The organism is Pseudomonadota bacterium, assembly GCA_026390555.1.
In the GTDB taxonomy this organism is placed as follows: domain Bacteria; phylum Bdellovibrionota_C; class UBA2361; order UBA2361; family OMII01; genus OMII01.
The window spans coordinates 1-48,658 of the sequence record JAPLFS010000026.1 but is presented as its reverse complement, the minus strand read 5'-3'; the positions used below and the strand labels follow the sequence as shown (position 1 = coordinate 48,658).

Sequence of the window (48,658 nt, the reverse complement as noted above, 5' to 3'; positions counted from 1 at the left end):
TTCCGAACGTGCTTAACAAGATACGCCCTCATCCAGATTCAGTTGTTGTTAGTCTGGCCAAGGGGCTTATCGTGCCAAATTGGAATCCTTTGGAGTCTGAGCGATCACTACGTGATGGGCCTCCAGAGGGATCTAATGCGTGCACCCCACTTGAGTACATAGAGAAGCATCCAAACTGGAAGCATGTTGCAAGAAACTTGGTGTTCGTGGCGGGTCCTGGCTTTGCAAAGGATGTAAAACAGGGTGGATATGTAGGACTGACCCTCAGTGCCGTGAGTCAGGGTAGTGAGAGACCTACAGAGGCTCTTGCAAAAGCGTTCTGGGTCTTTAGTGGAATGAATGGGGATAGAAACATTGAGATCTACAACAACTCAACTGCGCTAGAGGTTGCATCTTCGATGAAGAACATAGCTGCATTCGCAGCGGGGATTATCCTCGGAATCATGAAAAATAATGGGGGCCTTGAGGAAGATGGAGCTGGCGGCTACAGAATCGTCAAACGGGTGAGCATCTCGCATGGGCCTCAACGGATAGAGCTTGACGATCAGACCCTTCATCGCCTCTCTCACTTTGCGAGTCGTGAGACGATCAATGTGGTCAAGTCTGAGGGTGGTGGAAAGGGCTCACAGCTTACTATGGCCGGGGGGTTCGACATGAACCTTACAGTAAACAGCCTGACAAGTAGAAATGTACAGGCTGGAATGCGCCTTGCATGTGGCGAAAACATCTATGAGATCATGACGAAGCTGGATAAAAATGGGCACAGTTTAACGGCGGAGGGCGTGATAGCTACGCACGCAATGGCACGCCGAATTCAAAACAACGACTCCGAGGCCTCTGCACCACTGGTATTTGCTATTAGAAATATCTTGATGAATAGGAGTACCCCTGAAGAGAGCATTGCTAATTATTTTACACAAACGAAGATTTGGACGGAGAGCGATGCTCTCTCAATATTGGATGGCCTCTCAAAGCCGCATGCGCTTCGAACCCATGCTCCGCTAGCCTCTCTTAACTAGGCGCATTCATTCAGGGCCTTTGATAATGCCGGTCTTTTATATTGGCTCTTTAGATCCCATATCTTGTTGGGGCAAAGTAGCGGCTGGATAGTGGTAGAATGGCGCGTTACGGGGCTATCCTATCTTTCTAGTGACTCATCTGGAGATGACTCGTCCCATTTTGAGAACAGATCAAGCTGCTTATTAAAAGCACCTATCAAATCTGTACTTACACCTTTCTCTTCGAAGAGACGTGCTAATGTCTGAGAGTGTACCATGTTTTCTGCATGCGTGCCTTGAGACCAGCGCTGTATGGGCTGTCCGAGATACTTCCACTTATTGCCTGCTGCAAGGGTTGAGATCTTGGAGGCACAGCACACCGCCGCCATCTCGGAATCGCCTCGGTGCAGCGCATTAAACACCTCGCTTTTTCTAACCAACCAATTCTCATCGCCGTGCCCCTTGCCAGGCTCCGTATTTGCCTCTATTAACGCCACAATCCGATTAACTTCATGCGGCGTAAAATAACCAACAAGCTTAGTATTGAATTCTCTGAGTATCTCATCCTTGGGCATCTTGATGTAGTTTTCAAAGGCATCGTGAAGAAATCCGGCAGCCACAGTTTGCGTGGAGTACTGTGCTGCAAGCAGCAGTAATCCTACCTCACTCGCGTGTTGCATCAAGGGCAGGGTCTCATTTGGCCCCCACCTACGATCGATCCCCTAGTATAAAGAGGCGGCCATACGAAAAGCTGCATAGCTCTGATGCGCCACTGGATCGCTCTCCTGCGATACGCTCTCCTTGCAATAACGCACGAAGCTTTCTGATTCGAGCGACTTAATAGTAGCAGGGCCGAACTTCGCCTCTATCTTATCTATAATAAGCAGTAAGCTCTCTGAGGAATCCGTTGCCCTTGACTTAGATTTAATGAAATTAAAGGGGTCCGAGAGTAACCCTGCCATTACATGTTCGATCGGAGCCTTCGCAACGATAAGTTGGATCCCACGCTCTATACTGGCCACGAATACCTCGTACCACTGTGTGCCCTTCTCGCTCCAGAGCGACTCCCCCCTCACCATCAGCTTGGTAGCGAACTTAAGGCAGTTCTTAAGGTCGCTTAGCTCTGTTGCTGAGTAGGCTGTTACTGTCCCGTCTGTTTGGACAGCGTGCTGATCGAATATACCTATCCTCGGCCCAAGCTTAGGAAAGGAGTGGGCTTGCAGATCAGTCGTACTATGATCGGTACTATGGTTTTCGTTCGGATGCATCATACTACTAAGGGATAATGCATAATGGGAGCTTAATCAACCTAACCTTATAGGTGGCCAACACCCTTACCTAAGCAATAACCTACAGTAATTGACTTAAAAGATGTGTATGCTGCAGTCCTTACGGATAGTTAGTGGAACGGCCCTCGGGCTGTTAGTTTTTGATTAGGAGGGGGTCATGCAGGGAGAATCTTTACTTCCAGAGAGCGCAGAAACAGAGATCGGCAAGCGTATCATCAACGTTGTTGCGGGTAAGCGTAGACTCTTTATCGTCAACGGAGGACAGAGTGGAGTTGATAGAGCGGCGCTCGATTCCGCCCTAAAACTTATGCTGCCCTGTCGTGGTTGGTGTCCCGATCAGCGCTGGGCAGAGGATGGGGCTATAGCCTCACACTATCCACTCACCCCGTGTGGTAGCCCAACTCCGGCGGTACGCACGGAGCTTAACGCCTACGACTCAGATGCTACGCTCGTGCTAACGCACGGCGCTCCAACCGATGGAACCAACCTCACCTCTGATAGAGCGCTGGCGCACGGTCGTCCCGTACTAATTCTAGATCTCGACGAGCAGCCCAACGTAGTACAATTTTGGGAGTGGATCAGAACACATGACGTGCGCATACTTAATGTGGGGGGCCCACGTGAAAGCTTTGCGCCTGGTGTTGTATACGCCCGCTCTCGCAAGATCCTTGACCTGTTACTTGATCCAACCCGTTAATACTCCGACAACCGCACCACCACAGATCTCTGCTCCGCTTCATGCCAAACACAAAAATACGAACTATGGCTTAAAATCTGCGCTTCTACAGCTTGCAATGAAAAGAGATCAGTCGCTGGATTATTAGTCCACGACTCCTCACTCGGCATGACCAGCCGAAGCTCTTCGACCTTCCAGTCAAAGTGTTGCCGCGTTAAAGCCTTAAGCAGATCCTCCCGTCTAAACTGCTTTAGAGGGGGCGGTGCAGCAGTAATTAAATCACCCCCAACGCGTTTCTCAAAAAAGAACAAGCAGTCTTTCTCCATGGGCGCCAGACGTCCTAACCCTGCACCTCCGCGAGCCACAAAATAGGGCTCCTCGTAGGTTACCACCTCTTTCTTAGCTGCACGGTAGATTGCAGGAATTCTAAGAATTTCAATTGTATTTAAGGAAAAAGGCATCACAAAATTTGCAGAACCAGTAATAAGTGTATCAGGATCAAGTAGTGCAAAACGTTCATGATGAACTGTGTAGGTAGAGTCGCGTCCGGTGTACGCACCGATTAAGTTCGGGAACTCACGTTGAAGTGGAAAGATCTTAGTAAAAGTTGGGGTCCACGAAAGCCTGTCAGCAGGATCTATTGAATGCCATAAAGGTTTTGTTTGAGATGAATTTTTTTGAGTTACGTAAAAAGTTCCACTTAATCCGAGATCTAACTGCCCTGCTTTAGCTTTACGTCTTAGTTGATCAAAGAAGCACAAGTTACGGCCGTATCTGAAGCAAGAATTAGTGATTGGCGACATATAGAGAGATAGCTTATTCGATGTTCGGTCAAGCAGATCAAGTAGTATGCCGTAGGCATTTGAAACCTCGCCCTCTTCTGTTCTAATGGCCGTATACGGTCGTTGAGCTGACGCAACATAGCTCTTAGCGCGCTCAGAGTTATATAGCAGTACAAAGTTGTGCCGCCGATCTACTCGTAGAGGGTAAGAAACTGCTGTGCGCAGAGTTACGAAAATGGCATCAAACATCTGCGCCACTTCATTACTTCTATAGGTTACTGTAAGCCCCCTACTTCGATATTTTGTATCGCTCACAAGGTTCAAGTTGGAGCTGATAGCAAGCGAATCACCAATAACAGCAAACTTAGTGTGCATCTGTAGGATCCCTTTATAAGGACCAAGATGACGACTACCCTTATTCCAGAACCAAGGAGCAAACCTAAATTTATAGGGCTCTGGATAATTACCTGGATAGAATGCCCTCTCACCGGCATTAACAATTGCGTCGATATCGCTACCAGCATCGTGCAGATCGTCAAGCACTTGCAGAATATCTATCTCCTTAATCGCACTTACAGCTAATCTTATTCTTGGGCACTTTATGCCAGCGCGGCAGTCTTTGAGAGTTTTGTTAAGCTCTCTCATAAGTACATCATTAAAATTCTCATTTGGCCCAAAAGAGAGTGAAACCTGCTTCGGGGTAAGATCTGTACTCATCTGATCAACCCGCTTCGACTGACTCGAAGTAAGAAACGGATAAGCTGGTTTAATCTGCGTCTCACTGACTTCTACGACCCTACCTCCTGACAATCGAAGCAACATTCCTGCAGGTCTTGGTTCTTCAAGAATATAATCATTTCGGAGAATCACATCTACAAACTGTACAGTGATAGATTCTGGAGAATCTCCATCCAGTATAGATAAGTCTTTCGACTCGCAACGCAGATTTTTGTGATCATAGGCAAATCGGATTAAATTTCGGGGTGAGACGATCACAGACTGAAACTTCTGCCGAGGTAGTCTTGAATACTTTTCTACCGTCGCTGCGTACAAAAACTCACATCCACCTTGCACATGAGAGAACGGAACTGAGATCTTAATACTCCTTACATTCCGACCGTTTTCAGCAGGAATCTGTGATGGCTGAGGTAAGCTGATATCAACACGGTACTTCGGAAGTATCCAACTTGACTCAGAAGATTTACTTTGAAACAGACGGAAGATCGTGTTGCGCTCAACTTCAAAGAGAAGCAGCGTAACTAAAAATATCCCTAGAAGCGCTGTTAAAGATCTAAGGAGAGACCAACGCTTCCGCCGAAAGTCCGGCCTGAACAAGGTTGTAATATAGTGTGGCATAAGCAAACTCTGGAAGGTAAATGCGATCTGCAGCCCCAACGATCACTATCAGGTGGGGAGCAAGTCCTCTATTAAAATGGAGAAGTCCCCGCAAACGGCGAGGCATTGCTTTGTTTAAAGTCAGGCTGCCATTCGAAACTAGGAGATCAAGATACTCAACGATCTCTTCATATCGAGCTAGATCTTTAGCATGTAGCGCTGCTTTAACTGGTAAAATCAAAAGATCAAACCCTGATAACTGAACTCGCTGATTTAATCCTCCAGCTAAAGTGAGGCTCTCAACTCTCTCAGTCAATAACTTAGCCCGAGCATCTCCGACTGCGTTTGGACGGATAGGCCGCACCACCGACAACAGAATGTGTTCAAGAGTCTTGTTGGATGATTCTACGTAAGGAGAGATATGGTCTGGCACCATCCACCCTGGTTTAATTCCACTAGCCAATAGCGTAGCTCGGTCTAGCCTGACAGTATTGTTAGCCGGAATAACCCGTGCAATCCGATCAATCGCAACGGATTCATCAAACCTAGACCTGTATAGAGAGACCGTCTGGTCTGCTGTACAATCAAGCGTATTGATCCCGATCTTTTTCCAATTGAAATTAGCGCCGGTCAGACAGTAGATAGTCGCTACAATCGCTAGGCAGATCAGAATTCCCAACTCAAGAAGCATCACAGAGATTGGCCGCCAAGCCGTTACCCCGTCTCCAAGACGGAAGTAGGTAACTCCATAAGAGCTAAAAAGTGCGGCACTCAAAAGTAAGCACCCTGCTGTAGAACAGGGTCGAAAGCTACTTCCTGCCCTAATAAAATGACTCTCCATCAAGGTAAACACCCCAGACACTGCTGCCCGTACTAACAGCAACACACCGAATACAACAAAGAGCCATACTGATAGATCGATATACTCATTGTGCGGAGAGCTCCACGATGCCAGTTGATAACGAGCTAATAATGCAGGCAAGAGCAACGCACTACATGCAGCACTAACTACAACAACAACCACTGCGCGTCTTATGACTAACGACCTTTGACTGGCATCTCCGTAAACTAACATTCGCTGAAACACCCTACTAATCAGCCGTGATCCTCGTAACGCAAATGCAGAGGCGATATGCATCAAGCGGTGCGATACCAGTAGTGTTATTGCAAGGGAGGGATCTAAGAGTGCAAACGGCAGGTACAGGACCTTTCCAGCTAGTTCGAAAAAAGCCGGTCCACAACCACGAACAAACAGCGCCCGAACAACCCCTCGAATAACAGGCCGGGAAACTTGAGCATTAACAGCGGTAATCCCTTCTATACTTCTTCGAGGAAAAAGCAGCATCAAAGCAAAGAGAAGGAATCCAAATTTACAGAAAAGGTAAAGAATGGGTAAATTACAAACAATGGTTACAACGCCAACTAAACCCTCGCCGACTAAACACCAGAGCAGTCTTCGACCTTGAATTACTAGTCTCCTACTCTTAGCAGAATAGAGCCCCAGAAGGATTGCCACTTCAAATGGCAGACCAACAATCCACCCCATTAACATAGCGCGGTAAATCGGCGGGCTTGTAAAGTGTATTCCAGAAAACAAGACAATACAGAGCGCCATTACAAATGACGCCACTACTGACCATAAAACTACTGAAACGAGAACACTACTAATAAGCGCCGACTCTGATAGCCACGGGGCGCGCTTGTTACTGATTGCCTCAAGACAGCTCTCGCGCATACCAAGTGCAATCGCTAGCGCTGCGGTATGTAAGACACTTAAAACTGAAAGTACACCTAAAGACGAGGGGGGTAGAAAGAAGTAATGAGCCTTCATCAGTGCCAACGCCTCTGCAAGCTGCATTAACGAAAAAAATGCCCCGCGAATTAAAAATCGACTCGATGAAAACAACGAAACCCGGATAAGCGCCAGCGATAGCGGTGGGATCTCTGCAAGAAAACTCCGAGCAGCATCTTTCTGTTTGACGCCAGACAGAACCTTTTGCAAGGCAATGTGGTACGGGGCACTTCTAGAGTCGTCCGGTGTTTCTGAGGTGTACAAGCGATTCTAAGCCAAAAGAACGAAGACGTTTAGGAGGATAAGCACGAAAATATCCCTTCTTAAAATTTTTGGATACCCCAAGTGATAGCACTAGTTCTAAGAACCGCCTATCTAGCTGTTTTAACTGCTCCAATTGCTCTATCTCTTTAAGGTAGCTACAGACAGGTTCACACCCAAGAGCAAGCGCGCCATTCACAAGCCTCTGCAACTCAACGCACAGAAATTTTATGCGCTCGTTCAAGCCCTGCAGATGCTCGGTTCCTGCGAGGAGTCCGCGTAACCGAGTAGAAAAGAAATGGAACACCACGCGAGCCTTCTCTCGAGGCAGAAGTACACCCCCTTTCCAATCCAAACTCTTTCCGAGATAAAGCACGTTTGTAGCGCGCACATTCTGATCTGTTTTAAAAAGCAGGCCACCTACTAAATGCGGTGGAAGTAGTGAGAGTTTGAGTGTCTTTTTACTATTTAATGTTAGCCCCCGATCATTTGCAAACACACACACATCATTACTTATTTCGCGAACTACATTAGGTGAATCATGTGCAAAAACAATATCATCACCAAAGCGGGCGTAAAATCCCAACTCAATTGCAGTAAGCCGCTTATCAAGGCCGTCTAGGTAGACGTTTTCAGCCACAAGCTGAAGATGTGATCCCATTGGTAGCCCCTTTATTAGTGAAGCTGCGCGCGACTGTTCAATAAATGGGAACCTCGCCATTAATTGAAACAACAACCGCAAACACTCAGACGGCTGCGTAATCTGCTCAAAATCAGACTGACAGTGGTGATGCACGAGGTTCTCACCGAAGGCATCGATATCAGTTCGAAAAACTGAGCAACCTTTCTTTGATGCTATAAAATTAGCAAGCTGTTTAATTGCGTGGTGCTGCCCCATCCCTTTACGAAAACTAAACAGTTGAGGGCTAAAACTTTGTTCAGCATGTACTGCGTAGATCCGTGCCAAGTGACTAATTACCCAACGATCAAGCCAAGCAAGCTTCATGAACGGCCGAAGCTTATCTGCCATCATCACTGTCATGGTAGCTGGTACGGGGGAGTAATTTCCGTTCTTGATGGCGTTGACTGCAAAATTAATCAGCTGATCGCTGCAGCGCAAAAACTGTGAAAGAGTAAGCCCCATCCGGTCAGGAGCATGGCTACCGTACCTAGCTTGCGACAACCACCTAGGCCACAGCCGCGCCCCAGTAGCTCGGATCTCTTGCGGCGAGAAAAACTGATCATGGAAGGAGTTACTAGTACCCATTTTACCTTCTGCCCCTCAGCCTTTAAGTGAGCAAAATTGCCGGGCAACAAATTGACACTCAAATCAAATTCATATTAACGACCTAACGAAAGACGAGCCTGCTCTCACTCCCACGATTCTTTGCAACGAAAACGGTGCAAATGGTGAATTCACCTTAAGGGGTGACGTGATGAAGTCTTAAGCACGATCGTAAAAAGCAGAGGCATTCACCTGCCTGAGTTGCCCGGCATTGATAGTTTAGCAGGAAGTGGGGGTGGTCAGAAAGGTGAAATTTTTGAAGGTTATACTTTTAAGGATAGGAAGATCAATTCACTTTCCGCAAGTTGCTAATCTGCGGTAGCGACATTGTAATAGAGGCCCTGGGGAGTCCTCAGGTCGCCGAAAGTTGGAGGAATATTGATGGTCGTCGCTCAGATTACTGTTATTAGCCTATCAGAAGAGTACGAGAGGACAAGCTAAGTAGCGAAAAATAGCATAACAGCTAAATGTCCCCTACCCCGTCAGCAAGAAAATAAAGCGGCGCTTAGAAGTCATCAGGTGACGGCTCAAAAGAGTCATAATAGGAAAGCTCATAGGTATCCTGCAAGGTAGAGGTATCGATGAACTTTGGGATAGGTGGCGGTGCTCTAAAGTCTGGGAGACGCACGCATCATAGAGTTTCTTACATTTAGTTGCAGAGGGGTGCATTCATTGTCCGCACAACACCCTTTAAATCTTCATTCTGTTCCCACCTTTTCTTGAATCTCTCCCACAACGTAAAAAAGCCCTTGTCACAGAGGGGATAGAGCATTGTGTCCCAAGAGCGCTGGAGGAGCCCTACTGAGACCCGTGTCTGAGAGAGCGAAGCTATGAGGTTTCTGAGAGGTTCTGAGAGGGGCCCAATGTTTGGCGCAAGGATCTCAACAGTATCGATGTCGTTGGTTTCGTGCCAGTTCGCTAGATTGGTAAGCGAAGTAGCAACGGATATCGCAATGTCACTTCGTACAGCGGTAAGCCTCGCTTGGAAGTCTTGTGTCGCTTGTTGCAAGAAGACAGCTTTAAGGAGGCTCTGTTCAGAAGCCTGTGGATCGTAGATACACACGGATTTGTATCGCGTCATATCGAGAACCTTTTCGATTGAGAGATCGTCGGTCGTGATGATCAAGCCGGCGGATGTCGAATGTCGGAGCTGGGGAAGCACGAGGGGCTCTTTAGGCCTACCTAGCACTTCATCTTCGATATGAAAGGGCGCGGCTGCAAGTTCGCTCTCTTTGGGGTTCCACCGTCCGTTTGAATACTTCGTGATATTATCCGCGCGGGCAAGGTAGGTTTTTCCCTTCGTATGAAGCCCCGCCACCCATAGCCATGACAACGTGTTAGAAGCTGGATCTCCGTCAAGGAGGTGGTGATACATGAGTGCCGCGCCAAGTTGCCAGGGAATCTTGAAGGTAAAGATCCAGATGCTCGCGAACCACATACGGACATGATTGTGAAGGTATCCGGTTGCGGTGAGTTCTCTTATCCAGTCGTTGAAATATGAGAGGTGCGTATTCCCAGCGCAAGCGGCCTCATACAGAGAGGCCCAGGTTTCAGAGGGCTCCGCGCGTGAGAGATGATTTAGTCTCTCCTCATAAGAGCTCCAGAGCCCTGGAGCTCTGTGTAACGCGCCCTTCCAATATGTTCGCCACACAACTTCCTGGATAAACTTTTCAGCGACATCGAATGTATCATTGGAGGTGGCCGCGGTGATGACCTCTTCTTCAGATATAAGTCTATGTCGTAAGTAAGGGGAAAGTTGAGAAACGCCCACATTCCCCGGTCTCGCATAATTACGTACAGCGCTGTAGCGAGAAATGTCGGGGGCGAACTCTCTTAGTCTCGAGAGGGCGTGTGATCTCGTTCCGATACAGCTTTGTCGCGCCCCTTTTTCCGGCGCATCGACTATCGACATAACTAAGAGTTTCTCGAGTTTCTATTTCTGATGTCAGGAACAATGTTGACAGCTTCGCACCACTTACAATAAATATTAATTACGTTGTCCCGAATCGGTGAGTAAGGCAGCGTGAGAAAGCCAGATGTTTTCGCCCTCGCAAATATCTCGCGCTCTCGCTTCGTAAGCCGGTGACCAACCGTCACATCGCCGGAACGCGATTTGGTGCGCAGACCCTTTGTCAGTGCCTGAACATCATCTTTGGAAATGGTAGGAAGATACTCATCCTTCATTATCAAGACTGTATCAGATTTGCCCAAAGGATAGGAAGATAAATCCACCCGTATACCTATCTGGTCGACGTTCTACAGTGTATTCAGACTCATCCAATACTGGAGGTGTCGCAACTTACGCCAAAGCTCTGGAAGGAGCATTTTGATATGGCCGTCGGTTGGCCGTGGGTACGGGGTTACTTTCTAAGCAACAGTCTGTGGCCGTCGGTACGGGGTTACTTTCTAAGCAACAGTCTGAACCAACTACCGAACATGTGGCCGTCGGTACGGGGTTACTTTCTAAGCAACAGTCTGAACCAACTACCGAACATAGTGCGTAAATACCAAACACGGAAACGCCCTATGGCTCGCCCCCCTCGCATACTACTCCCACATACAGTGGTAATGATTACCTCTCGTGTTCAACAGGGGCTCCCCTTTACCTGCACCCCTCTTATGGAGCTACTCCTATGGAGCGCTTTAACTGTGGCATACAACCACCACCCCATCCGAATCATCGCATTCGTGGTTATGGGTAATCACATACACCTGATCGCGCTAGTTGAAGATCCCGTGCAAGTTGAAAGCTTTATGGAGCGTTTTAAGTGTGAGACCGCACATGCCGTGAATAGACTCCTTGGAAGGCGTCAGGTAACCGTGTGGTGCGAAGGCTATGACTCCCCTACTATCCTTACCCTTGAGGACCTGCTCGAAAAGCTCGCCTACCTCTACACAAACCCTGTAAAGGCATGTCGCACCGATTCTATTCAGCATTACTACGGGGTCTCAAGCTGGGGCATGTTCTCAACCGGGCAGAGCACCCGTAACGCCAAACGAATCAGGCGTACATTTATCGACCCCATGCCGCTCGGGCGCTTAACTCTAGCTCAACACGAGCTGTTCGCTGCGACCGTTGAGGAGCAGGCAACTGAATCTCTAGCCTTTGTACTAGACCCTTATGCCTGGATGAAAGCTTTCCCATCACATATGACGGCGGATGATTTCGATGCAAAGATAATGAAGAGGATCAAAGAGGTTGAGGCTGATTTGGAGAGATCTAGGCGCCGTTTTCGTATCTCTCTACCATCACAAACAGAGGTATTAAACCAACCAATGGACATAGCCTATGCCCCCAAGAAGTTCGGCAAACGGATGTGGTGTATCTGCAGTAATATTCCACTTAGAGTAGCTTTTATTCACTTCATCAAAGATTTACGCGCAAGGGCAAAAGAGGTTAAGCACAGGTGGCTTAACGGAGGCTGGATGGAGCCCTTTCCACCCGGACTTTTTCCTCCGTGTCTTCCCACTCTAGCGAATATTATACCTAGCTACATACAGCGCTGTCTTGCGGCTGTTTAAACTCCACCTAATGTTGCCAGGAGCCGGTAATAAGATCGGAGTTGTTGCTGTCCGATACCTTAAGAGCTCCATCCGCTGCAAAACCCACTCTCCAGAGCCTGGTTCATAGCAAAACTAGGGCGATAGATCGGCGACCTTCATATCTGAAATTATGAATTGTGGTGGAAACGAGGTTGCGCGATGTTTTGCGCGGTTGGTGGAGCAGGAGTAACCCCGTACCAATGATATTATACCAATGATATTATTGAGGAGCAGGCAGCTGAATCACTAACCTTTGTGCTAGACCCTTATGCCTGGATGAAAGCTTTCCCATCACATATGACGGCGGATGATTTCGATGCAAAGATAATGAAGAGGGTCAAAGAGGTTGAGGCTGATTTGGAGAGATCTAGGCGCCGTTTTCGTATCTCCCTACCATCACAAACAGAGGTATTAAAGCAACCAATGGACATAGCCTATGCCCCCAAGAAGTTCGGCAAACGGATGTGGTGTATCTGCAGTAATGTTCCACTTAGAGTAGCTTTTATTCACTTCATCAAAGATTTACGCGCAAGGGCAAAAGAGGTTAAGCACGGGTGGCTTAACGGAGGATGGATGGAGCCCTTTCCGCCCGGACTTTTTCCTCCGTGTCTTCCAACTCTAGCGAATATTATACCTAGCTACATACAGCGCTGTCTTGCGGCTGTTTAAACCCCTCCTAATGTTGCTAGGGGCTGGTAAATAAGATCGGAGTTGTAGCTGCCCGATACCTTAAGAGCTGCATCCGCTGCAATAACCCACTCTCCAGAGCTTGGTTAATAGCAAAACTAGGGCGATAGATCGGCGGCCTTCATGTCTGAAATTATTAATTGTTGTGGAAACGAGGTTGCGCGAGGTTTTGCGCGGTTGATGGAGCAGGAGTAACCCCGTACCAATTATTCAAACGTGATGTACTCCAGAAAAATACAACTTTCTAGCAAGTTCAGGATCTTTATTTTTTTCCCATTTTTTGTACATCATATTCCACATGGGATCTCTTATGGTTTTCGCCATATTGGAGCAGGAGTAACCCCGTACCAATTATCTTTAGGTTGTGCGAGGTTTTGCGCGGTTGATGGAGCAGGAGTAACCCCGTACCAATTATTAATTATTAAACTTTAAGAGCATCTTTCAGGGTTATCAGGGACTTCTTGAAATTTTCGAATGGAAGCTCCGAGTACTCGCCATCTGGACCCTTGGTTCTACTAATGACGAGCTCATCTTCGGGTACGACGAACACGAAGTTCTCTCTATCTCCGCTGGCGGCATGGCCTCCCAGGTCCTTATAGTTCCACCACAGATGTCCGAGTGGCTTCGTCCACGTCAACTCTGGGATGGTTGGCTTTGAGAGCATCGACGTTACTGATTCGCTCGTAAGAACCGCGGATTTGCCTCCCAGAGCATCTATCACCCACAGTCCGAGTTTCGCGAGGTCGGCCGATGTGGATTGCATACCTCCGTAGAGCATCGTGACTTCGCCTTTTTTGCTTAAGGCGCTGCTGTTCATTCCAAGTGGTTTGAAGATCTGTTCGCGCACGAACTCGTCCACCGACTTAAAATTCGATTTCGCTAACGCAGATTCGAGCACGGCCGAGAGCACCTGGACACCCGGATTGCTGTAGTCATAGCTGTTTCCAACTAGATCTTTAAGGTCGTGACTACTTGCTCTTCGATTTAGGTCGAGATTCCCCGGTAGTCCAGGAAAAAATTGATCATCTCCCAGCGTCCCCGATTCCTTGTCGGCGGGGCAAAAATAAGCATTTCCTGGATACCCCGATGTATGGGTAAGGAGGTGTCGTATCGTTATCTGATTGTATGGTATTTTCTGGATATGGTTGTAGTCTGGAAGACGCTCGGAAATTTTGTCGTCGAGGGCCACGAGCTCTAGCTCAACGGCTTTGAAGATAGCGATGGCAGCTATCGATTTGGTGCACGACGCAATGTCAACTGGACTCTCGTACTCCTGCGCCGAGTAGCTACCTATCTGTCTCCCCTTAAGGTAGACGCGCATTCCATCGGCCCCATAAAGGGTTTCTCCCATGAACGTTTTAACGGCTTCGAGATCCGCCACCATTCGACCTTGCTTTGTGGTAGGCAGAGACGAGGTAATCAGTTCTGGAGACGAGTGAGCGTGTCCGGGTTGCTTCTGAAAAGAGCGGTCATTCATAGGCGAGGTGGGTTCATTTATAGCTTTTAAGGATAGCACATACCCAGCGCTAAGGATAGGAAGAACAATTCACTTTCCGCAAGTAGCTGATCTGCGGCCTCGACATTGCAACAGGACCCTTGATATGGCCGAAAGTTGTAGAAAAGTTGTTTCTAGTGCCACAGATTACCGTTGTTAGCCTACCAGAAGAACACGAGGGGACAAGCTAAGTAGCGAAAAATAGCATAACAGCTACACGTCCCCCCTACCCCGTCATCAAGAAAATGAAGCGGCGCTTAGAAGTCATCAGGTGACGGCTCAAAAGAGTCACAAGTGGAAAGCTCATAGGTATCCTGCGAGGTATCTATGAACTTTGGGATAGCTGGCGGTGCTCTGAAGTCTGGGAGACCCTCTGCCCTCATAATATCTTTGATTGAGTGCTCATCCTGAATGAAGGCGATAATCCTCATCTGCGACTTGCACTTGGGGCACTCAAGTGGATCTATCTCGTAGATTCGCTTAATGCAGGCGGCCCAAGCACTCTTACGGAACTCACTGCGATAGTCGCTATAGTCGCTCTCTGGTTCGCTCTCTTTTTCCTTTGCGGAATAAGCCGCGAGCTTAGCCCGCTCGCCTCATCGTCTTGAGGAGTAGTCTGTTTCCAGCGGGTCCCCCGTGGGGCCGTATCCGTTCAACCAGCCGCAAGTTTATACTGGGGTGGATAGTTCCCTCACTTTAAAGCGGCAAAGCTTCAGCCAGCGCTGCAAACTGCCCAATCGCAAGCTGCTCTGCGCGTATACCAGGTGAGATCTCTGCCTGCTCCAGAGCCACCATGATTACCTCTTTGCTCCACTTACCGCGCGACATAAGACTATTAATTAACTTCTTTCTGCGTTGAGAGAACGCAGCTCTTACGACCCACTCAAAGTGCTTTAGGTCATCAATCACGATACGAGGCTGCGACAAAAATGTCAGCTTCATTACCTGTGACTCAACCTTTGTAGGTGGGTGAAATGAGTCCCCTGGAACTATCGGCCCGAGCTCAACATCCGCATACAACTGAACTGCGATTGAGATGCTGCCATAATCCCTTCCGCCTGGAGATGCCGCTAATCGCTCAGCGAACTCCTTTTGTAGCATCAATACGGCCTGCTTGACCGAAGCACGGTGTTCAATCAGATGAAATATTATCTCTGAGGAGAAAACGTACGGTATATTCCCAAAGACATAGAGCTCACTACCGATCTGTGAGAGATCCGCTTGGCGCACATCTTGATTGAGAATCTCGGCCTCTGGATAGGCGCTCTTAAGATGCTCACAGAAATTCGGTTCGATCTCAATTAGGGTAAGCCGCTCAGTTGCTAGCTTGGCAAGGTAGCTCGTCATCGCTCCGGTACCGGGGCCGATCTCAACTACATGCTTACCGGCAGGAGGGCTGCCAAAATTAACGATCGACTCAGTTATCTCGGGGCGAATTAAAAAGTTCTGGCCACGCCCCTTAGAGGGCCGCACGTTAAGATCCTTAAGGGTATCCTTCTGGCGTCGTGGGGGTCGTTCGCTCCTCATACATCACTCCAATACAGCTGCGCTAATGATTCAACTGGCCAACGGCTATAAATATCAAGCGACGGACACGCTACACCAGCATTTAGATAACGCCCAGCCACGTAGCCGATCATAGCTCCATTATCAACACAGTGCTGCAGTGGTGGAAGATGCACCTCCTTGCACCGTTCTTTAACTCTGCGCCTTAACTCGCTATTGGCTGAAACACCCCCGCAAACAACTAACGGAATGCCCCGCTTTGAAACCTCACGCACCGTTTTTACAACGAGGGGATCAACGATGGCGTCCTGAATAGCCCAGCACAGCTCAGGCAGCAACGCTGGGTCACCCTCAATCTCAAGCTTGTGCTGCTTGATAAGGCGCGACACCGAGGTCTTAAGACCGGAGAAGCTGAAATCCTCCATCTCACGCGCCACACGAGGCAACTTAAAGCGTGTGGAACGCCCCGTAAACTGATCCGCACATGCTGCCAATCGCGCACCACCGGGATATTTCATATCAAGCAGATTAGCTGACTTATCAAAGGCCTCACCGGCAGCATCATCCCTAGTTCTACACAGGCATGTATATCTCCCTAGCCCCTCAACCAGCACTATCTCTGTATGCCCCCCAGAGACTACCAGGACCACATAGGGTGGTTTTAGATCTGCTGCATGCAGCTCTCCAGAGAGGATATGCCCCTCTATATGGTTAACCGGAAAGAGGGGTAACGCGCGCGAAAGCGCTAATCCTTGCGCAAATGTCACGCCGATTAAAAGGCACCCTTTGAGCCCGGGGCCACAGGTCACCCCGATACCCTCGATATCGTCAAGGCTCATGCCGCACTGTGCGAGCACCTCATCTAGCAGAAGCGGTAGACTGCGCATATGCTCACGCGAGGCGAGCTCCGGAACCACCCCACCGTAGCGCTCATGCAGCGTTACCTGCGAGGCGAGCACCTCAGCACGGATCGTTGCTACGCCACTTGGAGCTACATCCAAGACAGCAACGCCGGTTTCATCACAACTTGATTCTATTCCTAAAATTATCATAGCTATTAATCGCTAATTGAAGGAACCGTACGAAGATATGTAACAACCGCATCGATCTCCTCTGGTGTTGCACGGCGATAAAAACGTACCGGACAGAATCTGCTATCAACCTGACGACCATCTCTAGTTCGTCCCGTCATTAGGAAGTTCTTCATCTCATCTGCACTCCATTCGCCAAGCCCAGATTCGCTAGATGATGTAATATCAGGCGCAATCTTTGACGCTCCATCAAAGAAGATCTCCTGCCCACCGGCCATATAGCGCTCCGATGTTACGATCCCCTCCGGCAGGGAATGGCAACTTCCGCATCGCGCCACCTGATCGACTAGGTACTGTCCGTACTCCACCTTAAAATTGCGCGGTATCTGAGGCACCAACCCCCGCACCTCGGCCATAGAGTCAAAAAAACCCGTTGTATTTCGATCGATAAACGATAGCTCGCGGTGTTCAACCAGATTATCCACTGCGGGGAGAGATCTAATATAGGTCGTAATGGCGCCCACATCGTTATCAGAGATCCACTCTATTCCGGAATGAAATGCCGGAGCGATCATCTCTCCATTTGGTCGCCGATAGGCGCGAAACAGGTGCAGCAGATCGCCCTCGCTCCACGAGCCGATCCCACTCGCCGCAAGGGTAATATTTGGAGAGCTGACTGGCCCAAATTTATCCTGTAGAAGCCGACCCCCTGCCAGTGGCGCGGTTGGCTCTCCGCTCACGTTATGGCAGTGCCCACACGCTCCAAGACCCTCTACTATCCGTTGGCCGTGGCGTGCAAGCTCCGCTGTTGCGGGTAGTGGAGGCGGAGTAGTTGAGACGGAGCCACAGGCGATTAGCGCCCCAAGCCCCAGTACCACTCCACTGATAATTAGATAACGAATAAGCATGGCCCTTAGCGTACACCGGCCTAGAGGCAGCGGAAAGCGACTTATCCCTACTTTATAGCTTGCAGAGGGTACTTATCAGACAACTCTGTGGCTATTTGCCGGAGCTAGCCACGAGATCTAGCGGATCTCGCTGGGGATTTGAACGGGACTCATCAAAGAACCGATTTAAGCGCCTGCGTAGCATTAGGCGCGAACGGTGCAGCCTTGATTTAACCGCCGGCACCGTAAGGTTAAGGATCTGACCTACCTCCCGACTGGTAAGCCCATCAACATCACGCAGCACAAATACAGGTCGGTAATCATCTGGCAGTTTGCGAATTGCGCCCTCAAGCGCCTCTAACATCTCGTTACGAATGGTTTGGGAATCCACGTAGCTACTTTCTGGGCTCTTGAGCGCTGCAATCGGATAGGCATGCTGTTCGATCTCTTCAAGGGAGGTAGCCGGGTCCTGGCGTCTCTTACGTAACTTCATAAACGCTGAATTAACCGTCACACGGTACAACCAACTTGAAAAGGATGACTTCCCTTCAAAACTAGAGATCTTGCGATGAACCGTCACGAACACGTCCTGCAACACCTCCTCGGCGTCCTCTGGGTTTCGGGTCAGTCTCGATGCCAGGCTAAAGACCTTACTACTGTAACGAGAGAGCAACTCCTCAAATCCAAGCTGACAGCCGTTACTGAAATCCTTAATTAGGTCGAGATCTGTTTTCTTTTTTGCTTGCATAAAACCTCGCATAGACACCTGTGGTGAGCCTCTTCATGACAACTCGAGCGAGCTGCTCAGGTAGGTGTAATGCGAAAAGCTTGCCATGTTGCAAAGGCACGATGCAGGGAACCTAAAAAAGGATGCGACTTGTAATTTCAGGTGGTTACAGAGATGCAAAAAAAATTAGGTGCTCTCAAATACGACGCCCTGTCATTTTTTAGCTACGGGGGGGTGTCAAAAAAGAGGCAGTATTTGCCTAGAAAAGCTGCCCAGCAGGTTAGTGCTTCTTGCTGCGTGCAACAAAGGACATGCGTAGGGAGTGCAAAACCTCCTCCAAAAAGCGCGCCTCCTCCGTTGAAAGATTGCCCCGTGTACGCTTTTGAAGCATCGCTATAATATCAATGGTCTGGCGCGCTGCGACCATGTCAATTGGTATCTCCATGCCGCCGGGGGCCGGCATCTCACCGATCTGAACGAGCACCTGCGTTGCAAGCGACATTACAAAGGAGGAGAAAGCGACCTCCTCTGGCACCTCGCCACCCTCTAGCTTAAAATCGGGGGCTAGCTTAAAATCAGGGTCTGGTTTCGTGCTACCAGCAGTAGCGCTAGTCTCTTCAGAGCGGGAGTCCCCTGCGGCGTCAAAGCGGCGGCGGTCGACTACATTTACGGTCTTTTTATCTTCAGCTTCGTCGTTATGAGACATATTCCCTACTCCGCTTCTTTACTCTTTAATCCGCCTTCTAACTCAGCCAGGAGCTATCCTAGCATTGCTCACCAGGACTTCAAGAATTAACTAGCGCCTCTCAGGGTGCCGTTGTCAACTCTGTACCTTATTGTTGAGGGTGGCTTTAGCAACCAAGCACACACGAAATAGTCACAGACTCAGTCTTATTATTATTTTCAATATCTTCTTGAAACTGTTTAAACGAGTAAGGCACGCTGTTGTTTGCAACGTCAAACTTTGAAACTTCAATACGAGTTGGTTTCATGAGCCCATTGAAGTTTGCGGGACGGGCAGGATCGTCATTAGCAATCGGCTCCATTGTGAGGCGAATTCGTTCGCTATTCTTCATCTCCCATAGATAAGACAACTTAGTACCTTCCTTGAGAAACGACAGGATCGCTACGGTTCCGAGGTGAGCGTTATTTCCCGTAGGCTCCATTGAGTAGAAATCATCTATCTCCATACGAGCGAAGCGGCTCGGATCAAAAAGATCTTGGCAAGGGTTTGTCACCGCAATCGCTATGGTAGGAACTGCCTGGGCTTGATCGATATACCACTCTAATCGAACCAATCCAGCGGCATCATTGTTTGGACTGATTGCCCCATACTGCGTAGCATTGACGAGAAGCTCCTGAACTGTCCACCTCGTGCTAGCCTTATCAATACCAGAGCTAGCTGCTTCATCAACGATTGAATTTAAATGACACTCAAGTTGCGTCTTAATATCTTTCGCCAATTCAGGATCTCTGGATGTTTCTCCCAGGCCGCTGTACGACTCTTTGAAAGGATAGGTGATCCAAAGGTCACCTTTGACCACGTCTTGTATCGGAGGGGACCAGATATCCCTGCCAGAAAAAATCAAACTGTCCCGAAGGTCAAAGGGACTCGTCTCAGGGAGCTTGCCCCCAGTGTTTTCCAGAGTTGACGCCATAAACCTCTCTGTGCTTAACGTATAAGTCGATCTTGTCTAAATAATGGCACTTGTCAATCCCCCCCCCCAATTTTTATTGACCTCCGTTAATAGGAGACGCTAATCTTATGAGGGGACAGTTAGCGTGATTAAAGAGTAGCAACACCCCCCTCCGGTATTATAGTTCTCGCTAATCAAACCTTAACATTACGGTCCTCTGCAATGAAATTCACCCTTCTAGGTTCTGGCACATCAACGGGCGTTCCCATGCCGGGGTGCCGCTGTAAGGTCTGCACCTCAAAACACCCCAGGAACTACCGTGACCGCACGGCAGCCCTAATAGAGCTAGATTCCGGATACTCGATCCTAATTGATGCCGGCCCCGACCTGCGCCACCAGTGCATAATTCACGGAGTTTCCCGTATCGATGCGGTACTTTATACCCACGGTCACGCCGATCACATCTTGGGCACGGACGATCTTCGTACATTTAATTTTCTCTCAAATAAGAGGATCGATTGCTACGGCACCCACGAGACATTAAGCAACCTAAAGCGTTCCTTCGGATACATCTTTGATCCCTCGCCCTCATACCTAGGCGGTATGTTACCGCAGCTTGATCTGAGGGAGTTCTCATACGATCAACCACTGCAGATTGAAGAGGCAACCTTTATTCCATTCGCCCTACCCCATGGTGACGTAACCGTGACAGGCTTTCGACTGGGCGAGCTTGGCTACGCTACCGACTTTAAGGGGCTTCCGGAAAGCGCTGCGCAGATCCTTACTGGGGTAAAATATCTCTTCGTTGATGGTATTCGCTACGAAACTCACAGCACTCATAACTCGATCGACGAGGCTATTGAGATTGCACAACGCGTCAAAGCTGCGCGCTCATTTCTAATTCACACTACGCACTCCATCGACTATGAAACGGTCAACGCACAGCTGCCTAAAGGAATTGAGCTTGGCTACGATGGGCTTACTATAATTTGCAAGCTGTGTGAGGAATAGATTACGGATGCTAGTTTTAAGTTTTATGCATTTTTGTTGATCGGGATCTATCTGGTCGTTATGATTGTGACGGGCTTATGGTTCGGACGGCTTGAAGATAAGGGTGATTTCAGCATTTAACCCCTCCTCTTAGCCACCGACTAGTTTATACTGGGGTGAATAGTTCTAGAAAATCTTAATGCTAGAAGGTACTATGATGACACCCAGTACAGCTTCGGATACTCGCTACCAGTGGAATCTGACTACGATATTCCCAGACTACCGAAACTGGCACGCTGAGTTGACCAGTATTAGGGTGCAGGCTCAATCTCTCGCTGAATTCCAAGGAACCCTCCTCCAATCACCCCAAACACTAGCTGATTTCCTCGCAAGGTTAGAGTCGATCAGGACTCAACTTGGTAGGGTCTATACATATGCGCACCTGACTCACTCCTTAGACATGCGCAACGATGAATCGAATTCTATGATGCAGCTCGTTCGAGGTCTTACGACGCAGGTTGACGGACTCCTAGCCTTCTACAGGCCTGAGATCCTCTCATTTACATGGAACGAGCTTGACCGGCTGATCACTGAACACCCAGCGCTAGAGCGCTACAGATTTCTCCTCTCAAAGATAGAAAGAGCCCGTCCACATACTCTGTCTTCTCAAGAGGAAGCTATTGCAAGCCAGTTGAGTACGCTTGCTCATGCCCCGGAGAGTATTAGAGATGCCGTGCACGATGGCGACATGCGTTTTAGACCGATACGGATCGCCGATGAAAATATTGAGCTGACGCATGGAACAATCGATGAGTATCTTCAGCATCCCACGCGCGAGGTTCGGCGCACAGCGTACCAAAGCTATACGGATGGCTACATGGCGAACAGCGGTGCCCTCGGCTCAACCCTCACATGGGAGGCGACCTCAGGAGCAATCTGCGCAAAAATTCACCATCATCGCTCGACCTTTCAACAACGGCTCTTTTTTGACGATCTAAGCCCCGCTGTATACCACGCTGTAATACGCAGTTGCCGCGAGTACTATCCTCTTTTCCAACGGTATTTTCGGGCTCGGGCCGCTGTATTAAAAATTAACAAGACGGCTGCCTACGACATCTTCGCCCCACTATCTCAGACACCGCCCTCTATACCATACGATGATGCTGTAGCGTTGGTGCTTGAATCGCTATCTCCGCTCGGCGAGGAGTACATATCCGTAGCGCGCCGAGGTCTCTTGGAGGAGCATTGGGCGGATGTATATCCGAGGCCTGGCAAATATAGCAATGCATTCTCCTCCGGCTGCTACGGCACTCGGCCTTTTTTCCTCCTCAATTATGCACCGACGATGCCAGAGGTGGGAACCCTTGCACACGAACTCGGGCATTCCATGCACTCTTTTTTTACACACCGCGCGCAACCTAGTGTGTACTCTCAGTATGCAATGACCGTTGCGGAAACCGCTTCGAACCTCAATCAGGTTCTCCTGCGTGCGCACACCCTCAAGCATGCCGACAGGGAAACTTCGCTAGCTGTTCTCGATGAAGCTTTCTTCTTTGTGCATCGCTACCTCTTTATGATGCCGACCATTTCTAGAGTTGAACATACTCTGCACACCCTATACGCCCGAAGTCGCACACTTAGCACCGCTGACATTCGCAAGGCTACAGTTACGGCTTTCTCTGCAGCCTACGGCAACTCAGTCGAATATGAACCGGAGCGGCTGGGAATGATGTGGGCGCAGTTCTGTCACCTCTATCGACCCTATTATATGTTTCAATACGCCATAGGAATCAGCGCAGCCATGGCTATCGGGCATCGATTACTTAGCGACACTCCGGGAGCCCGTGAGCGTTATATTGAGTTCCTCTCCCTCGGCGCCTCTCGTCCTCCAATTGAGATCTTTAAGGTAGTCGGAGTTGATATCACTGATCCTCAAACCTATCGTGAAGCGTTTAAGGTCGTAGCCGGGTATGTAGAGAAACTAGAGTGGTTTGCAGCAAACGATCGCTAGCCGTGGCTGCTGTGCATGGTTATGTTGTTGAGTCTGATTGCTATTCAACTCCAGTAGCATCCGCACTGTAGCTTGCATATGGCTGAACTCTAGGGACACGTTCATCTATCGCCTTAAGTAGCTCTGCGATCCCGATCTTATTAGCAGCAGAGATCGCAATACCTTGTAGCTCGTTGATAAGTGGGGTCAGGCTCTCCTCCGTAGCTCGGTCGACCTTGTTTAGTACCACCAACTCCGGTGCTAGTCCGAGGTTCATCTGCTCAAGGATTCGGCGCACAGCACGGTACTTACCAATTGCATCGGGGTCCGCTGCATCAACAACATGTACCAAGAGGGTCGCTTCATATAGCTCCTCAAGGGTTGCTCTGAAAGCGGTCTCTAGCTCCTGCGGCAGGCTTCGAATAAATCCCACCGTATCGCTTAAGATCGCCGTTCGTCCAACACCTCCTGCCCCCATAGGATCGCTCGCTGGAATAAAGAACCGTCTCTGGCTCGGATCAAGGGTGGCGAAGAGCTTATTCTCAACGGTAACGGTGCTGTTTGTAAGAAGGTTGAAGAGCGTAGATTTTCCGACGTTGGTGTATCCAACTATCGATACCAGCGAAAGCTGACTCTCGCGCCTACGACCGCGCCTAAGTTCTCGCGATTCACGCACCTTATCTAGTCGTCGCTCAAGCTCTGTAATTCTATCCCGAATACGACGACGCCCGATCTCAAGCTTCGTCTCTCCGGGTCCACGACCTCCGATTCCCCCTGAGAGTCGAGAGAGTCCACCGTCTTTCTCCACAAGCCTCGGCAGGTTATACTTAAGCTGCGCAAGTTCAACCTGTAGGCGACCATCACTACTTGCGGCACGCTGCCCAAAGATATCGAGGATCAGCATACTACGATCAATCACCTTTAATTCGGTGGAATTTGTGATCGCTCGCCACTGTGAGGGCTTTAATTCAGCGTCAAAGATCAACATATCTGCGCCAAGCCTGATACACCGGATAACCAGCTCCTGCAGCTTGCCGCTACCTATATATGTTTTTGGATCAGCTCTGCGCTTCTGAATAACCGTATCAACGATCTTAACACCCGCCGTACGAGCAAGCTCTTTAATCTCCATTATGGAGGTATCGGGATCATCTGCCTTGTCATATACCCCAACAACAACTGCTCCGATCTGATCTCCAATATCGAGCTGCACAACCTCGTCTGCAAGGCTGCGCTCGACAGATTCAATCAATTCACGGAAATTAAGATCGAAGGAGCTGAGGTCCTTAATCTCCTCAGTCATCGTTGTTGCACCCTCACTCTTATTATCTGGAATAAGGTAGGCATACGAGAGCGATGTGCGATTTGGAGCAGAGCGAATACTAACTACCGCATCGAAACGTAGCCGCTCCAGGTCGGTATAGATATCGTACGGAATAACTGCCTGTTCCTGATTATTGGAGAGGTCGGTGAAAACAAGTCGTAGAGTTCTTAGACGCCCACGTCCCAAGCGGTAACGACCAAGGTCGGGCAGGAAGAGGATATCCTTAGTCCCAAGAATGACCTCTACGATATGCCCCTGACGGTCGATTAGGATACCGATACGACGACGTAGCCGCTCTGCAAGCTCACACATCTCGCGTGCAAGATCTAGCGATATAATCTCGGTTGACTCAACCGAGCGCTGGAAGAGCTTCTGCACAGCTCGTAACTCTGCCTGCCCCAACCCCTTCGTATTTCCTGATAACTCTTTAGACATATCCCCTACTCTACACCCTTAATGCACGATTTCCACCATCTTAGAGCTGTGTTTAAAGCAGAGCGCCCCTGCTACTGGAATATGCTGACTAGTTACATATAAATTAGTCATCAACCGGCGGCTTGCTCCGTTCATGCACCAATGCCGCGTCCACCAGCGACTTAGCTACCTGGGAATTAGAACCAAAGTGCAGGAAATGGAAGGTGCTACACGTTTGTGCTGAGGCGGAATAGCCTTCATTAACCGGCGAGCATCTGGGGATATGTATCCTCATGGTATTAACCACCTGCCCCCCCGCCCCAGCATGCATGCTCCGTAGCCCCCACTCTCCGGTCGTTGCCCCACGTAACTTTACACCCGTGAGGCCCAGCACCGAATCATCGATCAGCTCAGCCTCAAGCAGTGCATGGGGTTGTTGTACAGTGAACGCCTCCGCTGGAATTAATCCAACCCCGGGGTAGGTTGGGCCACCTTTCTCAATTTGGTATGAACGACAGAGATATGCGGTTCCAGCACCCTCGGAATATATCACACCTCCAGCCTCTGCGAATTGCTTAATCGATCTCCGTAGCTGCTCGTTACGTGCGAGCTCTTCACAGTACGAGCTTATATAAGCTCCAGTTATATATAGTCCTCCAATTTTTCTTGGCAGATCGTTATCGATCATCGGCGAAAATGGTACGATCTCTGCCCCGTAGTACCTGAGCAGATCGAGGTTATCCTGGTAGCAGATATTAAAGCAGCTATCATCGGTTACCGCAAAACGGCACAACCTTTTCTGGGGGTCTGCAAGGGGCTCCTGCAACTGAATCGGTGCTGCAGCTCCTGCAATCTGAATGAGCGCATCGATATCGATGTAGTTTTCAACTAAATTTCCTACATCGTTAAAGAACTGCATCGGAAGTGCTGTAAAGTTCTCCTTTTGCGATAGGATTGATGGAGGCAGTAGCGCAGTAAGTGTAGTCTCAGGTAATCCTCCTATAAAGCGCGGCAGTGCGTAGGCATCCATGCACTCATTGAGAAAACCCAACACCGGCGGAGGAAGTAATATATCTGCCGCATGCGGAGCAACACGATTCGCAATTAGCGCCGCAATCTGCGGGGCCCCTTTGAAATGAGTAAAGCCGCGCACCAAGGCTGCTACACTGTTAGATGCCTCCCTAAGCTCGCTTACCAAGACGGTCGGAGTGTTTGTGAGCACTGCAAGTTCCGCATCGGAGCCGAGATTCTCATTGGACTTTACTCCATCGTAAAGTCCACCGTGCCCATCGATAATAACGATATCTGCACCAAGACCGGCCTGATAAAGGGAGGCCATAAGATCGCCCTCGCTTAAGAGCCTTCGATCGAGTACGCGTGTATAGCGACGGGTAAGTCTACTGAATATAAGCGCCTGGTGCAGAGCATCCCCGGTCACACAGCACGAGACGCTCAACCCGCGCTTGCGCAGAGCTACCACGAGCCCCAAAACGAGCAGTGACTTTCCCGCCTTACAGGAGGTAGCGGCAATAAGGATCCTGGGTATGAAGCTTGAGAACATAGCTCACCTAAAAACGCCCGTTGCTCAGCTTCACACATGAAGCTTGCGCAATATTACTCAGCATTAGGTATCGGCAGTTCTAGTAAGAAACGAGAGTAGTTAACTCAAACCTCTGATCTGACTGACTTACTTTCGGCGCAGCACTACAAGCTCACCAGCACCGCTGCTGTAAGGCCTATCTGAGGCCCCTTTGATCATGCCGGAGCTCTTAACGTGCTGCTCTATAATCGTACCCTCAACCTGCCAGTAGGTCGGAAGACAGGCATCGAGTACCTGTGCAAGCTGCTCCTTATAATTAACCACCTTGGTTCCAAGACGACCGTTCCCGGTGCGTATAACCGCACGGCCTCCACGACGAACCACACGCGCCGTCTCAAGCAGCACTTCGCTGATATGCTCCTGCCATGCGGGGATACTTGCAATCTCGGGACGTTGCTCTGGAAGATCCATACCCAGCCACCACGAACGAAGCCATGAACGTAAGCCCTGCTGCACTGCTCCAGGTTGTTCTGGACAGAGGAGCGCAAGGTCGACCTTGCCAGTACCTACATCAATGATGTTATTTGGCTCCGCGCAGTATATCGAACGCTCAATAGAATCATCCTGCAATCCTGAAGGAATCCCATCACGCAATAGCATGGCTGCTTTCTTAATAACGCGCGCACCTACAGCACGGTACGAAGGAACCTCGCCCCTCTTACCGTTAAGGGTTGCCTGTGCACCAGGCGTGATAGCAGCCTGCGGCGATGTATAGGCCGATAGATGACCAACTGTGTGCCCATGAATAATAGAGGCTACAACAAATTGGATGAAGTGACCTACACGGTCCTGAGAGCCACGCAATGCAAGCTTCAGACTCAGCAACTCACGATAGGTATCGATGTCAAAGAAATTAGAGAACGGCTCCTGAAAACCACGAATATCCACCGGCCGCTTTAAGTTAATAAACTGCAGGCGCAGAACGACCTCTGCTATGTCTGCTGGATTTAGGCGCGCTCTAGCGAGCTTGGCCAGGGCGTACTCATTTGTACATCCAATAAAGTGCCGCCCCTGGGATGCGCACTCAACGCCGGTCGCGCCGGCCGCACAAGTTAGATCGAGCACCGTCTGACCTTTAACTGAGAAACGCTCAGTTACATGTCGCAGCACTGCAGGCTGCCATGGTGATAGGTACGATAACGGGGTCTGGAGAGAATGTCCGTTACGTGACGAACTCTCCAGATCGACATCGACCTGCTCACTAAAATGTTTCTGGGTAACTAACTTTAAAACTGCTGACATATCTCTTACACCTAACCCGCTTAGCATAAACCGGTGGTAAAACTGGAGCAGCGTGAAGAACTATACAGAGTTCAGCACACCTTCTCAGCTTTAAGCCACACACAAACCTACAAATAACACTATAAGCCAGCCCTGCTAGGTCAATCTCTCGACCCAACACAACTACTGAAGTGCTGCTCAGTATATGCAGCAGCATCGGGTGGCACTACGGATATACTGCCAAACGAAGTTAGTAGTACAACCTACTTAAAATCATCAATTAGCTGAATTAACTGGCGAATATAGCTATTATGAGAAGCTGATCATGGCGCTATATATTTTTGTAACGCCGTCCCCAGATGCCCATCTAAGCATCAACGCTCAATTGAAAGGGTTTGGTTGGATAGTTAACAACCTGAAAACACTAACTAACCCTAAACCCCTATGATTCCCCACCTACGGCAGCGATATTCCTGCGGGCGATCTCAAGTTGTGGATTAAATTGCAACGCCAATGCGAATTGCTCGCGCGCCCCATCCAAATTACCGTTGCGCTGTAGGAGCACTCCGAGATTGTTATGTGCATTGGCGTTTGATTGATCTAGAGCTAGCGCCTGCCGAAGATTTTGCTCAGCCTCCTGTAGGTGCCCCGCCTCAAGCTGCGCATGCCCGAGCGCACTCCAGACGCGCGGGTTTTTAGGATCGATCGCCGCAGCCCTCGTTAGCATAGAGATCGCCTCCTGATAGTGGGCGCCATTGATCAGTAAAAGCCCCAGGTTAACGTGTGCATAGAAGTTTTGTGGGGCGAGTACAGTTACTCTACGTAGCGCAACCTCCGCCAACGTTTGCTGTCCTAGCTTTTCGTATGCCTCCGCTAGCGCAAGTTGCACCTTAACGTCCTCTGGTCGTATCTCTGCCGCACGTTTAAGGGAGCGCTCAGCATCTCTGTAAGATCCAAAGCGTGCCTGTGCCGCGCCTAGATAGAAGAGCGCCTCAAAGTGCCTAGAATTTATCTCTGTAGCTCGCTTATATGCAGCAATGGCAGCATCATCTCGTCTCATCTTCTCGTGAAGCACCCCGAGGTTAAAGAAGGTGGCTAGATTTACAGGGTCGTAGATGGCTGCTTTTTGAAGAGTATCGATAGCCTCCTGGAGTTTTTGCTGTTTCTCTAGAATAACTGCGATGCCCTGCAGGGCTTGAACGTTCTTGGCGTTCTGTTCAAGCACGTGATCGTACTGCTCACGCGATGCAGATACCTCACCTTTCTGTAGTAGCACGGCCGCAAGACCAACACGAAAGCTCTCTTCATTCTTGAGCGCAATTGCCTTACGAAGCTGCTCCTCTGCCTCTTTTAATTGTGCTTTTTTCTGGAGCGCCAATCCTAGATTAAAATGGATCTCAGCCATCTTTGGACATAACAGATCGGCCTCTCTATAAAGCGCTACCTCGGCATCCGAACCGTCCCCAAGATTAACCCCGCGCTTGACTAGCTCGGTGGCGGTGCCACACGGAAGCTCTGCCTGGGCTGCACTTGCCAATAGCAACACAGCCCCCAATAGCGCGAGAATATCTCCTTTTTTGGCCCAACATCTAGCGTGAATTAGCATTGCTCAACTTTGCAATAGCCGAAACAACCTCGCGCATCCTCTCCTCAGATACAACTGCGGCAAAGCGCACATAATCGTTGAAGCCCTCGCCAAATACGCTCCCTGGCGCAACCAGAACACCTCCATTAGAGAGCAGGGATTCAGCCACTGCTATAGAGCCAAAGCGCCCCTCTGATTTGGTCTGCAAACTCAGTGGGAATCGGGCCCAGACACAGGCCCCTGCTTGCGGTTCTGTTACATCCCAACCTAGCTTAGTCAGCCCGCTGGTCAGTACCCGAATACGTCGCTCGTAAGTGCTGACGGTCTGTCGTACGAGGTCCTCCTTGGCTGTCAGAGCAACAGCGGCAGCGTATTGCAGGGGTAGAAAGAGCCCGTAATCTGCGTGTGATTTAAGGCGTGCCACAGTACGAACTATCGCCTCATCACCCACCAGAGCACCAACCCTCCAGCCAGGCACGTTGTAAGCCTTCGATAGGGAGTACACCTCTACACACCGTGCGCCCTGCTTTGTTACGCTTAGAGCGCTCACTGCAGGTGTACCGCTAAAGCACATCTCTCCGTATACGAAGTCGTTGATGATAGTGACGCCGCGTGCAGCGCAGATGGCCCCAATCCGCTCCCACCACTGGGCTGAAACGACGGTCCCGGCTGGATTGCTTGGGAAGTTAAGGAGCAGCACCTTTGCTCCACTACTATCTAGAAGTTGTGCGAGGCTCTGCGCTGCGCTCTCTGGATCTTGCGCTGCGCGCTCTGGATCTGTCGAGTGGCGCCACTCTACAGATACGCCGCCGACAAGGGCTACAGCCGAAAGGAGCGCTGGATAGGCAGGGGCTGCTACAACTACGGAATCCCTTGGGTGAACGAGCACCCTGAGCGCATGAAATGTTGCATCCTTGCTTCCGAGACATACGCACACCTGGCGCTCCGGATCGAGATTGATACCGAATCGATAAGCATACTTCTCAGCAAACCCATCACGCAGACGTCGCACACCCCGCGAAACAGCATACCGGTGGCTGACGGGCTTAGTTACCGCCTCAAGCAACCTGTCAATCATTATCCTGGGTGGCGCAAGGTCGGGATTGACCATCGAGAGATCGAGCACCGACTGCCCTGCGAGCATGCGATTATGCTGCATCTCCTTAAGGGGCTTTAGATGATCGTGCCCAAAGACCTGATCAATATTGGCAGGACCCACGTCAGATGCAGCGGTAGTGCCCGCAGCCACACTGCCGGAAAATGTAGTAGTAAATGCTAGATTAAATGGCGACTTCACTGCTATCTCTTATTGGGAGCGCTCACGGGGCGCTACCAGGTTAAAGAGATACACGGCCATACCAACCTTGCCCTTAATCCTAATCTTGTCAGAGAGCATCGCTACCTGCGGATTCAAATCTCCTGAACGAACGGCCATAAGGCTCTGCTCGTTTAACGACACTATGCACTCTACAGTAGATGAATCGCTACCCTCACCTATAGTTAAAGTTACATCACTTGAAAGAGGTGGAAGCTCATCGCACAACACATCCCGACCGTTCTGGATAAGCTTGCGTGCGACCGGTTGATTATCATACTCATCATCAAGCTCCTCCTCGAGGGGCTCCTCCTGCGGCGCAGCGGCTCCGGCTGGTTGATTAGTCCAGGTTTCATGATCACCGTCCCGGTGCGCCTTAGAGGGGGCCTGTTCCTCGGCAAGGAGTTGCTCATGCGCCGGAATCTGGTCTGCTGGATCTTGTACCTGTTGCTCTGTGTTTATCTTGTCCGGCATAGGATTCCTTAGTTTAAAATGTCCCCAACTATATCTTACTGGGAGTCCCCATATAAATACCCTCTGCTACGATTTACTGCAATCTGTTAGGGGTTAAGGACTCATCCTATTAGCTGCACAAAGCCCCGCCAACGTGTTATCAAGTACCTAATGAAGACAAAGTCACCCTCCCCGGCAAAACGCTCCGCCAATGTGGTTGTTCTTACTGGAGGAATAGGGTCCGGCAAGTCTACCGTTGCTAAGTACCTAGAACGGTGGGGCGCATCCGTTGTTGATGCAGATCTAATCGCCCGCGCCGCGGTAGCGCCTGAAACCCCTGGCCTGGCCGCCGTTATTAAACACTTCGGCCCTCAGATCGTGTTGGAGGATGGTACCCTTGACCGTTCCAGACTTGCGGCTATCATCTTTACCGACAAGGCGAGTCGCAAAGCGCTTGAATCGATCCTGCACCCGATTATCAGAACGATGTGGCTTGAGAAGCTTGCGCTAATTCAGCGCAATCCACTTGTAGACCTGATCGTCTATGTACTTCCCCTCTTCTTTGAATCAGGCTTTAAATACCCCGAGGTAAATAAGATCATCCTCGTTACCGCTCCAGAGGAGCAGCGCATTGCGCGTATCGTAGAGCGAGATGAACTCTCGCCTGAGGCGGCGCGAGCTAGGATTCAGGCCCAACTCTCGGATGACGAGAAGATCAAGCGCAGTCATTACATTATCTTTAACGATTCCTCGTTGGGAAATCTAGAAGCTCAAGCGCGCATCTTCTTCAGCAAGATTGCGAAGAAGGTCTAGCGGTAACTGGTCACCGTAGTTTAATGTCGCGATTCAAGCTATTGAGATTACTTCAAGCTATTGAGATTACGGCGAAGTTTCATAGGTAATTCGATTGGTCGTCCCCTGATCGGGGACGGCAGATTTTGTGACCAGTTAATGTTTTCACCCCCGATTTGCTCCGCAAATCGGCCCCTTAGGGGCTATTGAGTGTCATTATCGTATGCGAATATTTCTGGAATATGCTGACTAGGTACGTCTAGCGAAACTAGCTCATAGATTCCTCAAGGAGCACTCCGAGAGTTGCGTTAAGAACCGCCACTGCTCCAGGGATATCCCAGGAGCCTTTATCCCGTGCTCCAACCATGTCTGATACGGATCTTAGTGAGACGAAGGGGACGTTCTTCAGAAGGCAGGCATAAAATAGCGCCGCTCCCTCCATGTTAACCAGCTCTGGAACATAGCGCTCACGCACCCAAGCTATACTAGACTCGCTACTGAGTACTCGATTAACAGTAACCGAAGATGCGCGTGGCAGGGCGCTAAGCGCTTTAATCATAAGCTCTGGGGCGATCAATCGTCCCTGCGAAAATGGTGCCTGATTAGGATCTAATAGCCCCATCTCCATAAGATCAAGGAAGCCCCCATTATCTTCTGCTCCGAGGTCCGCTAAACTCTCCTGACTAACAACGGCGATAGAACGTTTGGGAAATCTATCAGTAAAGCTGCCAGCAATTCCAGCCTGTACTACCAGGTCGTACCGTTCGCGCGCGAGTAGCGCCGTCAGGTGTATCCCACACTGCATCTGTCCCAGCCCGGTAATCAGACAATCAAGCCCCTTGCCCGTTAGTAGAGTTCCCGCTGCTCCAAAACCAGAGATCTCGCTAGCGCTAGGAATATTTGCCGCTATGGTTGGCAGAACCTCAAGCATGGTAGCCGAGACGAGTAGTACCCTCAAAATTTTCCTCCTAAGCCGATATGATAACCCTCAAAACTATCGCCGGTCACATAGCTCCCCCCCCAGCTAATCTGAGAGAACCAGATAAACTTCTCCTTAAAGTCCATCACCAGATCCGCCCCTACCTCAAAGAGATTAACTAGGTCCAACCCCTTGGATGCCTTTCCGCTGATATTGCTCCATTGAAAGAAGGGCCGTAGAGATAACGGCGCAGAGATCGCCTCAATCCCGAGCGGCTGAGTATAGGCAAATCTGTTCCATAACAAGCCAGTTGCGGAATTAATTGTGATAGCCGAGCTTGATGATGCGATTGAATCATTAAAGATATGACTATATCCCAGGGTGTACTGAACTATAGATTCGCCAAACTTACTCTGATAGAGCGCCCTAATCGTTGGTGTATAGGTCAATAGATCTAAGCTCCAGTTGTACAACAGGTCATCCTCTGGTTTGAAAAATTTTTGGCTATACTCATTTTTAAAATCATAGTTATTTCTGAGGTGAGAATAGGCGAGCGAGATTGAGGCTGCCAACTTGAAATCCTCACTCAATGTAACGTATGCGCCTAGCCCGGTAGCCACTGAGATAAGATCGGAGGTTGATAAGTCGTTCTCCCCTACTCCATTAACCGGCGCAACTCCGCCTACAACCTTAAGCAACCCAATGCTGCCTTGCACGAACGGCTGAACGGAGCCGGCACCATCTGTCAGCAAAGCCTCGAAGGGCGTCCGTATTGTATTGTAACTGGTATCTGGTTGCCCAATACGGTGCTTGTCAAAGTGCCCCGTAGAGAAGGTATCCTGAGATGCAAAAAGGGTCGTGGTATTAACCGACTCGTTTATAATCTCGTTACTGAAGCGCTGTTGCTCGGGGGTTATTGTGGAGCCTTGCGCAACAAGCTTCTGCCACGGCTGAAACACGCAGACGATAAAGAGCGTTACGCGAGCTAAACGGACCCATACAGACATACAACTCCAGCCAGAAATAATTACCCGACGGTGACAACCTCCTGCTCATCCGGATCGAACTCCTGGTCGCATCCGAATAATACGGTACCATCATCGGCCTTGGCTTCTACGATAACTACATTTTCAGCACGGCGTCCATCAAGTGTCATCTTGAGTTGTGCGTCTGAGCCATCGCTAGGCATATATGCCCCGTCTAGATCATTATCATCAAGAATAAAGGTAAGATATGTATCGCCATTTGAGCAGCGCAGTATCGTGGGGTCTACCCCCTTATCGCGGCTACCCGGTTCGTTAATCTCGGCAGAACTGCTGCGATATGCAAGCTCTCTAGGGAACTTAACTACGACGGTCACCTCTCCATCGTCAAGAAATACCTCGTTCTGATCAAACACAAAGTCTATCTTAAATACCGAGCCATCTCCAAGTTCGATCGTTGAATCGTTCGAATCGATCTCTACAACCTGCGTGACCCCGCTACCGCTATAATCGGTGGTATTCGCACACCCAGATATGAATGCAATCGATACAATAGCGAACGATACGGTAAAAAGCAGATTCAGTCGCAGCATAAAGACCTCCAAACTAACGGTCCTAATACTACCCCAGATCTGTAGGTAATGGAAAACAGTTTAGAGCCCCAAGGTACGCAACAAACGGGGGCCGTTGCCGATTATGTAACTACAAGTTCGCTCTAGGTGGTTTCTGGCCTTATATCAAGGCCAAGCGACCACTGATCAAACAGCTACTGAAAAGATATTTTTAAGGAGATATATATGGGATTTCAGGGTATTCAGGGTCTTCTCTCTTCAAACGTACTTCAACAACTGGTCGGTGGTGCTGTTGGTGATTCAAGTAAAGACAAGGCCTCCCAATTTCTTACAGGCGTGCTCCCTCAATCTTTAGGAGCCTTACAGCTGCTGCAAAAGGCCCCTGCAGCGGGCGCTCTATTAGAGGGTGCGGGATCAGCTCTTAATACAGCAACCTCAGCAATACCAGGCATTGGAGCTGCCGCTACGGGGGCGACCGGCTTCCTTGGGATGGGCGCAGGCATCTTTGGCGGAATCATGGGAGCCGCGGACCTGATAATGAATTGGGGTAAATCAACACCGGCAGGTGGTGCTGCAAGTGGTGCCGCTCTTGGAGCAACGATCGGTAGTATCTTTCCCGGCATCGGTACCGTTATCGGAGGCGCGCTTGGGGGGATCGTAGGGGGGCTTTTTGGTAGCATTAAAACCGGAAAGCACAAAGACCAAAAGGTACGCGATTCGGTGCGAGGTCTGCTGGTGCAGGAACAGGTCATCGACTCGTCGAATAAACTCACCTTGGCGAACGGAACGCAGTACGACATGGGCGCTGATGGTAAACCTAGGGCGGAGTTAGGGGGACGTCGACCATACGAGATCGACACTAAGAACCCACTCGCTAAGTACGCTATCTCGTGGCTCAATCCGGTGATGGATCTTTTAAGTGGGGGCAATCAGAAGGTTAAGAGCGATTTTATCGGCTACTTTACTAACGCCGCACTTAGTAACGCTACCTCGCTCGATGATGTGCGCAAGAACGTCAATACATTCATCGCTAAGTTTAAACTAACCGATGAGAGCTTGGCAGAGTCCATCACTAAGTCCGTCCAGGCTGGACAGCTAGACCAACAAACCGCTGCGGCATACATTAACGGGATTAACGAGCGCAGGGATGTTAGCTTTATGGGAGAGCAGCAGACACCTACAGCAGGGGTGTAGCGAACTCCGAAAGAGGATCCGAAAGAGGTACAACCTCAGAACGATGTTGCATAGGACTAACAACTCGAGAGCCCTATAAGCTTTACCCCCCCAGAAATATCGGTGGGGGGGGGGGGGGGTAAAGCTTCCTAACTAACTACCCTTGCGGATTTATAACCAAGTCAGGTAAAATTGGTACTGGCGAGAGCCGGCTCGCAAGATTGCTGGGAAATGCCCCTCATCTTAACAACGAAAACATTACAGGAAGGTAGCTACTAATGATTACTGCACGACGAGTCCTACTCTCAATCTTAGCGCTAGGTGTGCTCGTATCAAGCACCGCCTGGGCAGACGATTCAAGTAACTTAAGCGCTCGTTCCATTCGCAAGCTGGCGCGGCGGGGTGACCCAAAAGCATCGATCAGTGCTTTTAGCAACGTATGTAGCACAGTCAAAGAGGTTACCGGCAACGAGTTCCTCTGGAAATCTGTGATCTCAAACCACATTCCGACAAGTGATGCCCGTGCAGCTGGCCCAACATTTATCTGCAACGAGGAATGTCCGCCCCTATTCCCTATGAATTTCTACTACTCAGATGGCGTTAAGGCCGGCGCTGTAGGGTACTATGGAACCTATTCTAAGACCGGTAAGGCGCGTGCCTATTGCGCGGCTGGCGGGGCACCTCGGTGCTCCATATCTCAGATCTCTATCAAGTCGAAGCGTAGAGGCAGAGACGGATTTGTGTACGTACAGCTAAGTGGATCAAGCGTCGCGGCTGCGGATACAGTTTGCTATAAAGTTACGCCAGTCGGTAGAACCGGTAACGCTGGTTAGTATCTAGTTATAAGGTCTTAACTAGCCTAATCTGGAGAGGGAGCCATAGGCTCCCTCTCTTGCTTTAAACAGGTGTAAAGGATATGTTCTTTGTATGAATAGATCGTCTGCCCTTCCTACATTTTGGTATTTTATCAGGTCTTGCTAAGGCAGAGCATCAGCACGTGCTGAAATGAAGGCTCTGCATAACTGCAGGGCCTTTTTTTTTGCCTGAGCGTAATTCAAGATTAGAAAACGTCAAAAGGAAGCGTTAATGGAGAGCACTGAATTTATCTGGATGAATGGCACCTTTGTTCCCTGGAACGAGGCTAAGATTCACGTACTTAGCCATTCCCTGCACTATGGGGGTGGTGCATTTGAGGGCATTAGGGTCTACAAGACCGCGCAGGGCCCGGCGGTATTTCGTCTACAGGAGCACATGCAGCGGCTACACTATTCAGCTGGCGTGCTCGGCATGGCCATCCCCTATTCCGTTGAGCAGCTGTGTGCAACAACCTGCGAACTACTTAAGCGCAATAAGTTAGAGCAGGGCTACATCCGCCCCCTTGTCATATATGGATATGGCGTAATGGGCCTCGATCCAAGCAACGCCCCACTGGAGGTCATTATCTCCTGCTGGCCGTGGGGCGCCTACATTCCGGTCGAAGCGGCCGATATCAAGGTAAGCAAGTATATCCGTATCCATCCCGACTCGACCGTTGCGGATGCGAAGATATGTGGCCACTACGTTAATAGCATCCTAGCGGTGCTTGAGCTGAAAGGTTCGCGGTATCACGAAGCGCTCTTCCTAGATACTAACGGGTTTATCGCTGAGGGTCCGGGAGAGAACTTCTTTATGATTAAGGATAACGAGATCATCACACCACCACTTGGGACGATCTTAGCTGGCATTACCCGCGCAACGATGATTGAGATCGCCCGTGACAATGGCTTTACGGTCACTGAAAAGCGCATATCTCTTAAGGATGCACTCGCTGCCGATGAGGCCTTCTTTACCGGAACCGCAGCAGAGGTTATCCCTATAGGCTCTATAGACGACACACCTCTGGGAGATGGTAAAGCTGGCCCTATTAGCCTCGCCCTTAAGACCGCGTATTTAGATGCGATCTACGGTCGTAATACTGACTACAATAAATTTCTCACATTCATTAAGTAACAAGAGTAACCACTGGAGATATAACCGATATGACAACAGATACAGCCCTTATAAAAAGCACCCCGCTCTCTGAGCTCCGTAGCGAGATCGATCGCCTAGACCAGGGATTGCTCACCATACTTTCAAAGCGACGTGCGATTGCAAAACAGGTAGTCGAGGCCAAGGAAACTGAACACGCTATACTGCGAGATATTCCACGCGAGCAGCAGCTCTTACAGCAACGTATCTCTGCTGGTCGTGAGCTTGGACTTGAGGCCCAGCACGTAACCAATATCTTTCACGAGGTAATCGCCGAAGCGGTTCGCACGCAGCACGACCACCTACAAGCTAAGCTAAACGGCTCCACCGTGCTGACGCACAGCAGCAGCATAGCCTTTCAAGGGATTGAGGGCTCATTCTGTCACCTGGCGGGACGGAGCTTTGTCTCCTCATCCTCAAAGACCTCGGGCACCCCAACCTTTATCGGATTTAAAACGTACCTGGAAGCGGTCCGTGCGGTTGAGGCCGGAAGCTGTGACTACGGTATTCTGCCGATTGAGAATACAACCTCTGGTGGCATCAACGACGTCTACGATCTTCTACTCAACTCCCGTGTTTCAATAGTAGGCGAGGAGAAATTACGTGTCAGCCCCTGCCTAATCGGCATGCCGAACGCACCCATCTCGCACCTTGAGCGCATCTATGCCAGCGCCCTCTCCGTCTCTGAGTGCAGTAACTTTCTTACAGGGCTTACCGATTGTAGCATCGAGTTCTGTAACGACTCCGCTATCGGGGCAAAGTTGGTTCATACGGCAGGTAATAAGCTACACGCCGCTATCGCCAGCACAGAGGCCGCCGAGATGTTTGGGCTCTCAGTGCTCCAACGTAATGTCGCCAACCAGGAGGACAACTTCACCCGTTTTATTGTGATCGCAAAGCACCCTCATAAGGTCGATGCTCGTATCACAAGCAAAACTTCCATAGTAATGCACACCCTTAATAAGCCGGGAGCTCTTGTCGAGGCACTCTTGGTGTTTAAGGAGCGTGAAATTAATCTGACAAAGCTTGAGAGCCGCCCTATTCCAGGCAACAGCTGGGAGGAGATGTTCTATATCGATTTCCTGGGAAATCTTGACTCAGATCCGGTTAAGGCGACACTTGCCGATCTAACTAAGCTCGTACGCTTTATCAAGGTGCTCGGGTGCTTCCCGGCCTGCGATGTGGAGCCGACCGTTGTAGAGCGCCCTGAAATTGCAATTAAGCCAAAGGCTGCAATAGTAATTGAGATCAAGGAGGACACTACCGCGCCCAAGAGCGCTCCCGCTAAGGACAGGGGCTACAAGCTCGTCACCCGCGAACATAAGAGCTCCAACACCATCATCGATGTCGGTGGAGTTAAGATTGGAGATGGCAACTTTCTTGTGATCGCAGGGCCCTGCTCAGTTGAATCACGTGAACAGATCATGTCTTGCGCTAAGGAGGCGCGCGATAACGGCGCAAAGATCCTGCGCGGCGGAGTCTTCAAGCCCCGTTCATCGCCCTACAGCTTTCAGGGCATGGGGTACGAAGGATTGGACCTGCTGGTAGAAGCTGGTAGGGCTTTCGGTATGCCGGTTATCACGGAGGTCATGACGACCGAGGATGTTGACCGGGTTGCGGAGAAGGCCGACATTATTCAGATCGGTGCCCGTAATATGCAAAACTTCAGCCTACTCAAGGTTGTCGGTCAGATCAGACGTCCCATTATGCTAAAGCGCGGCATGAGTTCCTCGATTGAGGAGCTCCTGCAAGCAGTAGAGTATATCCTTGCTGGCGGCAATCAGCAGGTCTTTCTGTGTGAGCGGGGTATCAGAACCTTTGAGACCGCCACCCGTGGTACCCTCGATATCAGCGCGGTTCCGGTGCTTAAACAACGTACGCACCTTCCGATCTTTATTGATCCATCACATGCTGCTGGCGTTAGAGAGCTAGTTCCACCCCTTGCCCTTGCAGCAAAGGCTGTCGGAGCGGACGGTATCATCGTAGAGTTTCATCCGGAGCCCGAGAAGGCCCTGAGCGATGGTCCTCAGGCACTCAGGTATCCGCAGTTTGAAAAATTGATGGCAGACCTTCGCAGGATACAGGTGTGATTAATGAGCTCTCTAACGATAAACGTTGCGCGAATACAATCTAGCTCACCACTCTGGGTTGGAAGGGGTCTACTTGAACGCCTCCCAACTCTTATAGCTCTAGAGAGTTACTCCTCCGTGGTTATAGTAGCGGACTCCGGTGCTAGCGCAGCACTCAAGCGCCTGACAGAAACCCTCAAGACCCCAAATGCGCGCATACTTGTGCTGGAGGGTGGGGAGCGTATGAAGGATAGTACCGGCCTGCAAGGAGTATGGGAATTCTTCGTCGCCCAAAGGCTCGACCGTCGCTCACTAGTTATCACCTTAGGGGGTGGTGCACTAAGCGATCTAGTTGGCTTTGCTGCAGCTACATATATGCGCGGTATCGCCTTTATGCACCTCCCCACTACGCTTCTGGCGCAGGTTGATGCAAGTATCGGAGGCAAGTCCGGCATCAATTTTATGGGGGTTAAGAACCTACTCGGTTCTATTATGCAGCCAATAGGTATCGTTGTTGATATCGACACGTTGGCCACACTCCCTGCTCGTGAGCTCCGTTCCGGATTCGCAGAGATAATAAAGCATGGACTAATCGCTGATGCTGACTATTTTGAGAGTGTTACGGCACGTGCATACTCAGCCCACAGCCCAGATCAGTTGGTCGATATAATCCTGCGCTCCTGCGAGATTAAAAAAGATATAGTCGAGGCGGATGAAACGGAACAGGGAGTTCGAAAAACCCTTAACTTTGGACACACCATTGGTCACGCCATCGAGAGCTACGCCATTAGTAATAAGATCTCGCTAACTCACGGTGAAGCTATCTCAATCGGCATGCTTGCTGAATCATTTATCTCGTACAAAATTGCAAAGATTACTGAGGCCACCTACCTGCAGATTAAGCATGGCATCACTCAAGCTGAGCTCCCTACAGAGCTGCCAACAAAGATTCCAGTTACTGAGCTACGCACAGCGCTGGCACGCGATAAGAAAAACGTGGGTAACGAGATAAAGTGGGTGTTAATTGATCGTATCGGTAAGGCAAGCTTCGATCTTACGGTTCCTGAAGAGCTAGTGCAGGAGGCGCTAGTCCTTATACAACCCACCTAACGTACGTTATGCACCACCTTTTACTAACACCCCCAACAAGCCCCCTTAATGCGACCCTCTCTGTACCAGGATCAAAGAGCTACACCAACCGCGCCCTCCTGATGGCAGCCCAAGCAGATGGCACCTCGCGCCTCTCCTCTGCCTCTATCAGCAGCGATAGTGTAGCCATGATCCTGGCACTTAGTAAGCTCGGAGTCGTCGTGCATCAAAGGGCTAGCGCGCTAGGCTCGGAGCTTATCGTTGCCGGTCGTGCTGGAGAATTCATCCCCTATCACGGCGTAATCGATGTCGGACCAGCCGGAACAACGATGCGTTTTCTAGCCCCTCTGTGTGCTGGTATTCCGGGGTGTGATATCACCCTCTCTGGGACACCGCACATGCATACCCGCCCGATTAAGGAGTTAGTAGATGCCCTGAAATGCCTCGGCGCAGATATAGAATATCACGGCGATACTGGATGCCCGCCCCTGCGTATCCGTTGTCCTGCTCCCTTAGGTGCAGGCACGGTTATTATGGACGGCTCAGTTAGTAGCCAATTTATATCGGCGCTTCTATTAACGGCGCCCCTTAATAGATCCGCTGACCTTACTATAGAGCTATCAAGCCCGCAGATATCAAAATCGTATATCGATATGACTCTGCAAGGCATGCGTGACTTTGGTGTATCAATTACTAACGATCAATACAGAAGCTATAAATATCAGAGTGCTGAGAGATTCGTTGCTCGTGAATACCAGGTTGAAGGGGACGCATCGGGAGCCTCCTACCTGTGGGGACTTGCCGCTATCTCTGGCGGAACCGTTAGCGTTTGTAACATAAATCCAGATTCAGCTCAGGGGGATATAAAATTTCCAGAGCTACTCGCCCGCATGGGGTGCCGTGTAACCCGTGGAGAACGATCCATCACCGTTACAGGCCCAACTAAGCTTCAAGCTATAGAAGCGGATATGTCCGCAATGCCCGACACCGCTCAAACCCTCGCCGTGATAGCGGCATGTGCAGAGGGCACAACCACCATTACAGGTCTTAGCACCCTAAGAGTTAAGGAGACCGACCGCATCGCAGCGCTGCACACAGAGCTTTCAAAGCTTGGCATAAAGAGCGAGGCTGGGGCTGATTATCTCGTCGTGCACGGCGGGATACCAGGTGCGGCTCGTATCGCAACGTATGATGATCACCGTATGGCGATGTCATTTGCTATGCTCTCGGCCAAGATCCCTGGAATTGAGATCGAGGAGCCGCAGGTTGTTGATAAATCGTTCCCTGAATTTTGGGAGACGTTACGGCTAACTGGGATCGAAATTAAATCTGCGTAACAATCGATAATCTTTAGAATAATACCGCAAACGTGTGCTCCTATTAAAGATGGCATACACTTTGATGGTTAGCCTTTCGTATCCTTTTAGTCTCTAACTCCTATGTGCATAATAAAGAGCCTCGCAAAAAGTATCGTAGTAGTGGTAGCAAGCGCCTCACTCCCACTCTTGGCCTCTGCTGAACCCATTACTGTAGAACTTGGTAGTTCAGGCCCCGGGTATAGTAGCCCAGCAATAGCTGAGATAGATGGCAACCTCAATAACGGCAAGGAGATCGTCGTTACCTCAGCCAACGGTATCGTCTCTGTGGTACTGGGAGATGGAACGGTACTATGGGAGAAAGCGCTACCAACGAACTCCTGCACCTCACTTAGCGGTAACAACAGGGCACACTCATCTCCAGCGGTCGGAGCGCTACTTGGAGGAACTAACCAGTACGTTGTGGTGGGCTACGGCGGAATCGCGGGAACTGCGTGCGGTGGTGGTGTAGTTGCCTTTAATGGCCCAGATGGCACAGAGGCCTGGAGGTTTGATCTTAAGCAGTTCGCCAAACGTAGGCGCCTATTCGCCATCAGTCACTCGGTCTTTTCATCCCCTACCCTATTCGACATAGATCAGGATGGCACACTTGAGGTTGTATTCGGTTCTCTGGACCGAAATATATACATGCTCTCTGCTAGTGGACGACTCAAGGGGTTCTATCATGCAGCGGACACAGTATTCTCTTCGGCCGCCGTCGCCGATACTAATGGCGACGCAAGTCCAGAGATCATAATCGGAACGGATATCTCTAAGAATACCGTCATAAATCCACCCACGCCGAACGGTGGCTACCTGTATGCTCTTAAAAGTAGCCTTTTTAAACGGGGTGCGGAGATAGGATTTCGTAAAGCCGGCTCAGCGGTCTGGCGGGCGGAGTTCAATCAGGTAGTGCAGTCACCCCCGGTCGTAGCGGAGCTTATCAGCGCCAATACGGGTAAAGAGGTGGTTGTTGCAACCGGCTGTTACTTTCCTGAAAATACGACCAATAAGCGCGGCAGAGATGTAAAAGTTTTTAGCCTAGCAACGGGCAGGTTGCTAAGAACTCTACAGGTCCCTGCCTGTACAGGAGCCGAGCCGGCTGTAGCGGATGTAGATGGTGATGGCCTAAACGACGTGGTTATTCCTGTACAGGGGCTCTCTGTATATGGTGGTGACGGCACTAGCCGTGTGATCGCGTGGAACCCTGATAGTAATACAACACTGTGGACAACCGTTCCGCTAGTAAACGATCACAATTCAAGCACGGTTGGTCTGTTCGGTGGTCTCGTTATAGCGGATCTAGATAAGAACGGCTCACGCGAGGTTGTCGTAGCGAATGGTAGCGGACTGACAATCCTAGCAGGAGCAACGGGGGAACACTTAAGTTGCGAAGCGGCGAGCTGTGATGATGGGAGGAGTTCATTTACCGGATTTAAAGGATTAAAGAACGCGGTCGCGGTTGCTGACCTGACCGGAGATGGAACCCTTGAACTCGTAGTTGCGGGCTCCCTTAATCGGGTCGGCACGCTTAAGATCTATACAGAGCTCGCTACGCTAATCACAAGTAGCGCTGGAAATAATCCAAACTACACCCCCTGGCCGATGTTTCGTGGTGGACCACTGCATACCGGCGTTCAGGTTGAGTAGGTAATAAAAAAACGGGCCCCTCCCCGATAAGTGTGGGTACATTAGATGAAAAACCCCTGCGCGGGAACGTGAACCGCTTCCCGTTACCTGCTCCCGCTCCGATACCGGTTAACCCTTAAAAACGGTTCCTTACCGATAAGTGTGGGTACATTAGATAGAAAACCCCTGCGCGGGAACGTGAACCGCTTCCCGTTACCTGCTCCCGCTCCGATAGCGGTTAACCCTTAAAAACGGTTCCTTACCGATAAGTGTGTTACATTAGATGGAAAACCCCTGCACGGGAAGCAGCGCACGTTCCAGCGCAGGGATTCAGCATCCATTATCTTACATTCTTCGACCGGCTTTTCTTCCAACTGCCGCTCATAGTTATGCCTTCATCCAGTAGCTTCCCACCCACACTTATTGGGGAGGAACCACACTCGCATGCTTGGCTCTATGGGGCATCCTGTTTAGTACAGAACGCCGAGGGCTGCGCACAGGGATCGAAGCTTTTTATCGGCGGTCCAAAGAGGGCTTCCTGATAGCAGCGCCGAAGCAAGTAGATGGGCATCGACCCAGCCAATTCCATGACCCATAAGTTTGCGAGATTCAACCAACTCCAGAACCTCTTCATGTTCTGCTATCGTTACGGTTGGTAATTCTTTAAGTAGGGCTAGGATCGTCTGGCGATTTTTGAGATTGCCACAACCGAGCTCCCCTATCACAAATGGGTGCGCGATTACCTCTGCTTTCTTCAGCAGTTGCACCAGCCCCGGACTGCCTCGACGAAGATGATCTACCCAAATCTATGTATCAACCAGAATCACGCTTAGTGCCCGGCTCTTCGTCTGCGTATAGGACGCAGAGACTTTTCGGAGCCTCCTAACTCTGCCAATCTGCGACTGCTTTCACGCGCAATTAGCGCTTCAAGCCCAGCTTTTACGAGCGCTGTTTTCTCTCCTATTCCAGTAAGTTTAGAAGCTTTTTTTATCAAGGAGTCATCGATATTTAAGGTTGTTCGCATGCATATAAGTAGGCCTGATTAATGCATATGATTCAAGGTTTATTAACAAACCGCGCAGCAATGCTGTGGGGGTGAATAGTTTCAAGGTAGTCAAAGGTTCCGGATAGCCTCTACACATAGCAATAAAGTAGACTCATACTATGCCCCTAGAAAAAGAGCTGCTTGAGCTTGCGCTCACACTAATATTACCGCTGCTTGCGCTACTGCCCTTAGTGCGTCCAGCCCGAACTATCCAAAGGTGGGTAGGTTACGTACTACTTACCGCAGCGACTGCGGTCCTCAGCATCGGATTCCTGATGAGCCGCTTGCTAGCGCAGTGCTTAACTAACACCCCCACCTGCTCGAACTCACAGGTTATAACGCTATACCTAGCGGGCCTAACGAGCAGATATTCCGATTGCTCGGTATGTATGGACATCACCCCATCTACGCTGCAACGGCTGGCACTCCTCCTAAACGGCTCCCATATTCAGGTCGCGGTGGTGGCAACCGCTCTCTGTCTACTAATGAGCTTGCTTACATTGCTCCGTTTTGCGCTATGGACCAGGCGAAACGCGCTGCTCCGTAATGAACAGAGATAACCTCATGAAACTATTTACCGACAAGTCTATACTGGGGTGAATAGTTATCCTCTTGGTGGATATATGCCTCGGTGCTACCATCTATCTAATGATGTTTGACAACCGCTCCGAACGCAACGATCCAGATCTACCTAGCAGGGAACAGAGAGATGCTGTAGCCGGTCGCGTTGACGATTGGCTCACGCACCAACACGGCGGATACCGTGAGATCCACGATCGCCAACTTGCAAACGCCTTTGAATCCCGCCTACGGAGGATCTATGGGCTCGATACCTGGGAGTTTGGATTCATAGAGCTACATGTAGACGAGATGCATCTGTGTGGAAGTAATGCGGTTGTTGCACTAATGACAGTTAAGGATGATGAGGGCTACTCCCTTATTCCAGACCGCAGACTCGATGTTCTCGCAGACTTTAAGTTAAATCCATCCCGATCCGGTGTTGTTCTAGAAATGCTGGGCAATCCGATTCAGGTAACACTGGTAGCACCGGATGGGGATCCTAAACATGCTGCGCTGATCCCAATCTTCTCTGATAGCGCCTTCTCTGAACTTGATCAGCACAAGTCTACCGCAGTAACTCACCTCAAGGCGATACGTTCTCATGATGATGTGTCGAGCTATCCCGTTAATCAACCCAGCCTGCTCGTTAACTTACTACTACGTACCGTTGCTATTTCAGTTAGAGAACGCTTGGTAAGATCGGGGGATAATCCCTCATCTTTGGCATGGGTTCCTGTTAGGGTTGATGATCTTGAAAGTAATGGTAACGGGATCTATTCTGTTAAGGTCTCCCTGCCGCAGCTCCGGGGGCCAGGGGAGCTTGTGTCTGAGTTTACCAAGGAGATTCATCAGATTAAGCTCGGCTTTAATCGCTTCTTCGGAACGGTTGAGCGCGAGTGGCTCTCCTCTGGATGTGCCGCGAGTTAGCACCCTAAACCTTTATTGATATGAATAAGCTTATACTGATCGGATTTATGGGGGCCGGTAAAAGTACCGTGGCTGCTAACCTCGCTGTACAGCTTAACATTCCGGCACTGGAGATGGATGAGCTTATCATTTCACGCTCAGGCTTTGGCTCGATTCCAGAGATCTTCGCAGCTAAGGGTGAAAGTTTCTTCAGAGATCTTGAGTCAGAGGTTGCGCGCACACTCGCCCAGCAGAGCAATCTCATTATATCCAGTGGGGGTGGTGTTATCGGCCGCCCCGAAAATATGGAGCAGCTCAAAACAAATAACGGCATAGTTGTCTTTCTGCGTAGCACCTTCGCTACCGTCATTAGCCGTAACGGTGACCTAACAACACGCCCCCTCTTCCGCGATGGCAAGCTGGCGCTGGCGCTCTTTAACGAACGTGCCCCTATCTACGCCTGCTGGGCTGATATAACGGTCGATACTGACGATAGATCCATTGGTGAAGTTTGCTCGGAGATCGTTTCAGGGATAGAGTCACTAGCATGTCACCCATCACCATAACCGCGCACTCCTCGCTCTGCTTAGTTATTGGGGATCCCATCTCTCATAGCCTCTCTCCAGCCATTCATAACGCCGGATATGCAGCTCTTAAACTACCGTTCGTTATGGCAGCCGCGCATGTCACCCCAGAAAAGCTGCGCGATGCTCTACGCGGCATGCGCGCCATGAATATACGGGGGTTGGCGGTGACGATGCCACACAAGATTTCAATTGTGAAGCTCCTAGATGCCCTTGATTCAACCGCTCAGGAGATCGGCGCAGTCAATACGGTAGTTAACGAGGGGGGGAAGTTAGTAGGTTACAACACCGATTGGATCGGTATCGTAACGCCCCTTGAACGCCTGGCACCCCTGCGCGGCAAAAAGGTACTCGTGCTAGGCGCTGGCGGGGCTGCTCAGGCGGCTGTATTTGGCTGTACGGGTCGTGGTGCTCAGGTAACTATATGCAACCGTACTATTAATAAAGCGCGTACTATCGCGCGTACCTGGAAAGCTGCGGTACTCCCTATTGAAAAAAACTCTGAACTGGCGGCATTTGATGTAATCATCAACACCACCTCGCTAGGTATGGGAGCCCTCACAGACGAATCCCCCATCCCAGCTAGCGCCATCTGCAAACATCACACAGTTTTTGAAACTATCTACGACCCATTCTCCACCCGAATTATCAGGGATGCAGAGGCCCAGGGAGCAACCGTACTGCGTGGGGTTGATATGTTTCTTGAGCAGGGCCTGGCCCAGTTCGAACTTCATACCGGGGGTAACAATCCGGGTGTCAATGGTACGCGCGAGGTTATGGAAAAAATCCTAAGAAATGCCGTAGGCCCGTGACCGCAGCCATGCTTTGAAGTATACTAAGAAGCTAAGTATACAACGGTAAAGCATGCTGAATAGTTCCTCCCGCGTTAATAATAGATACTGTCTGCCGATCATCAAGCGCACCCGCTCTGAAGTTCAGGCCAACATAGAGAGCAATCTTAGCAAGTTTCGTTACTTTGAGGTCTGGCTCGATTACGTCGAAGACCTAGATTCAGGATTTGCCGCCTCACTTGTGGGGCTTTATCCGCACAGATTAATAATGATCTTCAGGCGACAGAACCTGGAGCCTATGCAGATCTCATCTGAAGAGCGCTTTAAGATCCTCTCTACTCTCTCGCGCAAGCAGGTGCTGGTCGATCTCGACATCTCCGTACAAGCTGAAGAGATCACACGCTTACAGTCTGAACGGATGTCGCTCAAGACGATCCTCTCATACCACAACTACGCACTTACCCCCTCTGATACAGAGCTTAGATCGATCACCGACCGCATGGAGGGTTGGGGGGCGCATATAATGAAGATCGCCACCCACTGCTCCATCCAGAGGGATGCGCTAAGGCTCCTATCGCTCCTAATAGACCTGCGCGAGGATGGGCACAAAAGTATCGTGCTTGGCATGGGCAAACACGGAGTAATTACCCGTGTTTTTGGCACGGTCTGGGGTAATGAGATGGCTTTTGCCCCGATCGAAGCGGTCAGCAAATCCGCGCCTGGTCAACTTACCGTTGATAAACTGGACTCGATTATGCAGGCTCTTGGGTGATAGAGTGGCCTGATATAGGAGGCCACATTGGCTGGTAATTCATTCGGCGAGATATTCAAGATAAGCACCTTTGGTGAATCGCACGGCGGCGCCGTAGGGGTTGTTGTTGATGGCTGCCCCCCTGGGATAGAGATCTGTGAGAACGACATCCAGGCTCAACTGGACCGACGCAAACCGGGACAGAGCGATATCACCACCCCCCGTAAAGAGGAGGACACCATTCATATCCTGAGTGGGGTATTTGAGGGTAGAACGACCGGCACCCCGATCCTTATGTTAGCGCACAATAAAGATGTGCGCTCCGAGGACTACAACACCCTCAAAGATCTCTTCCGTCCCTCACACGCTGACTATACCTATCTATCCAAGTACGGCCGAAGGGACTGGCGCGGTAGTGGGCGCGCCTCTGCGCGTGAAACATTAGCGCGTGTTGCTTCTGGCGCTATCGCAAGAAAATTTCTTAAAGAGACCCTTGGGGTTGAGATCATCAGTTACGTTGAACAGGTTGGCCCCATCAGCGCTACGCTTGATTACGAAAAGGTTAGCGAGCGTGATGTTGAGGCCAATATCGTGCGGTGTCCGGAACCG

General features: G+C 50.1%; 45 protein-coding genes. 20 read left to right on the top strand and 25 right to left on the bottom strand.

The window, feature by feature from the left end:
* Positions 1-1,019 (top strand): hypothetical protein (locus tag NTV65_03005; protein ID MCX6114172.1); only part of this gene is annotated, 1,019 nt, incomplete at its 5' end.
* Positions 1,020-1,138: 119 nt separating this feature from the next.
* Here NTV65_03005 and NTV65_03000 read toward each other — a convergent pair.
* Both NTV65_03000 and NTV65_02995 read right to left on the bottom strand, forming a co-directional pair.
* Positions 1,139-1,678 (bottom strand): hypothetical protein, encoded by a 540-nt coding sequence (locus NTV65_03000; protein ID MCX6114171.1) that lies wholly within the window; start codon positions 1,676-1,678, stop codon positions 1,139-1,141.
* Between the two features lie 42 nt (positions 1,679-1,720).
* Entirely contained in the window at positions 1,721-2,269 is a 549-nt protein-coding gene (locus NTV65_02995; GenBank protein MCX6114170.1) for a hypothetical protein, read from the bottom strand.
* A 175-nt stretch (positions 2,270-2,444) separates the two neighbouring features.
* Here NTV65_02995 and NTV65_02990 point away from each other — a divergent pair, with 175 nt between their 5' ends.
* The gene (locus tag NTV65_02990; protein MCX6114169.1) at positions 2,445-2,984 is read left to right on the top strand and encodes a putative molybdenum carrier protein; all 540 of its coding nucleotides are present in this window, start codon (positions 2,445-2,447) and stop codon (positions 2,982-2,984) included.
* Here NTV65_02990 and NTV65_02985 read toward each other — a convergent pair.
* The 4 genes from NTV65_02985 to NTV65_02970 form a co-directional block, all read right to left on the bottom strand.
* Positions 2,981-5,101, bottom strand: a complete 2,121-nt coding sequence (locus NTV65_02985) for a hypothetical protein (GenBank protein MCX6114168.1) — start codon at positions 5,099-5,101, stop codon at positions 2,981-2,983. The two genes, NTV65_02990 and NTV65_02985, sit on opposite strands and share 4 nt — an antisense overlap.
* Positions 5,037-7,082, bottom strand: a complete 2,046-nt coding sequence (locus NTV65_02980) for a hypothetical protein (GenBank protein MCX6114167.1) — start codon at positions 7,080-7,082, stop codon at positions 5,037-5,039. Before NTV65_02980 ends, NTV65_02985 begins: the two co-directional genes overlap by 65 nt.
* 22 nt (positions 7,083-7,104) lie before the next feature.
* Positions 7,105-8,400: a reverse transcriptase domain-containing protein gene (locus NTV65_02975; protein ID MCX6114166.1), complete on the bottom strand. Its 1,296-nt coding sequence runs from the start codon at positions 8,398-8,400 to the stop codon at positions 7,105-7,107.
* Between the two features lie 667 nt (positions 8,401-9,067).
* Positions 9,068-10,330, bottom strand: a complete 1,263-nt coding sequence (locus NTV65_02970) for a hypothetical protein (protein MCX6114165.1) — start codon at positions 10,328-10,330, stop codon at positions 9,068-9,070.
* 656 nt (positions 10,331-10,986) lie between these two features.
* Between NTV65_02970 and NTV65_02965 the strand changes: the two genes are divergently transcribed.
* Together NTV65_02965 and NTV65_02960 are read left to right on the top strand one after the other, a co-directional pair.
* Positions 10,987-11,940, top strand: coding sequence for a transposase (locus tag NTV65_02965; protein ID MCX6114164.1), 954 nt, complete (start codon positions 10,987-10,989; stop codon positions 11,938-11,940).
* A gap of 318 nt (positions 11,941-12,258) precedes the next feature.
* Positions 12,259-12,630, top strand: a complete 372-nt coding sequence (locus NTV65_02960) for a hypothetical protein (GenBank protein MCX6114163.1) — start codon at positions 12,259-12,261, stop codon at positions 12,628-12,630.
* Positions 12,631-13,069: 439 nt separating this feature from the next.
* On the opposite strand, the gene NTV65_02955 is transcribed toward NTV65_02960, so the two are convergent.
* The 8 genes from NTV65_02955 to NTV65_02920 form a co-directional block, all read right to left on the bottom strand.
* Positions 13,070-14,032: a serine hydrolase gene (locus NTV65_02955; protein MCX6114162.1), complete on the bottom strand. Its 963-nt coding sequence runs from the start codon at positions 14,030-14,032 to the stop codon at positions 13,070-13,072.
* A gap of 368 nt (positions 14,033-14,400) precedes the next feature.
* Positions 14,401-14,574 carry a hypothetical protein gene (locus NTV65_02950; GenBank protein ID MCX6114161.1) on the bottom strand — a complete coding sequence of 58 codons (174 nt, stop codon included), beginning with the start codon at positions 14,572-14,574 and terminating at the stop codon, positions 14,401-14,403.
* 265 nt (positions 14,575-14,839) lie between these two features.
* Positions 14,840-15,670 (bottom strand): 16S rRNA (adenine(1518)-N(6)/adenine(1519)-N(6))-dimethyltransferase RsmA, encoded by an 831-nt coding sequence (gene rsmA, locus NTV65_02945; protein MCX6114160.1) that lies wholly within the window; start codon positions 15,668-15,670, stop codon positions 14,840-14,842.
* Complete coding sequence (gene tsaD / locus NTV65_02940; GenBank protein ID MCX6114159.1) at positions 15,667-16,701, bottom strand: tRNA (adenosine(37)-N6)-threonylcarbamoyltransferase complex transferase subunit TsaD; 1,035 nt, start codon at positions 16,699-16,701, stop codon at positions 15,667-15,669. The genes rsmA and tsaD overlap by 4 nt, the downstream gene beginning before the upstream one ends.
* Before the next feature lie 5 nt (positions 16,702-16,706).
* Positions 16,707-17,588, bottom strand: a complete 882-nt coding sequence (locus NTV65_02935) for a c-type cytochrome (protein MCX6114158.1) — start codon at positions 17,586-17,588, stop codon at positions 16,707-16,709.
* Positions 17,589-17,679: 91 nt separating this feature from the next.
* Positions 17,680-18,315, bottom strand: a complete 636-nt coding sequence (locus tag NTV65_02930) for a sigma-70 family RNA polymerase sigma factor (GenBank protein MCX6114157.1) — start codon at positions 18,313-18,315, stop codon at positions 17,680-17,682.
* A 259-nt stretch (positions 18,316-18,574) separates the two neighbouring features.
* A complete protein-coding gene (locus tag NTV65_02925) occupies positions 18,575-19,000 on the bottom strand; it encodes a DUF1844 domain-containing protein (GenBank protein ID MCX6114156.1) in 426 nt (141 codons plus the stop codon).
* A gap of 145 nt (positions 19,001-19,145) precedes the next feature.
* A complete protein-coding gene (locus NTV65_02920; protein MCX6114155.1) occupies positions 19,146-19,952 on the bottom strand; it encodes a hypothetical protein in 807 nt (268 codons plus the stop codon).
* A gap of 201 nt (positions 19,953-20,153) precedes the next feature.
* Between NTV65_02920 and NTV65_02915 the strand changes: the two genes are divergently transcribed.
* Positions 20,154-20,942 carry an MBL fold metallo-hydrolase gene (locus NTV65_02915; GenBank protein ID MCX6114154.1) on the top strand — a complete coding sequence of 263 codons (789 nt, stop codon included), beginning with the start codon at positions 20,154-20,156 and terminating at the stop codon, positions 20,940-20,942.
* Positions 20,943-21,135: 193 nt separating this feature from the next.
* Positions 21,136-22,932, top strand: a complete 1,797-nt coding sequence (locus NTV65_02910) for an oligoendopeptidase F family protein (protein ID MCX6114153.1) — start codon at positions 21,136-21,138, stop codon at positions 22,930-22,932.
* Between the two features lie 40 nt (positions 22,933-22,972).
* Here NTV65_02910 and hflX read toward each other — a convergent pair whose 3' ends face one another.
* The 6 genes from hflX to NTV65_02880 form a co-directional block, all read right to left on the bottom strand.
* Positions 22,973-24,670, bottom strand: a complete 1,698-nt coding sequence (gene hflX, locus NTV65_02905; GenBank protein ID MCX6114152.1) for a GTPase HflX — start codon at positions 24,668-24,670, stop codon at positions 22,973-22,975.
* 103 nt (positions 24,671-24,773) lie between these two features.
* Entirely contained in the window at positions 24,774-26,210 is a 1,437-nt protein-coding gene (locus tag NTV65_02900) for a hypothetical protein (GenBank protein MCX6114151.1), read from the bottom strand.
* 126 nt (positions 26,211-26,336) lie between these two features.
* Positions 26,337-27,491 (bottom strand): hypothetical protein, encoded by a 1,155-nt coding sequence (locus tag NTV65_02895; protein MCX6114150.1) that lies wholly within the window; start codon positions 27,489-27,491, stop codon positions 26,337-26,339.
* A 421-nt stretch (positions 27,492-27,912) separates the two neighbouring features.
* Positions 27,913-29,016, bottom strand: coding sequence for a tetratricopeptide repeat protein (locus tag NTV65_02890; GenBank protein ID MCX6114149.1), 1,104 nt, complete (start codon positions 29,014-29,016; stop codon positions 27,913-27,915).
* Positions 29,017-29,059: 43 nt separating this feature from the next.
* Positions 29,060-30,352 carry a pyridoxal phosphate-dependent aminotransferase gene (locus tag NTV65_02885; protein MCX6114148.1) on the bottom strand — a complete coding sequence of 431 codons (1,293 nt, stop codon included), beginning with the start codon at positions 30,350-30,352 and terminating at the stop codon, positions 29,060-29,062.
* 9 nt (positions 30,353-30,361) lie between these two features.
* Complete coding sequence (locus NTV65_02880) at positions 30,362-30,844, bottom strand: SCP2 sterol-binding domain-containing protein (protein ID MCX6114147.1); 483 nt, start codon at positions 30,842-30,844, stop codon at positions 30,362-30,364.
* 150 nt (positions 30,845-30,994) lie between these two features.
* On the opposite strand from NTV65_02880, the gene coaE reads away from it, so the two are divergent.
* On the top strand, positions 30,995-31,636 hold the full coding sequence (gene coaE, locus NTV65_02875; protein MCX6114146.1) for a dephospho-CoA kinase: 642 nt from the start codon (positions 30,995-30,997) through the stop codon (positions 31,634-31,636).
* 247 nt (positions 31,637-31,883) lie between these two features.
* Here the strand turns inward: coaE and mqnB are convergent, their stop codons facing one another.
* From mqnB to NTV65_02860, 3 genes are read right to left on the bottom strand one after another with little or no spacing between them, the layout of a single operon-like run.
* Entirely contained in the window at positions 31,884-32,573 is a 690-nt protein-coding gene (mqnB, locus tag NTV65_02870; protein ID MCX6114145.1) for a futalosine hydrolase, read from the bottom strand.
* On the bottom strand, positions 32,570-33,541 hold the full coding sequence (locus tag NTV65_02865; GenBank protein MCX6114144.1) for a Solitary outer membrane autotransporter beta-barrel domain: 972 nt from the start codon (positions 33,539-33,541) through the stop codon (positions 32,570-32,572). Before NTV65_02865 ends, mqnB begins: the two co-directional genes overlap by 4 nt.
* A gap of 20 nt (positions 33,542-33,561) precedes the next feature.
* Entirely contained in the window at positions 33,562-34,110 is a 549-nt protein-coding gene (locus NTV65_02860; GenBank protein MCX6114143.1) for a hypothetical protein, read from the bottom strand.
* 204 nt (positions 34,111-34,314) lie between these two features.
* Here NTV65_02860 and NTV65_02855 point away from each other — a divergent pair, with 204 nt between their 5' ends.
* From NTV65_02855 to NTV65_02825, 7 genes are all read left to right on the top strand, one after another.
* The gene (locus tag NTV65_02855) at positions 34,315-35,283 is read left to right on the top strand and encodes a glycine zipper domain-containing protein (protein MCX6114142.1); all 969 of its coding nucleotides are present in this window, start codon (positions 34,315-34,317) and stop codon (positions 35,281-35,283) included.
* Between the two features lie 257 nt (positions 35,284-35,540).
* Positions 35,541-36,095 carry a hypothetical protein gene (locus NTV65_02850; GenBank protein MCX6114141.1) on the top strand — a complete coding sequence of 185 codons (555 nt, stop codon included), beginning with the start codon at positions 35,541-35,543 and terminating at the stop codon, positions 36,093-36,095.
* 253 nt (positions 36,096-36,348) lie between these two features.
* Positions 36,349-37,251, top strand: coding sequence for a branched-chain amino acid transaminase (locus tag NTV65_02845; GenBank protein ID MCX6114140.1), 903 nt, complete (start codon positions 36,349-36,351; stop codon positions 37,249-37,251).
* Between the two features lie 29 nt (positions 37,252-37,280).
* Entirely contained in the window at positions 37,281-39,359 is a 2,079-nt protein-coding gene (locus tag NTV65_02840) for a bifunctional 3-deoxy-7-phosphoheptulonate synthase/chorismate mutase (protein MCX6114139.1), read from the top strand.
* A 3-nt stretch (positions 39,360-39,362) separates the two neighbouring features.
* Positions 39,363-40,448 carry a 3-dehydroquinate synthase gene (gene aroB / locus NTV65_02835; GenBank protein MCX6114138.1) on the top strand — a complete coding sequence of 362 codons (1,086 nt, stop codon included), beginning with the start codon at positions 39,363-39,365 and terminating at the stop codon, positions 40,446-40,448.
* 8 nt (positions 40,449-40,456) lie between these two features.
* The gene (gene aroA, locus NTV65_02830; GenBank protein MCX6114137.1) at positions 40,457-41,764 is read left to right on the top strand and encodes a 3-phosphoshikimate 1-carboxyvinyltransferase; all 1,308 of its coding nucleotides are present in this window, start codon (positions 40,457-40,459) and stop codon (positions 41,762-41,764) included.
* A 102-nt stretch (positions 41,765-41,866) separates the two neighbouring features.
* Entirely contained in the window at positions 41,867-43,432 is a 1,566-nt protein-coding gene (locus NTV65_02825; GenBank protein MCX6114136.1) for a PQQ-binding-like beta-propeller repeat protein, read from the top strand.
* Between the two features lie 449 nt (positions 43,433-43,881).
* Here NTV65_02825 and NTV65_02820 read toward each other — a convergent pair whose 3' ends face one another.
* Together NTV65_02820 and NTV65_02815 are read right to left on the bottom strand one after the other, a co-directional pair.
* On the bottom strand, positions 43,882-44,217 hold the full coding sequence (locus tag NTV65_02820; protein ID MCX6114135.1) for a VapC toxin family PIN domain ribonuclease: 336 nt from the start codon (positions 44,215-44,217) through the stop codon (positions 43,882-43,884).
* A gap of 23 nt (positions 44,218-44,240) precedes the next feature.
* Positions 44,241-44,435, bottom strand: a complete 195-nt coding sequence (locus tag NTV65_02815) for a type II toxin-antitoxin system VapB family antitoxin (GenBank protein ID MCX6114134.1) — start codon at positions 44,433-44,435, stop codon at positions 44,241-44,243.
* Between the two features lie 140 nt (positions 44,436-44,575).
* Here NTV65_02815 and NTV65_02810 point away from each other — a divergent pair, with 140 nt between their 5' ends.
* The 6 genes from NTV65_02810 to aroC form a co-directional block, all read left to right on the top strand.
* Positions 44,576-45,016 carry a hypothetical protein gene (locus tag NTV65_02810; GenBank protein MCX6114133.1) on the top strand — a complete coding sequence of 147 codons (441 nt, stop codon included), beginning with the start codon at positions 44,576-44,578 and terminating at the stop codon, positions 45,014-45,016.
* A 52-nt stretch (positions 45,017-45,068) separates the two neighbouring features.
* Complete coding sequence (locus NTV65_02805) at positions 45,069-45,944, top strand: hypothetical protein (protein ID MCX6114132.1); 876 nt, start codon at positions 45,069-45,071, stop codon at positions 45,942-45,944.
* Between the two features lie 20 nt (positions 45,945-45,964).
* Complete coding sequence (locus NTV65_02800) at positions 45,965-46,489, top strand: shikimate kinase (GenBank protein ID MCX6114131.1); 525 nt, start codon at positions 45,965-45,967, stop codon at positions 46,487-46,489.
* Positions 46,471-47,319, top strand: a complete 849-nt coding sequence (aroE, locus tag NTV65_02795) for a shikimate dehydrogenase (GenBank protein ID MCX6114130.1) — start codon at positions 46,471-46,473, stop codon at positions 47,317-47,319. Before NTV65_02800 ends, aroE begins: the two co-directional genes overlap by 19 nt.
* A 52-nt stretch (positions 47,320-47,371) precedes the next feature.
* Positions 47,372-48,070 (top strand): type I 3-dehydroquinate dehydratase, encoded by a 699-nt coding sequence (locus NTV65_02790; protein ID MCX6114129.1) that lies wholly within the window; start codon positions 47,372-47,374, stop codon positions 48,068-48,070.
* Positions 48,071-48,097: 27 nt separating this feature from the next.
* On the top strand, positions 48,098-48,658 hold a 561-nt coding region (gene aroC, locus NTV65_02785), incomplete at its 3' end, for a chorismate synthase (GenBank protein ID MCX6114128.1).

Bases quoted from the DNA above. Each gene is read 5' to 3' on its own strand.
- NTV65_02995 (MCX6114170.1), bottom strand. From the start codon at position 2,269: ATGATGCATCCGAACGAAAACCATAGTACCGATCATAGTACGACTGAT.
- NTV65_02935 (MCX6114158.1), bottom strand. From the start codon at position 17,588: ATGCTTATTCGTTATCTAATTATCAGTGGAGTGGTACTGGGGCTTGGG.
- NTV65_03000 (MCX6114171.1), bottom strand. From the start codon at position 1,678: ATGCAACACGCGAGTGAGGTAGGATTACTGCTGCTTGCAGCACAGTAC.
- NTV65_02915 (MCX6114154.1), top strand. From the start codon at position 20,154: ATGAAATTCACCCTTCTAGGTTCTGGCACATCAACGGGCGTTCCCATG.
- NTV65_02965 (MCX6114164.1), top strand. From the start codon at position 10,987: ATGATTACCTCTCGTGTTCAACAGGGGCTCCCCTTTACCTGCACCCCT.
- NTV65_02985 (MCX6114168.1), bottom strand. From the start codon at position 5,101: ATGCCACACTATATTACAACCTTGTTCAGGCCGGACTTTCGGCGGAAG.
- NTV65_02955 (MCX6114162.1), bottom strand. From the start codon at position 14,032: ATGGTGGCGGATCTCGAAGCCGTTAAAACGTTCATGGGAGAAACCCTT.
- NTV65_02975 (MCX6114166.1), bottom strand. From the start codon at position 8,400: ATGGGTACTAGTAACTCCTTCCATGATCAGTTTTTCTCGCCGCAAGAG.
- NTV65_02865 (MCX6114144.1), bottom strand. From the start codon at position 33,541: ATGTCTGTATGGGTCCGTTTAGCTCGCGTAACGCTCTTTATCGTCTGC.
- aroE (MCX6114130.1), top strand. From the start codon at position 46,471: ATGTCACCCATCACCATAACCGCGCACTCCTCGCTCTGCTTAGTTATT.
- NTV65_02920 (MCX6114155.1), bottom strand. From the start codon at position 19,952: ATGGCGTCAACTCTGGAAAACACTGGGGGCAAGCTCCCTGAGACGAGT.
- NTV65_02815 (MCX6114134.1), bottom strand. From the start codon at position 44,435: ATGCGAACAACCTTAAATATCGATGACTCCTTGATAAAAAAAGCTTCT.
- NTV65_02860 (MCX6114143.1), bottom strand. From the start codon at position 34,110: ATGCTGCGACTGAATCTGCTTTTTACCGTATCGTTCGCTATTGTATCG.
- NTV65_02810 (MCX6114133.1), top strand. From the start codon at position 44,576: ATGCCCCTAGAAAAAGAGCTGCTTGAGCTTGCGCTCACACTAATATTA.
- NTV65_02790 (MCX6114129.1), top strand. From the start codon at position 47,372: ATGCTGAATAGTTCCTCCCGCGTTAATAATAGATACTGTCTGCCGATC.
- NTV65_02970 (MCX6114165.1), bottom strand. From the start codon at position 10,330: ATGTCGATAGTCGATGCGCCGGAAAAAGGGGCGCGACAAAGCTGTATC.
- rsmA (MCX6114160.1), bottom strand. From the start codon at position 15,670: ATGAGGAGCGAACGACCCCCACGACGCCAGAAGGATACCCTTAAGGAT.
- NTV65_02855 (MCX6114142.1), top strand. From the start codon at position 34,315: ATGGGATTTCAGGGTATTCAGGGTCTTCTCTCTTCAAACGTACTTCAA.
- tsaD (MCX6114159.1), bottom strand. From the start codon at position 16,701: ATGATAATTTTAGGAATAGAATCAAGTTGTGATGAAACCGGCGTTGCT.
- NTV65_02910 (MCX6114153.1), top strand. From the start codon at position 21,136: ATGATGACACCCAGTACAGCTTCGGATACTCGCTACCAGTGGAATCTG.
- coaE (MCX6114146.1), top strand. From the start codon at position 30,995: ATGAAGACAAAGTCACCCTCCCCGGCAAAACGCTCCGCCAATGTGGTT.
- NTV65_02845 (MCX6114140.1), top strand. From the start codon at position 36,349: ATGGAGAGCACTGAATTTATCTGGATGAATGGCACCTTTGTTCCCTGG.
- NTV65_02990 (MCX6114169.1), top strand. From the start codon at position 2,445: ATGCAGGGAGAATCTTTACTTCCAGAGAGCGCAGAAACAGAGATCGGC.
- NTV65_02950 (MCX6114161.1), bottom strand. From the start codon at position 14,574: ATGAGGATTATCGCCTTCATTCAGGATGAGCACTCAATCAAAGATATT.
- NTV65_02840 (MCX6114139.1), top strand. From the start codon at position 37,281: ATGACAACAGATACAGCCCTTATAAAAAGCACCCCGCTCTCTGAGCTC.
- NTV65_02800 (MCX6114131.1), top strand. From the start codon at position 45,965: ATGAATAAGCTTATACTGATCGGATTTATGGGGGCCGGTAAAAGTACC.
- NTV65_02850 (MCX6114141.1), top strand. From the start codon at position 35,541: ATGATTACTGCACGACGAGTCCTACTCTCAATCTTAGCGCTAGGTGTG.
- NTV65_02960 (MCX6114163.1), top strand. From the start codon at position 12,259: ATGACGGCGGATGATTTCGATGCAAAGATAATGAAGAGGGTCAAAGAG.
- NTV65_02880 (MCX6114147.1), bottom strand. From the start codon at position 30,844: ATGCCGGACAAGATAAACACAGAGCAACAGGTACAAGATCCAGCAGAC.
- aroB (MCX6114138.1), top strand. From the start codon at position 39,363: ATGAGCTCTCTAACGATAAACGTTGCGCGAATACAATCTAGCTCACCA.
- NTV65_02925 (MCX6114156.1), bottom strand. From the start codon at position 19,000: ATGTCTCATAACGACGAAGCTGAAGATAAAAAGACCGTAAATGTAGTC.
- aroA (MCX6114137.1), top strand. From the start codon at position 40,457: ATGCACCACCTTTTACTAACACCCCCAACAAGCCCCCTTAATGCGACC.
- NTV65_02825 (MCX6114136.1), top strand. From the start codon at position 41,867: ATGTGCATAATAAAGAGCCTCGCAAAAAGTATCGTAGTAGTGGTAGCA.
- NTV65_02895 (MCX6114150.1), bottom strand. From the start codon at position 27,491: ATGTCAGCAGTTTTAAAGTTAGTTACCCAGAAACATTTTAGTGAGCAG.
- NTV65_02900 (MCX6114151.1), bottom strand. From the start codon at position 26,210: ATGTTCTCAAGCTTCATACCCAGGATCCTTATTGCCGCTACCTCCTGT.
- hflX (MCX6114152.1), bottom strand. From the start codon at position 24,670: ATGTCTAAAGAGTTATCAGGAAATACGAAGGGGTTGGGGCAGGCAGAG.
- NTV65_02930 (MCX6114157.1), bottom strand. From the start codon at position 18,315: ATGCAAGCAAAAAAGAAAACAGATCTCGACCTAATTAAGGATTTCAGT.